General features: G+C 64.6%; 55 protein-coding genes (1 of these 55 cut by a window edge). 29 read left to right on the top strand and 26 right to left on the bottom strand.

The window, feature by feature from the left end; translation table 11 throughout:
• A protein-coding gene (locus HU218_RS00800; RefSeq protein ID WP_174873015.1) for a GGDEF domain-containing protein crosses the window boundary here: on the top strand, positions 1-287 show its 3' end. It extends 1,444 nt beyond the left edge of the window; 287 of the gene's 1,731 nt are visible here — the last part of the coding sequence; its start codon lies beyond the left edge, outside the window; it ends in the stop codon at positions 285-287.
• Positions 288-312: 25 nt separating this feature from the next.
• Here HU218_RS00800 and HU218_RS00795 read toward each other — a convergent pair whose 3' ends face one another.
• Complete coding sequence (locus HU218_RS00795; protein ID WP_174873014.1) at positions 313-792, bottom strand: GNAT family N-acetyltransferase; 480 nt, start codon at positions 790-792, stop codon at positions 313-315.
• Entirely contained in the window at positions 789-908 is a 120-nt protein-coding gene (gene lptM, locus HU218_RS00790) for an LPS translocon maturation chaperone LptM (RefSeq protein WP_174873013.1), read from the bottom strand. The genes HU218_RS00795 and lptM overlap by 4 nt, the downstream gene beginning before the upstream one ends.
• A gap of 97 nt (positions 909-1,005) precedes the next feature.
• Between lptM and cyaY the strand changes: the two genes are divergently transcribed.
• The 8 genes from cyaY (at position 1,006) to HU218_RS00750 (ending at position 6,816) form a co-directional block, all read left to right on the top strand.
• On the top strand, positions 1,006-1,323 hold the full coding sequence (gene cyaY, locus HU218_RS00785; protein WP_174873012.1) for an iron donor protein CyaY: 318 nt from the start codon (positions 1,006-1,008) through the stop codon (positions 1,321-1,323).
• Positions 1,324-1,325: 2 nt separating this feature from the next.
• Complete coding sequence (locus HU218_RS00780) at positions 1,326-1,742, top strand: YqaA family protein (protein ID WP_246210680.1); 417 nt, start codon at positions 1,326-1,328, stop codon at positions 1,740-1,742.
• Positions 1,743-1,944: 202 nt separating this feature from the next.
• Positions 1,945-2,718: a 16S rRNA (adenine(1518)-N(6)/adenine(1519)-N(6))-dimethyltransferase RsmA gene (rsmA, locus tag HU218_RS00775; protein WP_174873011.1), complete on the top strand. Its 774-nt coding sequence runs from the start codon at positions 1,945-1,947 to the stop codon at positions 2,716-2,718.
• 115 nt (positions 2,719-2,833) lie between these two features.
• The gene (locus HU218_RS00770) at positions 2,834-3,568 is read left to right on the top strand and encodes an amino acid ABC transporter ATP-binding protein (RefSeq protein WP_174873010.1); all 735 of its coding nucleotides are present in this window, start codon (positions 2,834-2,836) and stop codon (positions 3,566-3,568) included.
• A gap of 83 nt (positions 3,569-3,651) precedes the next feature.
• Complete coding sequence (locus HU218_RS00765) at positions 3,652-4,548, top strand: glutamate/aspartate ABC transporter substrate-binding protein (protein ID WP_174873009.1); 897 nt, start codon at positions 3,652-3,654, stop codon at positions 4,546-4,548.
• Between the two features lie 122 nt (positions 4,549-4,670).
• The gene (locus HU218_RS00760) at positions 4,671-5,414 is read left to right on the top strand and encodes an amino acid ABC transporter permease (RefSeq protein ID WP_174873008.1); all 744 of its coding nucleotides are present in this window, start codon (positions 4,671-4,673) and stop codon (positions 5,412-5,414) included.
• Positions 5,414-6,079, top strand: a complete 666-nt coding sequence (locus HU218_RS00755; RefSeq protein WP_425509239.1) for an amino acid ABC transporter permease — start codon at positions 5,414-5,416, stop codon at positions 6,077-6,079. Before HU218_RS00760 ends, HU218_RS00755 begins: the two co-directional genes overlap by 1 nt.
• A gap of 2 nt (positions 6,080-6,081) precedes the next feature.
• A complete protein-coding gene (locus HU218_RS00750) occupies positions 6,082-6,816 on the top strand; it encodes an amino acid ABC transporter ATP-binding protein (protein WP_174873112.1) in 735 nt (244 codons plus the stop codon).
• 162 nt (positions 6,817-6,978) lie between these two features.
• Here the strand turns inward: HU218_RS00750 and HU218_RS00745 are convergent, their stop codons facing one another.
• The 3 genes from HU218_RS00745 to HU218_RS00735 form a co-directional block, all read right to left on the bottom strand.
• Positions 6,979-8,118 carry a PilT/PilU family type 4a pilus ATPase gene (locus HU218_RS00745; RefSeq protein WP_174873007.1) on the bottom strand — a complete coding sequence of 380 codons (1,140 nt, stop codon included), beginning with the start codon at positions 8,116-8,118 and terminating at the stop codon, positions 6,979-6,981.
• Between the two features lie 12 nt (positions 8,119-8,130).
• Positions 8,131-9,168 (bottom strand): type IV pilus twitching motility protein PilT, encoded by a 1,038-nt coding sequence (locus HU218_RS00740; RefSeq protein ID WP_174873006.1) that lies wholly within the window; start codon positions 9,166-9,168, stop codon positions 8,131-8,133.
• Positions 9,169-9,376: 208 nt separating this feature from the next.
• Complete coding sequence (locus tag HU218_RS00735) at positions 9,377-10,084, bottom strand: hypothetical protein (protein WP_174873005.1); 708 nt, start codon at positions 10,082-10,084, stop codon at positions 9,377-9,379.
• A 336-nt stretch (positions 10,085-10,420) separates the two neighbouring features.
• Here HU218_RS00735 and HU218_RS00730 point away from each other — a divergent pair, with 336 nt between their 5' ends.
• The 6 genes from HU218_RS00730 to aroG all read left to right on the top strand — a co-directional run bounded on the left by HU218_RS00730 (position 10,421) and on the right by aroG (position 14,762).
• Positions 10,421-11,113 carry a YggS family pyridoxal phosphate-dependent enzyme gene (locus HU218_RS00730; RefSeq protein ID WP_174873004.1) on the top strand — a complete coding sequence of 231 codons (693 nt, stop codon included), beginning with the start codon at positions 10,421-10,423 and terminating at the stop codon, positions 11,111-11,113.
• Between the two features lie 50 nt (positions 11,114-11,163).
• Entirely contained in the window at positions 11,164-11,967 is an 804-nt protein-coding gene (gene proC / locus HU218_RS00725) for a pyrroline-5-carboxylate reductase (RefSeq protein ID WP_174873003.1), read from the top strand.
• Positions 11,968-11,970: 3 nt separating this feature from the next.
• Positions 11,971-12,555: a YggT family protein gene (locus HU218_RS00720; protein ID WP_174873002.1), complete on the top strand. Its 585-nt coding sequence runs from the start codon at positions 11,971-11,973 to the stop codon at positions 12,553-12,555.
• 66 nt (positions 12,556-12,621) lie between these two features.
• Entirely contained in the window at positions 12,622-12,927 is a 306-nt protein-coding gene (locus HU218_RS00715; protein ID WP_174873001.1) for a c-type cytochrome, read from the top strand.
• Between the two features lie 215 nt (positions 12,928-13,142).
• Positions 13,143-13,553 carry an RNA polymerase-binding protein DksA gene (gene dksA / locus HU218_RS00710; RefSeq protein ID WP_174873000.1) on the top strand — a complete coding sequence of 137 codons (411 nt, stop codon included), beginning with the start codon at positions 13,143-13,145 and terminating at the stop codon, positions 13,551-13,553.
• A gap of 132 nt (positions 13,554-13,685) precedes the next feature.
• Positions 13,686-14,762: a 3-deoxy-7-phosphoheptulonate synthase AroG gene (gene aroG, locus HU218_RS00705; protein ID WP_174872999.1), complete on the top strand. Its 1,077-nt coding sequence runs from the start codon at positions 13,686-13,688 to the stop codon at positions 14,760-14,762.
• A gap of 79 nt (positions 14,763-14,841) precedes the next feature.
• Here the strand turns inward: aroG and HU218_RS00700 are convergent, their stop codons facing one another.
• Positions 14,842-15,636 carry a TIGR00266 family protein gene (locus HU218_RS00700; RefSeq protein WP_174872998.1) on the bottom strand — a complete coding sequence of 265 codons (795 nt, stop codon included), beginning with the start codon at positions 15,634-15,636 and terminating at the stop codon, positions 14,842-14,844.
• 28 nt (positions 15,637-15,664) lie between these two features.
• A complete protein-coding gene (locus tag HU218_RS00695; protein WP_174872997.1) occupies positions 15,665-15,811 on the bottom strand; it encodes a hypothetical protein in 147 nt (48 codons plus the stop codon).
• 101 nt (positions 15,812-15,912) lie between these two features.
• Between HU218_RS00695 and HU218_RS00690 the strand changes: the two genes are divergently transcribed.
• A complete protein-coding gene (locus HU218_RS00690) occupies positions 15,913-17,070 on the top strand; it encodes an HPP family protein (protein WP_174872996.1) in 1,158 nt (385 codons plus the stop codon).
• A 72-nt stretch (positions 17,071-17,142) separates the two neighbouring features.
• Here the strand turns inward: HU218_RS00690 and fba are convergent, their stop codons facing one another.
• The 5 genes from fba to tkt all read right to left on the bottom strand — a co-directional run bounded on the left by fba (position 17,143) and on the right by tkt (position 23,545).
• Positions 17,143-18,207, bottom strand: coding sequence for a class II fructose-bisphosphate aldolase (fba, locus tag HU218_RS00685; protein WP_174872995.1), 1,065 nt, complete (start codon positions 18,205-18,207; stop codon positions 17,143-17,145).
• A gap of 73 nt (positions 18,208-18,280) precedes the next feature.
• Positions 18,281-18,913, bottom strand: a complete 633-nt coding sequence (locus HU218_RS00680; RefSeq protein WP_174872994.1) for a LysE family translocator — start codon at positions 18,911-18,913, stop codon at positions 18,281-18,283.
• A gap of 172 nt (positions 18,914-19,085) precedes the next feature.
• On the bottom strand, positions 19,086-20,258 hold the full coding sequence (locus HU218_RS00675; RefSeq protein WP_174872993.1) for a phosphoglycerate kinase: 1,173 nt from the start codon (positions 20,256-20,258) through the stop codon (positions 19,086-19,088).
• A 162-nt stretch (positions 20,259-20,420) separates the two neighbouring features.
• A complete protein-coding gene (gap, locus tag HU218_RS00670; protein ID WP_174872992.1) occupies positions 20,421-21,434 on the bottom strand; it encodes a type I glyceraldehyde-3-phosphate dehydrogenase in 1,014 nt (337 codons plus the stop codon).
• A 119-nt stretch (positions 21,435-21,553) separates the two neighbouring features.
• Positions 21,554-23,545 carry a transketolase gene (tkt, locus tag HU218_RS00665; protein ID WP_174872991.1) on the bottom strand — a complete coding sequence of 664 codons (1,992 nt, stop codon included), beginning with the start codon at positions 23,543-23,545 and terminating at the stop codon, positions 21,554-21,556.
• A 209-nt stretch (positions 23,546-23,754) separates the two neighbouring features.
• Between tkt and HU218_RS00660 the strand changes: the two genes are divergently transcribed.
• Positions 23,755-24,489: a BPSS1780 family membrane protein gene (locus tag HU218_RS00660; protein ID WP_174872990.1), complete on the top strand. Its 735-nt coding sequence runs from the start codon at positions 23,755-23,757 to the stop codon at positions 24,487-24,489.
• Between the two features lie 33 nt (positions 24,490-24,522).
• Here HU218_RS00660 and HU218_RS00655 read toward each other — a convergent pair whose 3' ends face one another.
• Positions 24,523-24,981 (bottom strand): GNAT family N-acetyltransferase, encoded by a 459-nt coding sequence (locus HU218_RS00655; RefSeq protein ID WP_174872989.1) that lies wholly within the window; start codon positions 24,979-24,981, stop codon positions 24,523-24,525.
• An 80-nt stretch (positions 24,982-25,061) separates the two neighbouring features.
• Here HU218_RS00655 and parC point away from each other — a divergent pair, with 80 nt between their 5' ends.
• The 3 genes from parC to HU218_RS00640 are packed head-to-tail and all read left to right on the top strand — an operon-like array spanning position 25,062 to position 30,281.
• Entirely contained in the window at positions 25,062-27,410 is a 2,349-nt protein-coding gene (parC, locus tag HU218_RS00650; RefSeq protein ID WP_217450669.1) for a DNA topoisomerase IV subunit A, read from the top strand.
• Positions 27,411-27,413: 3 nt separating this feature from the next.
• On the top strand, positions 27,414-28,931 hold the full coding sequence (locus HU218_RS00645) for a two-component system sensor histidine kinase NtrB (protein ID WP_174872988.1): 1,518 nt from the start codon (positions 27,414-27,416) through the stop codon (positions 28,929-28,931).
• Positions 28,932-28,958: 27 nt separating this feature from the next.
• A complete protein-coding gene (locus HU218_RS00640; RefSeq protein WP_174872987.1) occupies positions 28,959-30,281 on the top strand; it encodes a sigma-54-dependent transcriptional regulator in 1,323 nt (440 codons plus the stop codon).
• Between the two features lie 96 nt (positions 30,282-30,377).
• On the opposite strand, the gene HU218_RS00635 is transcribed toward HU218_RS00640, so the two are convergent.
• Positions 30,378-32,396, bottom strand: coding sequence for a methyl-accepting chemotaxis protein (locus HU218_RS00635; protein ID WP_174872986.1), 2,019 nt, complete (start codon positions 32,394-32,396; stop codon positions 30,378-30,380).
• A gap of 154 nt (positions 32,397-32,550) precedes the next feature.
• Entirely contained in the window at positions 32,551-33,426 is an 876-nt protein-coding gene (locus HU218_RS00630) for a LysR family transcriptional regulator (RefSeq protein ID WP_174872985.1), read from the bottom strand.
• Positions 33,427-33,529: 103 nt separating this feature from the next.
• Here HU218_RS00630 and HU218_RS00625 point away from each other — a divergent pair, with 103 nt between their 5' ends.
• The gene (locus HU218_RS00625; RefSeq protein ID WP_174872984.1) at positions 33,530-34,459 is read left to right on the top strand and encodes a DMT family transporter; all 930 of its coding nucleotides are present in this window, start codon (positions 33,530-33,532) and stop codon (positions 34,457-34,459) included.
• On the top strand, positions 34,447-34,650 hold the full coding sequence (locus tag HU218_RS00620) for a 2-hydroxymuconate tautomerase family protein (protein WP_217450668.1): 204 nt from the start codon (positions 34,447-34,449) through the stop codon (positions 34,648-34,650). The genes HU218_RS00625 and HU218_RS00620 overlap by 13 nt, the downstream gene beginning before the upstream one ends.
• An 80-nt stretch (positions 34,651-34,730) precedes the next feature.
• On the opposite strand, the gene HU218_RS00615 is transcribed toward HU218_RS00620, so the two are convergent.
• Positions 34,731-35,111: a hypothetical protein gene (locus HU218_RS00615; protein ID WP_174872982.1), complete on the bottom strand. Its 381-nt coding sequence runs from the start codon at positions 35,109-35,111 to the stop codon at positions 34,731-34,733.
• A gap of 188 nt (positions 35,112-35,299) precedes the next feature.
• Between HU218_RS00615 and HU218_RS00610 the strand changes: the two genes are divergently transcribed.
• Positions 35,300-36,064 (top strand): substrate-binding periplasmic protein, encoded by a 765-nt coding sequence (locus HU218_RS00610; protein ID WP_174872981.1) that lies wholly within the window; start codon positions 35,300-35,302, stop codon positions 36,062-36,064.
• Positions 36,065-36,124: 60 nt separating this feature from the next.
• Here the strand turns inward: HU218_RS00610 and argH are convergent, their stop codons facing one another.
• From argH to HU218_RS00595, 3 genes are all read right to left on the bottom strand, one after another.
• Positions 36,125-37,507, bottom strand: a complete 1,383-nt coding sequence (argH, locus tag HU218_RS00605; RefSeq protein ID WP_174872980.1) for an argininosuccinate lyase — start codon at positions 37,505-37,507, stop codon at positions 36,125-36,127.
• Positions 37,508-37,666: 159 nt separating this feature from the next.
• On the bottom strand, positions 37,667-40,606 hold the full coding sequence (locus tag HU218_RS00600; RefSeq protein ID WP_281357089.1) for a DNA translocase FtsK: 2,940 nt from the start codon (positions 40,604-40,606) through the stop codon (positions 37,667-37,669).
• A gap of 228 nt (positions 40,607-40,834) precedes the next feature.
• Positions 40,835-41,023: a Lar family restriction alleviation protein gene (locus tag HU218_RS00595; protein ID WP_174872979.1), complete on the bottom strand. Its 189-nt coding sequence runs from the start codon at positions 41,021-41,023 to the stop codon at positions 40,835-40,837.
• Between the two features lie 112 nt (positions 41,024-41,135).
• Here HU218_RS00595 and HU218_RS00590 point away from each other — a divergent pair, with 112 nt between their 5' ends.
• Both HU218_RS00590 and HU218_RS00585 read left to right on the top strand, forming a co-directional pair.
• Positions 41,136-41,570: a hypothetical protein gene (locus tag HU218_RS00590; RefSeq protein WP_174872978.1), complete on the top strand. Its 435-nt coding sequence runs from the start codon at positions 41,136-41,138 to the stop codon at positions 41,568-41,570.
• A gap of 23 nt (positions 41,571-41,593) precedes the next feature.
• A complete protein-coding gene (locus HU218_RS00585; protein WP_246210679.1) occupies positions 41,594-41,920 on the top strand; it encodes an ATP-binding protein in 327 nt (108 codons plus the stop codon).
• Here the strand turns inward: HU218_RS00585 and HU218_RS00580 are convergent, their stop codons facing one another.
• On the bottom strand, positions 41,921-42,790 hold the full coding sequence (locus HU218_RS00580) for a DMT family transporter (RefSeq protein ID WP_174872977.1): 870 nt from the start codon (positions 42,788-42,790) through the stop codon (positions 41,921-41,923). It lies immediately after the preceding gene.
• Between the two features lie 193 nt (positions 42,791-42,983).
• Positions 42,984-43,622, bottom strand: a complete 639-nt coding sequence (gene yihA / locus HU218_RS00575; protein WP_174872976.1) for a ribosome biogenesis GTP-binding protein YihA/YsxC — start codon at positions 43,620-43,622, stop codon at positions 42,984-42,986.
• A 91-nt stretch (positions 43,623-43,713) separates the two neighbouring features.
• On the opposite strand from yihA, the gene HU218_RS00570 reads away from it, so the two are divergent.
• The 3 genes from HU218_RS00570 to ccsB all read left to right on the top strand — a co-directional run bounded on the left by HU218_RS00570 (position 43,714) and on the right by ccsB (position 47,561).
• Positions 43,714-44,334: a c-type cytochrome gene (locus tag HU218_RS00570; protein ID WP_174872975.1), complete on the top strand. Its 621-nt coding sequence runs from the start codon at positions 43,714-43,716 to the stop codon at positions 44,332-44,334.
• A gap of 75 nt (positions 44,335-44,409) precedes the next feature.
• On the top strand, positions 44,410-46,428 hold the full coding sequence (locus HU218_RS00565; RefSeq protein WP_174872974.1) for a cytochrome c biogenesis protein ResB: 2,019 nt from the start codon (positions 44,410-44,412) through the stop codon (positions 46,426-46,428).
• Complete coding sequence (gene ccsB, locus HU218_RS00560; protein ID WP_425509238.1) at positions 46,425-47,561, top strand: c-type cytochrome biogenesis protein CcsB; 1,137 nt, start codon at positions 46,425-46,427, stop codon at positions 47,559-47,561. The genes HU218_RS00565 and ccsB overlap by 4 nt, the downstream gene beginning before the upstream one ends.
• 126 nt (positions 47,562-47,687) lie before the next feature.
• On the opposite strand, the gene pgi is transcribed toward ccsB, so the two are convergent.
• The 5 genes from pgi to zwf all read right to left on the bottom strand — a co-directional run bounded on the left by pgi (position 47,688) and on the right by zwf (position 53,692).
• Positions 47,688-49,337 (bottom strand): glucose-6-phosphate isomerase, encoded by a 1,650-nt coding sequence (gene pgi, locus HU218_RS00555; RefSeq protein WP_174872973.1) that lies wholly within the window; start codon positions 49,335-49,337, stop codon positions 47,688-47,690.
• 91 nt (positions 49,338-49,428) lie between these two features.
• Entirely contained in the window at positions 49,429-50,283 is an 855-nt protein-coding gene (hexR, locus tag HU218_RS00550) for a transcriptional regulator HexR (RefSeq protein WP_174872972.1), read from the bottom strand.
• A complete protein-coding gene (locus tag HU218_RS00545; RefSeq protein ID WP_174872971.1) occupies positions 50,276-51,256 on the bottom strand; it encodes a glucokinase in 981 nt (326 codons plus the stop codon). The genes hexR and HU218_RS00545 overlap by 8 nt, the downstream gene beginning before the upstream one ends.
• An 18-nt stretch (positions 51,257-51,274) precedes the next feature.
• Positions 51,275-51,952, bottom strand: a complete 678-nt coding sequence (pgl, locus tag HU218_RS00540) for a 6-phosphogluconolactonase (RefSeq protein ID WP_174872970.1) — start codon at positions 51,950-51,952, stop codon at positions 51,275-51,277.
• Positions 51,953-52,219: 267 nt separating this feature from the next.
• Entirely contained in the window at positions 52,220-53,692 is a 1,473-nt protein-coding gene (zwf, locus tag HU218_RS00535) for a glucose-6-phosphate dehydrogenase (protein ID WP_174872969.1), read from the bottom strand.
• A gap of 253 nt (positions 53,693-53,945) precedes the next feature.
• On the opposite strand from zwf, the gene edd reads away from it, so the two are divergent.
• Positions 53,946-55,564 (top strand): phosphogluconate dehydratase (gene edd / locus HU218_RS00530; protein ID WP_174872968.1); only part of this gene is annotated, 1,619 nt, incomplete at its 3' end.

Genomic DNA, 55,564 nt, shown 5'->3' with positions numbered 1-55,564 from the left:
ATGGCGGCGAGGAGTTTGTGCTGTTGCTGGCGGATACCACCGTGGAGAGCGTGCTGGTGTGTTGCGAGCGCTTGCGGCTGGCGATCATGGATTACAGCTGGCAGGAGGTGCACCCGCTGCTGCATGTCACCGCCAGCTTCGGCCTGCACTGGTGTGACAGTCCACAATCCTGGGACGAAGCGCTGCGCGCCGCCGATGTCGCGCTGTACCGCGCCAAGCGCAATGGCCGCAACCGGCTGCAGCTATCGGGCGACGACGAAGCGGGCCAGACCAGCGCTGCGCCGTAAGCGGCGGCCCGCCTGGCGGCAGGAATTACAGTTTCTTTTCCAGCATCAGGTAGCGGGTGCCGCCCAGCCCGGCGTGGGCAAAGCCTTCGCTGTGGTACAGCGCCAGCCCGACATGGTTGTCTTCGCGTACTTCCAGCGTCACCTTGGCGCAGCCGCGTTCGCTGGCGGCGGCGGCAACCGCCTGCATCAGCCGCCGGCCCAGGCCTTTACCGCGGCCGCTGGCCAGTACCGACAGATCGTGCAGATTGCACACCGGCGCGGCGTAGAAGCTGGAAAACCCTAGCACGCATAGCGCATGCCCTACCGGCTCGCCATCCAGCTCGGCAATCACCGCAAACAGCCCGGGGTGGCGGCCCAGCGCATCCGCCAGCTGCTCACGTGCAGCGGCAGACAGGCCATCGCCACCGCCCATCGGGTCGCGGGCGTAGCCGTCGGTCAGCCGCACCAGCAGTGCGCGCTCGCCGGCATCGGCCAGGTTGGCCGCACGTACGGCCAGCCGGCTCATTTGGCGGCGCTCGCGGTGGCGTGGTCGGCCGGCGGTTTGGGCAGGTACAGCGGGCTTTTATAGCCGCAGGCAGCCAGGGTGGCACAGAGCAGGGACAGTAGCAGCGCAGTACGCATACGGATTCCAGTGGGTAGCTATGGCAAAATGGCAGTCTAACAGGCTGCTGCGGACTCTCCCAAGCTGCACGGCCCCCCTTTTGGACAGGATGAAGCAATGAGCGAAACCGAATTCCTGCGCCTGAGCGATGATATTTTCCGCCGCATCGAGAATGCGCTGGACGACGCCGGGCTGGATGTGGACTGCGTGATCAGCGGCAACGTGCTGGAGATCGAGTTCGAGGATGGCGGCAAGGTGGTGGTGAACCGCCATGTGCCGAACCAGGAGCTGTGGATCGCGGCAAAGAGCGGCGGTTTCCCTTTTGCCTGTCGCGATGGACAGTGGATTGCCAGCCGCGACGGCGCCGAGTTCGGTGCCACGCTGTCGCAGGGGGTCAGCACGGCCGCCGGCGAGGCTTTCCGCTTTAGCGTATAAGCGTGGACAGCGCGCTGTTGCTGGCAGGGTTGGCCGCATCGGCCTTCCTGTCGGCTACCCTGCTGCCCGGCAGCTCCGAGCTGGCGCTGGGCGCGCTGTTGCTGCAGCGGCCGGGATTGTGGCTGCTGGCGCTGCTGGTGGCGACGGTGGCCAATACCGCCGGCAGCCTCAGCAGTGTCTGGCTGGGGCGGCGGGTGCCGCCGGGGACTATGTCACCACGGGTGGCGGCATGGTTCGGCCGTTTCGGGCCGCTGACCCTGCTGCTGAGCTGGGTGCCGGTGATCGGTGACGCACTGCCGCTGGCAGCCGGCTGGCTGCGTTTGCCGTGGTGGTCCTGCCTGTGCTGGATCGGCGTGGGCAAGTTCGCGCGGTATGCCGTGCTGGTGGCCGGCGTGCGGCAACTGGCTGCCGGGCATTAGACCTGGCATTCGGGCTGGCGTATGGTGGCGGGGTTGCCCATCCGGTTTTCCGTACGCATGCGTTTTCATCGCCGCCGTTACACTTTGTCATGGCAAAACGGCCATGACGATTTAAGGTGAACACGGTGGCCGCGTTTTTTTCAGCCAACTGCCTGCGCAGCGATGTGCGGGCTTTGTGCTTTGTTAGCTATCCGGACATTTCATGAGTAAACACATACCGCGCAAGCGATTCGGCCAGAACTTTTTGCAGGACCAGCGGGTGATCGAGGATATCGTCAACGCCGTTGGCGCCCGTCGCGACGACGTGGTGATCGAGATCGGGCCGGGCCTGGGGGCGCTGACAAAGCCGTTGCTGCAGCGTTTAGACCATTTGCATGTCGCCGAGATCGACCGCGACATCATCTCGCGCCTGAAGCGCGAATACCCGCCGGAGCGGCTGACCATCCATGAAGGCGATGCGCTGGAATTCGATTTCGGCACGGTGACCGACGGCAAGTTCAAGCTGGTGGGCAACCTGCCGTACAACATTTCCACCCCGCTGCTGTTCCATCTTGCCAGCTACGGCGAGCGGGTGATCGACATGCACTTCATGCTGCAAAAAGAGGTGGTGGACCGCATGGTGGCGGTACCCGGCACCCCGGATTACGGCCGTTTGACGGTGATGTTGCAGTACCGTTTCGACATGGAACAGATCTTGCTGGTACCGCCCGGTTCGTTCTACCCGCCGCCGAAGGTTGACTCGGCGGTGGTGCGGATGATCCCCGTTCCGGGCCGTTGCGGCATTGCCCGCGACGAGGTTGTGCTGGAGCAGGTGGTGGCGCAGGCATTTGCCCAGCGTCGCAAGACACTGCGCAACAACCTCAAGGGCATAATCGACGACGAGAAGTTGGCCGCACTGGGCATCGATGCCGGGTTGCGCGCCGAAAACCTCTGCGTGGAGCAATATGTGGCCATTGCGAATGCACTGGCCGGCTAAAGGTGACATGCTGCAGGCGGTTTAGCCTGCGGCACGGATGCCGGGTTCGTTCCGTCAGACAAGAGCGCGCAAGCGACGACGGGGATCTTCTACATACGGTGGGAAAAGGGAAGTCATGATCCGATTTAACAATGTGCACAAGTGGTTCAAGGACCTGCATGTGCTCAAGGGCGTCAACCTGGAAGTGACCCAGGGCGAGGTGGTGGTGGTGTGCGGGCCGTCCGGTTCCGGCAAGTCCACGCTGATCCGCACGGTGAACCAGCTGGAAACCATCAACGAAGGCGAGATCTGGGTTGATGGCGTCAATGTGACCGATCCGAAGACCAACCTGAACGCGCTGCGCGCCGAAGTCGGCTTTGTGTTCCAGCATTTCAACCTGTACCCGCATCTATCGGTACTGGAAAACATCACACTTTCGCCTATCAAGGTAAAAGGCATGGACAAGGTGGCCGCCGAAAAGCAGGCCATCAATCTGCTGGAAAAGGTTGGTCTGGCACACAAGAAAGATGCTTTCCCGTCGCAGTTGTCCGGCGGCCAGCAGCAACGCGTGGCGATTGCCCGTGGCCTGGCGATGGAACCGCGCGTGATGCTGTTCGATGAGCCGACCTCTGCGCTGGACCCGGAAATGATCGGCGAGGTGCTGAAGGTAATGAAGGATCTGGCCGAGTCCGGCATGACCATGATGGTGGTGACTCACGAGATGGGTTTTGCCCGTGAAGTGGCCGACCGTGTGGTGTTTGTCGATCACGGCGAGATCATCGAACAGGCGCATCCGGAAAGCTTCTTTACCAACCCGCAGCATGATCGTGCCAAGCAATTCCTGCGTCAGTTGCTGACGCCGATGAACTAGAAAAAAGCATTCAATTCGGGTCGCCCCGTTACCCGGGGCGGCCGGGACAAGCAGCAAAAAACCCGAGAAAAATGGAGAAACTCATGCGTTTTACCAAACGACTGCTGACTACTGCCGTAATCGCTTCCGCTGTTGCCGCTCCGGCCATGGCCGAAGGTACCCTGGACAAGATCAAGGAATCCGGCGTGATTGTGCTGGGTCACCGCGATGCCTCGATTCCGTTCTCCTACCTGGCTGATGGGCAGACCCCGGTGGGCTATTCGCACGACCTGCAGCTGAAAGTGGTTGAGGCTGTTAAAAAACAGCTGAAGATGCCTAACCTGCAAGTACGTTACAACCTGGTGACCTCGCAGACCCGTATCCCGCTGGTACAGAACGGCACCGTGGATCTGGAGTGCGGCTCCACCACCAACAACCTGGAACGTCAGAAGCAGGTTGCCTTCTCGGTGGGCATCTTCGAAATCGGTACCCGCCTGCTGACCTCCAAGACTTCCGGCGTGAAGGATTTCCCGGATCTGAAGGGCAAGAACGTGGTGACCACCGCCGGTACCACTTCCGAGCGTCTGCTGAAGGCGATGAATGCCGAGAAGCAGATGGGCATGAACATCATCTCTGCCAAGGACCATGGCGAATCGTTCCTGATGCTGGAGTCCGGCCGCGCCGTGGCCTTCATGATGGACGACGCGCTGCTGTACGGCGAACTGGCCAAGGCCAAGAACCCGGCTGCCTGGGTCGTGACCGGCAAGCCGCAGTCGTTCGAAATCTACGGCTGCATGCTGCGCAAGGATGATCCGGCGTTCAAGAAAGTAGTCGATGACGCCATCAAGGCCACCTACAAGTCCGGCGAAATCAACAAGATCTACAGCAAGTGGTTCACCAGCCCGGTACCGCCGAAGGGTCTGAACCTGAACTTCCCGATGTCCGACGAGCTGAAAGAGCTGGTAGCCAAGCCGACCGACAAGTCTGCGGAGCAGATGTAAGCAGGCATGATCGCTAGCCAAGCGGGTAAGTTCGGCTTGCGGCCAACGTAACCGGCAGGGGGAACTCCCCCTCCCGCTTGCGAAGGGGCGCGGCTTGCGCCCCTTTTTCTTTGGAGACATCAATGAATTACAACTGGGACTGGAACGTTTTCTTCAAGTCCACCGGTATCGGCAGCGAAATCTACCTTGACTGGTTCATTTCCGGCCTGGGCTGGACCATCGCGGTGGCGCTGGTGGCCTGGATCGTGGCGCTGATCATCGGTTCCATTCTGGGGGTGATGCGTACCCTGCCGAACAAGGCGGCTGCCAGCTTTGCCGCAGGCTATGTCGAACTGTTCCGCAACGTGCCGCTGCTGGTGCAGCTGTTCGTGTGGTACTTCCTGGTACCGGACTACTTGCCGGAACAGACACAGATCTGGTTCAAGCAGGAGCTGGCGCCGACCACCTCGGCCTATATCTCGGTGGTGGTGTGCCTGGCGCTGTTTACCGCCGCACGGGTCTGTGAACAGGTGCGCACCGGCATCCAGGCGCTGCCGAAGGGGCAGAGTGCCGCCGCGCTGGCGGTCGGCTTCAACCAGGCGCAGATGTACCGCCACGTGCTGTTGCCGCAGGCGTTCCGCATCATCATCCCGCCGCTCACCAGCGAGTTTCTCAACATCTTCAAGAACTCGTCGGTGGCCTCGCTGATCGGGCTGATGGAGCTGCTGGCGCAGACCAAGCAGACCGCGGAATTCACCGCCAATATGTTCGAGGCATTTACCCTTGCGACCATCATTTACTTCGTGCTCAACATGAGCCTGATGGGCCTGATGAGCTGGGTTGAGCGCAAGGTGCGCGTGCCCGGCATGATGGGAGGGGCAAAATAATGGATTTCACCCAGATTGTTCCGGCCATGCCGGCGCTGTGGGAAGGCATGCTGCTGACACTGAAGATGCTGGTGCTGGCCGTCAGCGGCGGTGTGGCGCTGGGTACCGTGCTGGCGCTGATGCGGCTGTCCAGCAACCCGCTGCTGTCCGGGCTGGCCAAGACCTACGTCAACTACTTCCGTTCCATCCCGTTGCTGCTGGTGATCACCTGGTTCTACCTGGCGGTACCGATGCTGCTGAACTGGATCACCGGCACGTTTGTCTCGGTGGGCGCGTTTACCTCGTGCCTGGTGGCGTTCATGATGTTCGAGGCCGCCTACTACTGCGAGATCGTCCGGGCCGGCATCCAGTCCATCCCCCGTGGCCAGCTGCATGCGGCCTACGCGGTGGGGATGACTTATGGCCAGGCGATGCGCCTGATCATCCTGCCGCAGGCATTCCGCAAGATGATGCCGCTGCTGCTGCAGCAGTCTGTCATCCTGTTCCAGGATACATCCCTGGTCTATGCTGTCGGTTTGATGGATTTCCTCAACACGGCCCGCTCCAAGGGCGACATCGTGGGTTTGCCGCATGAGTTCCTGATTTTTGCCGGTGCGGTGTACTTTGTGATCAGTTTCGGCGCGTCCACCCTGGTGAAGCGTCTGCAAAAGAGGTTGGCAGTATGAGCATGATTTCCATCAAGAACGTCAGCAAGTGGTATGGCGAATTCCAGGTGCTTACCGACTGCACTACCAAGGTCAGCAAGGGTGAAGTGGTGGTGGTGTGCGGCCCGTCCGGCTCCGGCAAATCCACGCTGATCAAGACCGTCAACGCGCTGGAGCCGTTCCAGAAAGGCGAGATCTTCGTCGACGGCATCTCGGTGGGCGATGCCAAGACCGACCTGCCGAAACTGCGCGCCCGCATCGGCATGGTGTTCCAGAACTTCGAGCTGTTCCCGCACCTGTCGATTACCGAAAACCTGACCATCGCGCAGCAACGCGTGCTGGGACGTAGTCTGGACGAGGCGATGCAGAAGGGCATGCACTATCTGGATCGCGTCGGCCTGAAGGCGCATGCGGGCAAGTTTCCGGGCCAGCTGTCTGGCGGCCAGCAGCAGCGCGTGGCGATTGCCCGTGCGCTGGCGATGGACCCGATCGCCATGCTGTTCGACGAACCGACGTCGGCACTGGACCCGGAGATGGTGAACGAGGTGCTGGACGTGATGGTGGAGCTTGCACAGGAAGGCATGACCATGATGTGCGTCACCCATGAGATGGGTTTTGCGCGCAAGGTGGCCAACCGTGTGATCTTCATGGACCGCGGCCACATTGTGGAAGACTGCAGCAAGGACGAGTTCTTCGGTAACCCGGATGCCCGTTCCGAGCGTGCCAAGCAGTTCCTGTCCAAGATACTGCAGCACTGATCGTCGCGCATTGCACGCCAACGCCGCCTTGCGCGGCGTTTTTTATTGCAAGCCGTGCCGGCAAGGATGCGGCCAACCTTATCGCTGTCGCAGTACGAAAGGTTGGCCGCATAAAACAATACCGGCCACTGTCGTGGCCGGTATCGCGCGGGGCGCTGGCGGCTAGATGATGTCGAGGTGGTCCAGCCCGCCCTGCTCGACGCCCTGGTGCTTGGCGGTTTCGCTGTGCAGCTTGATCTGCAGCCGCAGGTCGTTTACCGAGTCGGCATTGCGTAGCGCATCCTCGTAGCCGATCTTGCCGACTTCGAACAGGTCGAACAGTGCCTGGTCGAAGGTCTGCATGCCGGATTCGCGCGAGCGGGACATCACCTCCTTGATGCTGGCCACCTCGCCCTTGAAGATCAGGTCGGAAATCAGCGGGCTGTTGATCAGCACCTCGATCGCCGCAGTACGGCCCTTGCCGCCTTTCATCGGCACCAGCCGCTGCGAGATGATGGCCTTCATGTTCAGCGACAGGTCCATCAGCACCTGCTGATGACGTTCTTCCGGAAAGAAGTTCAGGATGCGGTCCAGCGCCTGGTTGGCGTTGTTGGCGTGCAGTGTCGCCAGGCACAAGTGGCCGGTCTCGGCGAATTGCAGGCCGTAGCCCATGGTTTCGCGGTCGCGGATTTCGCCCATCAGGATCACGTCCGGCGCCTGGCGCAGGGTGTTCTTCAGCGCCACATCCCAGTTCTCGGTATCCACGCCGACCTCGCGCTGGGTGACGATGCTTTTCTTGTGCGCATGCACGTATTCCACCGGGTCTTCGATGGTGATGATGTGGTCGGCGGCATTGCTGTTGCGCCAGTCCACCAGTGCGGCCAGCGAGGTGGACTTGCCGGAGCCGGTACCGCCGACGAAGATCACCAGCCCGCGCTTGATCATCGCGATGTCTTTCAGCACCTCCGGCAGCTGCAGCTGATCGAAGGTGGGGATCTCGGTGTTGATCTTGCGCAGTACCATGCCGGCCTTGCCCTGCTGCACATAGGCGCTGACGCGGAAGCGGCCAACCCCGGGCGGACTGATGGCAAAGTTGGCTTCCTTGTTGGCCTCGTATTCCTCGGTCTGGCGGTCGTTCATGACCGAGCGCACCAGCTCCTTGGTGTGCTGCCCGGATAGCACCTGCGGTGATACCGGGGTGATCTTGCCGTCGATCTTCATCGCCGGCGGGAATTCCGCGGCGATGAAGATATCCGATGCGTTCTTGCTGACGGCGTGGGCCAGCAGATCGTTGATGAATTTTGACGCCTGTTCTTTTTCCATCGCCGGCTCCGCTTAGAAGAGATCCTTATTGGTGGCCTTGCCGCGCGCCTCTTCGTCGGACACGATATTGCGGCGGACCAGATCCTGCAGGCACTGGTCCAGTGTCTGCATGCCATATTGCTGGCCGGTCTGGATCATCGAGTTGATCTGCGCCAGCTTGTTTTCCCGGATCAGGTTACGGATCGCCGGGGTGCCGATCATGATTTCGTGTGCCGCCACACGGCCGCCGCCATCCTTGGTCTTCAGCAGCGCCTGCGATATCACCGCGCGCAGGCTTTCCGACAGCATCGCGCGCACCATTTCCTTTTCCGCCGCCGGGAACACGTCGACGATACGGTCGATGGTCTTGGCAGCACTGCTGGTGTGCAGGGTACCGAATACCAGGTGGCCGGTTTCCGCCGCAGTCAGTGCCAGGCGGATGGTTTCCAGGTCACGCATTTCGCCGACCAGGATCACGTCCGGGTCTTCACGCAGCGCGCTTTTCAGCGCATTGGCAAAGCTGCGGGTCTGGGTGCCGAGCTCGCGCTGGTTGATCAGCGACTTCTTGCTCTCGTGCACGAATTCGATCGGGTCTTCCGCGGTCAGGATGTGCGCGTACTCGTTGTTGTTGATGAAGTCGATCATCGCCGCCAGGGTGGTGGATTTACCGGAGCCGGTCGGCCCGGTGACCAGCACGATGCCGCGCGGGTACTGGGAAATGTCGCGGAATATCTTGGGCGCGTTCAGCTCCTCCAGCGACAGCACCTTGGACGGAATCACGCGGAACACCGCGCCCATGCCGCGGTTCTGCATGAAGGTATTGACGCGGAAGCGCGCCAGATTGGGCACTTCGAAGGAAAAGTCGCACTCCAGCGAGTCTTCGAAAATCTTGCGCTGGAAGTCGTTCATGATGTCGTACACCATGTCGTGTACATCACGGTGTTCCATCGGCGGCAGGTTGATGCGGCGGATGTCGCCATGTACGCGGATCATCGGCGGCAAGCCGGCGGAAAGGTGCAGGTCCGAGGCCTTGTTCTTGACGGTAAAGGCCAGCAGGTCCGAAATTTCCATCTTGTTTTCCCCTGGTACTCGCTGTGGCGTGCCGGCTGGCTGGGCCCGGGCTGGCGGCGCCGTCGTGCTGCAGTTGATCGTAGGATTATTGCGCTAGCTGGCTGAATCATACACGGCGGCCAACGGCGGCTCCATGCCGGCGCTGCCGGCACCGGTTGGCGCCGGCCGGGGGCTCGTCACCGGTTGCGCGTTGGGGGAGGTTACGGTCTTACACTTCGTACAAATCCCGTTCGCCGCTGTTTTCCTCCGCCTCGGTAAACCATTCCGGCGCGCGCCGGCAGGCCAGCAGCAGGTTTGACAGGCTGTCGACATGCCATTGTGCCGCCCTGGTCTGGCGCTGGATTTTCTTCTGATGGCTGTCGACCAGCCATTTGCCAAGAAACAGGCCGGCGGCCAGACCCGCCAGCGCGCCATAGACACCGGCGATGCCGGCGCCGAGCAACACTGCGCCGGCGCTGGCCGCCGCGCCGAGCAGCCAGGGCTTGGCGTGGGCGGTGTGCTTCACCGTCTGCAATGTATGGCGGGCGCTATCCAGCTCGCTTTGCAAGACCTCGCACACCAGGCGCCGTGGCGCGCGCCGGTGCAGGATCAGCTGCTTGCGCGGTTCGATGTCGGCAACCGCGAAGTAGCATTCGCGCAGTGCCTTGCGCCGCTTGTTGATGCGGGTGGCGATGTAGTCGAAGCTTTTATGCTGTTTTGCCTGCAGGTCTTCCGGCCGGCGTTTGGCGGTAAACAGTTCGCGCAAGGCGGCGACCTCAACCGCCATGCCGTTGTAGTGGTCGCCTTCCAGCGCGGCAATGTTGTCGGCGATGCCAAGCTCGTGCTCCAGTCGGCGGTAAGCCTCCTGATGTTTGGCACTGTTCATTTCGACCTCATGCAGCCGGTTGGAACGTGCCATGTCGTCGTGGAACTGCATGTGAACCTCCTGCACTCTCTGCTACCGTTTTATAGCCTAGTCGCCTGCTTGCTGTAGCGGTTGGCCGCAGCCGGCGGGTGACGGTCTGCAGCAGGATGACCATGCCGGCAAGCAAGGCCGGTATGCGCAATCATGCCGGTTAAGGGTTTCTGGCTCTTGCTGCAGCACATCCATATAATTCCCGAGGGTGCTGGTGGCCGGTTGGCGATCGGCATTGCTTCACCGGCAAGCCGCAGCACGTAAACATGAAGGCCGCTTTCGGCGGCATTGCCCAACCGGCACGGCGGCATCGCCAGGCTGGCCGGTGGTCCGAATCTAACCAATCCATAGAGTCATATGACGCAACTCGCACAGGCATTGCAGCAGGTACGCGACAAGCTGGCCGCTGCAGCGTTGGCCGCAGGGCGGCCGCCACAGGATGTCCAGTTACTGGCGGTCAGCAAGACCTTTCCGGCGGATGCCATCCGCGAAGTCTATGCTGCCGGTCAGCGGGCTTTCGGCGAGAACTATGTGCAGGAGCTGCAGACCAAATGTGCCGAACTGGCCGATCTGGACATCGAATGGCATTTCATCGGCCCGTTGCAGTCCAACAAGAGCCGCACGGTTGCCGAGCTGGCGCACTGGGTGCATTCCGTGGACCGCCTGAAGATTGCCGAGCGGCTGTCGGCGCAGCGTCCGGCGGCGATGCCGGCGCTGAATGTCTGCGTGCAGGTCAATGTATCCGGCGAGGACAGCAAGAGCGGCTGTGCACCGCAAGAGGCACCGGCGTTGCTGCGGGCGGTGGCGACGTTGCCCGGTCTGCGGTTACGCGGGCTGATGTGCATTCCGGAGCCGTCGCCGGATCCGGCAGTGTTGGCCGCACGGTTTGGCGTATTGCGCCAGTTGCAGCAACAGATGGCGGCCGAGGGCATGGTGCTGGATACCCTGTCGATGGGCATGTCGGCCGATATGGCGCAGGCGGTCGCCGCCGGCAGCAGCATGGTAAGGGTCGGTACGGCTATCTTTGGTGCGCGTCACTACCCTGCCTAGGCAGCGGTGACGGGTACCCGCAAATGTATTCAACCTTCAAGGGCTAAGTAATGCAGATTACCTTTATTGGCGGCGGCAACATGGCCTCGGCCATCATCGGCGGGCTGGGCAACAGTGGCGAACATCAGATCCGCGTGGTCGAACTGCACGCCGACAAACGTCAGCAGTTACAACAACAGTTTGCGGTGCAGGCCGTCGCCGAGATGCCGACGCAGTTTGCCGCCGACGAGGTGGTGGTGCTGGCGGTCAAGCCCCAGGGCCTGCGCGATGTCTGTCTGGCGCTGGCGCCGGTGCTGGGCGGCGCGCTGGTGGTATCGATTGCGGCCGGTATCCGCTGCGAGGCAATGACGCGCTGGCTGGGTAGCGAGCGCATTGTGCGGGTGATGCCCAACACGCCGGCGATGGTCGGCAAGGGCGTGTCCGGCCTGTACGCTGCGGCCAACGTTGGCGCCGCCGACCGCGACGCGGCAACCCGCATCATGCAGGCGGTCGGCACGACCACCTGGCTGGATGCCGAATCCGGAATCGATGACATCACCAGCGTCTCCGGTAGCGGCCCGGCCTATGTGTTCTATTTCATCGAAAGCATGATCGAAGGCGCGGTGCAGGCCGGCTTTGCCGAAGACGAGGCCCGCCGCCTGGTGCTGGCTACCTTTGATGGCGCGGTTGAGCTGGCGCGGCAAAGCCCGCTGCCGGTAGCGACCCTGCGCCAGAACGTGATGTCCAAGGGCGGTACTACCGAGCGCGCGATTTTCCGCTTCGAAGCGGAAGGCGTGAAACAGGCCATCATCGCCGGGGCGATGGATTGCCGCGCCCGTTCGGTGGAAATGGGCCTCGAACTGTCCAGGGATTAATCCATGCTGATTCAGGAAACATTACGCTTTTTGCTGACGACTCTGGGCGGCCTGCTGGTGCTGGTGCTGCTGATGCGCTTCTACCTGCAGCTGGCACGGGCGCCGCACAAGCATCCGTTCACCCAGTTCGTGATGGCGGTGACCAACTTTGCCGTGTTGCCGCTACGGCGCCGGGTGCCGTCCTGGCACGGCTATGACAGCGCCTCGTTGCTGTTGGCGCTGCTGGTACAGCTGGTGGTGGTGGCGCTGGTGCTGGCGCTCAATGCCATGCCCTATGACTTTTCCAGCCCGCAAACCTGGTTCGGCCTGCTGTTGCTGGCGATACTGGAGTTGTTCCGCCAGTCGCTGAACCTGTTGTCCGGCGCCGTGATCGTGCAGGCTATTCTTAGCTGGGTGAGCCCGTACAATGCGTTGTCCCCGGTGCTGGAGGCGCTTACCCGCCCTTACCTCAAGCCGTTCCGTGCGGCCAACGTGGGGGGCGTGGACCTGTCGCCGCTGATCCTGCTGCTGATCATCCAGGTAATACAGATGCTGCCGCTGCGGGTGCTGGAGGGCGTGTTTTTGACCCAGCTGCAACTCGCGGTGTAGCGGTGTAATCCGGGTCTGGAACGCAGCCGGCCGTGATGCGGCGGCTGCTCTTGTGGAGGAGAAGCAATGAAGAAGAAACTGTTTGCCGCACTGGCCTGGAGCCTGTTGGCCGCGCCGTCTTTTGCCAGCCTCCAGCTGGCACAGAAATACAATTGCACCGCCTGCCATGCCGTCGAGCAGAAGGTGGTCGGTCCGGCCTACAAGGATGTGGCCAAAAAATATGCCGGTGACAAGGGCGCCGAGGCGCGGCTGTTCGCCAAGGTGAAAGCGGGCGGTGCCGGGGTGTGGGGCAACATTCCGATGCCGCCGAACCCGCAGGTCAGCGATGCCGACCTCAAAGTCCTGGTGAAATGGGTGTTGTCACTCAAATGACAAACCGCGCAACGACAACGGCCTTCGGGCCGTTTTTTTATTGTATTGCGCCAGCGCAAGCCAGTTGCGGTCCGGCGGCTTGAGCTTTATACCACCGGGAGCTATATAGATAGATAATTCCGTGAATGTTCTATTACCGTGTTGCACTTTCCTTATGCCGTCGGTAATCTTCCACGCCTGTTTGCCAAAACTCTTAATAGCTGGAAGCTCAAATCATGGCCAAGCTGACTGAACAAGACATCCTCAACTGGTCCGGCGACGACTACATGAACGCCGACCACCTTGAGTTCTTCAAGGAGCGCCTGCTGCAGATGCAGCAAGAGCTGTTGGGCAACGCCAATGCCACGGCCAGCCATCTGCAAGAGCAGGAGGCGACGCCGGATCCGGCTGACCGCGCCACGCTGGAAGAGGAGTACGCACTGGAGCTGCGCACTCGCGACCGTGAGCGCAAACTGCTGCAAAAGATCCAGTCCACCCTGCGTCTGATCGACGACGGTTCCTATGGTTTCTGTGAAGATACCGGCGAGCCGATCGGCCTCAAGCGCCTGCTGGCACGTCCTACCGCCACCCTGTCGGTGGAAGCACAGGAACGCCGCGAGCGCATGAAGCGCCAGTACGCAGACTGATTGCTGTCGGCCGCAGCACAAGGGCACCCCGCGGGGTGCCCTTTTGTTTTGCCGCGGCAGGCTTGGCACGACGGGTGCAAGCAGGTAATGTTGCTATGCAAAGAGATAGCCAGACCGGCAAGGAAAAAAATCATGCACCGCCAGACCGATGACGTAAGAATCCGAGATATCAAGGAACTGCTGCCCCCGATCGCGCACCTGTACGAGCTGCCGATCAACGAACAGGCGGCCGAGCTGATCTACCATACCCGCCGTGACATCGCCCGCCTGTTGCGCGGCGAGGATGACCGCATGCTGGTGGTGATCGGGCCCTGTTCCATCCACGACCCGGCTGCGGCCGAAGAATATGCCCGCCGCCTGCTGCCGCTGCGCGACAAGTACGCCGGCGAGCTGGTGGTGGTGATGCGCGTGTATTTTGAAAAACCGCGTACCACCGTGGGCTGGAAAGGGCTGATCAACGATCCGCACCTGGACGAATCCTACGACATCAACGCCGGTCTGCGCATCGGCCGCCGCCTGCTGCTCAACCTCAACAGCATGGGCATGCCGGCCGCCACCGAATTCCTCGACATGATCACCCCGCAGTACCTGGCTGACCTGATCAGCTGGGGCGCCATCGGCGCGCGTACCACCGAGTCGCAGGTACACCGCGAGCTGGCCTCCGGCCTGTCCTGCCCGGTAGGCTTCAAAAACGGCACCGACGGCAACCTGAAGATCGCGGTAGACGCCATCCGCTCAGCCAGCGTGTCGCACCATTTCCTGTCGGTGACCAAGACCGGTCATTCCGCCATCGTGGAAACCGGCGGCAATCCGGATTGCCACGTGATCCTGCGCGGCGGCAAGGAGCCGAACTACGAAGAGCGCTTCGTGAAAGCCGCTGCTGCCGAACTGGCGGCTGTCGGCCTGCCGCAGAAGCTGATGGTTGACTTCAGCCACGCCAACAGCCGCAAGGACTACAAGCGGCAGATGGAAGTGTGCCAGGACGTGGCTGGTCAGCTGGCGGCGGGTGATACCCACATCTTTGGCGTGATGGTGGAAAGCCATCTGGTGGAAGGCCGTCAGGACCTGAAACCGGGCTGCGAGCTGACCTACGGCCAAAGCATCACCGATGCCTGCATCGGCTGGGACGACACCGAAACCACGCTGCAAACGCTGGCGGATGCGGTGAAGGCCCGTCGCAGCAAGCTGGGTGTGGTCGGCGGCAAGTAAGCCCGACGCGATCCGGACAAAAAAACCGCCCGTTGAGTACGGGCGGTTTTTTCATTGGCGGCCAACGTTGGCCGCGGCCTTAATCGTCGCCGTCGATCAGATCGCCCAGCCCGCCAAGGATCGAACCCTGCTCGCTGCTGCGGCCGCCGGCGCGCGGACTGGCGGCCACGATGCGATCCGCCAGCCGCGATAGCGGCAGCGACTGCAACCACACCTTGCCCGGGCCGGTCAGGCGGGCGAAGAACACGCCCTCGCCGCCGAACAGCGCGCTCTTGAGTTTGCCGACATACTCGATGTCGAAATCCACGCTTGGCTGGTAGGCCACCACGCAGCCGGTATCCACCCGCAGGATCTCGCCCGGATGCAGCTGGCGGCAGGTCAGCGTGCCGCCGGCATGCAAGAACACATAACCGTCGCCCTCCAGCTTCTGCATGATGAAGCCTTCGCCGCCGAACAGGCCGGTGCCGATCTTTTTCTGGAACGCCAGCCCCAGGCTCACGCCTTTGGCGCCGGCCAGAAAACTGTCTTTCTGCGCATACAGCGTGCCGCCCAGCTCCAGCAGGTGCACCGGCACGATCTTGCCCGGATAGCTGGCGGCAAACGCCACCTTGCGCTTTTGCTGGCTCTGGTTCTGGTACACGGTGGTGAACAGCGATTCGCCGGTAATCAGCCGCTTGCCGGCGCCCAGCAGCTTGCCGAACAGGCCGCTCTGGCCGGCAGAGCCGTCGCCGAAGATGGTGTCCATGCTGACACCGTCTTCCATGTAGTACAGCGCGCCGGCCTCACCCACTGCCGCCTCGCCCGGGTCCAGCTCCACTTCGACGTACTGCATGTCGTCGCCGAAAATCTCGTAATCGATCACGTCCATACTCATGTGGTTTTCCTTTCGGGCGCAGGGCGGCTCAGGAGTCGGCCTGCTGGTCGTCAGCCGGCGGCGTTTTGGGTGGCCGCAGCAGCATGATCCACAGGTGCAGCACGATGCCGGCCAGCGGTACTAGCGCCAGGATGATGACAAAGACCCATTCCAGGGGGGAGAACAGTTCGCTCATGACAGCAGTGTACGCAAGCCATCGGCCGCGGCCAAGTTGCGGCTGGCCGCTGGTGCGGCAGCTAAGTGGCAGTTGAAATACATCTTCAATACAATGGTCGCATGCTTGCAAGACTCAACCATTTTCCGGCCGTGCTGCGCGGCCAACTCGGGCGCTGGTGGCCGGAGCCGCTGCAGATCAGCCGGCGCGAACGGCTGGCGGTGACGCTGGCCACGCTGCTGGCCATTGCCGCGACCGGGCTGCTCACGCACTGGCTGCTGGGGCCGGCGCCGATGCTGGTGGCGTCGATGGGCGCTGCCGCGGTGCTGCTGTACGTGTTGCCGGGCAGCCCGCTGGCGCAACCGTGGCCGCTGGTCGGCGGCCATCTGGTGTCGGCGACTATCGGCGTGCTGTGCGCGCACTATGTGGCGATGCCGGCCCTGGCGGCCGGTCTGGCGGTGGCGCTGGCCATTTTTGCCATGATGCTGCTGCGCTGCCTGCACCCGCCGGGTGGCGCCATCGCCCTCAACGCGGTAATCGGCGGCCCGGCAGTACAGGCGATGGGCTTCGGTTTCGTCGGTCTGGTAGCCGGCAACTCGCTGCTGATGTTGCTGTTCGCCCTGTTGCTTAACCGCTACCTGCTGCGCCGTCCCTACCCGCGGCAGCTGCCGGCCGCCAGCCGCCACCAGACCAGCGACCCGTCGCCGCTGGCGCGCATGGGCATCCGCGACGATGACGTCAGTGCAGCACTGGCGGGCTTCAACCATCTGCTGGATATCAGCCGCGAAGACCTGGAACAGGTGATGACGCTGGCCGAGATGCATGCTTACCGCCGCCGGCTGGGCGATGTGCGCTGTCGCGACTTCATGACCCGCGACGTGGTGCGCTTGCGGCCGGATGCCAGTCTGCAGGAAGCGTGGCGACTGTTGCGCCACCACAAGGTGCGGGCGCTGCCGGTTACCGGTGAGTTCGGCCAGGTGCTGGGCATGGTGTCGTTGGTGGATTTCCTCAAGCGGCTGGACGGCACGCCGGAGGGGCTGCGCGAGCGGCTGGCGCGCTTGCTGGGCGGACGCAGTGCCGTCAACCGCGTGGCGGCGATCATGAGCAGCCCGGTGGTGAGCGTGCGCGAGGACATGCATCTGGTGGAGCTGGTGCCGCTGTTTGCCGAGCGCGGTCTGCATCATGTGCCGGTACTGCGTACCGACGGTACGCTCGTGGGCATGATCAGCCAGTCCGACCTGATTGCCGCGCTGTTCCGCGACCGGCTGCATGTGGCGTGATGCGGCCAACGTTGGCCACAGCCATAAAAAAACGCCACTCCGCAGAGTGGCGTTTTGCATGCTGGCAGACGCTTATTTCACGATCTGCGCCAGCTGGCCTTTCAGGTACAGGTTGGCCATGGCATCCAGGCTCACCGGCTTGATCTTGCTGGCCATACCGGCGGCGCCGAAGGCTTCGTAGCGCGCCAGCACGATGTCGCGCATCGCGTCGGTGGAGACCTTCAGGTATTTGCGCGGGTCGAATTCCTTCGGGTTCTGCGCCAGGAAGCGGCGGATGGCACCGGTGGAGGCCAGGCGCAGGTCGGTGTCGATGTTCACCTTGCGCACGCCGTGCTTGATGCCTTCCACGATCTCTTCCACCGGCACGCCGTAGGTCTCGCCCAGGTCGCCGCCGAATTCATTGATGATCTGCAGCCATTCCTGCGGCACGCTGGAGGAGCCGTGCATCACCAGGTGGGTGTTGGGGATGCGGGCGTGGATTTCCTTGATGCGGTCGATGCGCAGCACGTCGCCGGTCGGCTTCTTGGTGAATTTGTAGGCGCCGTGGCTGGTGCCGATGGCGATCGCCAGTGCGTCCACGCCGGTGTCCTTGACGAACTGGGCGGCTTCTTCCGGGTCGGTCAGCAGCTGGCTGTGATCCAGCACGCCTTCGGCGCCGACGCCGTCTTCCTCGCCGGCCATGCCGGTTTCCAGGCTACCCAGGCAGCCGATCTCGCCTTCCACCGACACGCCGCAGGCGTGGGCGAAGTTGACCACGGTGCGGGTCACGTCGACGTTGTAGGCGTAGTCGGCCGGGGTCTTGCCGTCGGACTTCAGCGAGCCGTCCATCATTACCGAGGAGAAACCCAGCTGGATCGAGCGCTGGCACACGTCCGGGCTGGTGCCGTGATCCTGGTGCATCACCACCGGGATATGCGGGAATTCTTCAACTGCCGCCAGGATCAGGTGGCGCAGGAACGGCGCGCCGGCGTATTTGCGCGCGCCGGCGGAAGCCTGCACGATCACCGGAGCATCTACCTTGTCGGCGGCTTCCATGATGGCGCGCATCTGTTCCAGGTTGTTGACGTTGAAGGCCGGCAGGCCGTAGCTGAATTCTGCTGCGTGGTCCAGCAGCTGACGCATCGAAACGAGTGCCATGGTATGAGTCTCCAGTAATTGAATGCTTGTCGCGCCGGCCGTGGCCGGCGCGGGGTAAGGTTGGCCGCGGCGACTACACGCGGTTAACGGTGCTCAGGGCGATGCCGGCCGCCATGAACGAGCCGCCGGCAAAACGGTTCATCAGCCGCTGGCGCAGCGGGCTGGTGAGCCAGTGTTTCAGTTTGGCGCCGCCAAAGGCGTACACCAGTTGCCAGCTGCTTTCGATCACGTAGAAAGTGCCGGCCAGCACCAGCAGCTGCGGCAGTTGCGGCACATCGGCACGCATGAACTGCGGGAACAGCGCGGTAAAGAATACAAAGGCTTTCGGGTTGCTCATCGCCACCAGAAAACCGGTGCGGAAGCGTTGCCAGCCACTGACCGGGGCATCCGCGTCGGCGGTGGCGGTTTCGGCTTCGGCCTTCACCGGTGCGCGCCAGGCCTGGTAGCCCAGCCACACCAGATAGGCGGCGCCGACATATTTGACGATGGAGAACAGCAGCTCGGACGTCGCCAGCAGCGCGCCCAGACCGGCGGCGGAACCGCCCATGATCAGCCCCAGTGCCAGCAGCAGCCCGGCCATGGTCGGCAGCGCGCCGCGCAAGCCGAAGCGGATGCCGTGGCTCATCGCCAGCAGCATGTTGGGGCCAGGGGTGGCGGAGACGAAAAACACCGTCACCACGAAGATCATCCAGGTATTGAACGCCATGCTTGCTGCTCCTTGAAAACAGTCTTGCCGAGTCTAGGCTGCAGGCCTGTACCCGGCAAGTTACATCCTGTGCGGCGAGTGCCGCCGCCGGCCGCTGCCATGATAGCGGCAGCGTGGCACGGCGGCGTGCCGGTGTTGCGGCCAACGTTGGCCGCAGTCACCGTCAGCGCAATCAGGCGCGCTCGGCCAGAATCGCTACCGCCGGCAGTTCCTTGCCTTCCAGGAATTCCAGGAACGCGCCGCCACCGGTGGAGATGTAGCTGATGTCGTCGGTGAGGCCGAACTTGGCGATCGCCGCCAGGGTGTCGCCACCACCGGCAATCGAGAACGACGGCGACTTGGCGATGGCTTCGCCCAGCACGCGGGTGCCGTCGCTGAACTGCGCGAACTCGAACACGCCCACCGGACCGTTCCACACCACGGTGCCGGCGCGGGCGACGATGGCGGCCAGCTCGGCGGCGGATTGCGGGCCGATGTCGAGGATCATGTCGTCGGCGGTCACTTCGGCCACGTTTTTCAGCGTGGCGGCGGCGGTTTCGGCGAACTCGCCGGCACACACCACATCGCTCGGCAGCGGCACATTGCCACCGCGGGCGCGGATCTTGGCGATGACTTTCTTCGCCTCTTCCACCAGGTCGGCCTCGGCCAGCGATTTGCCGATGGTCTTGCCTTCGGCCAGCAGGAAGGTGTTGGCGATGCCGCCACCAACGATCAGCTGATCCACCTTGTCGGCCAGCGCCTCCAGGATGGTGAGCTTGGTGGACACCTTGGAGCCGGCAACGATGGCCACCAGCGGGCGAGCCGGTGCCTGCAGCGCCTTGCCCAGCGCTTCCAGCTCGGCAGCCAGCAGCACACCGGCGCAGGCGACCGGGGCGAACTTGGCCACGGCATGGGTGGAAGCTTCGGCGCGGTGCGCGGTGCCGAAAGCATCGTTAACGAAGATGTCGCACAGGCTGGCGTAGGCGCGGCCCAGCTCTTCGTTGTTCTTTTTCTCGCCCTTGTTCAGGCGCACGTTTTCCAGCATCACCACGTCACCGGCGGCCAACTGCAGGCCGGCCTGCCAGTTGTCGGACACGGTCACGGTCTTGCCCAGCAGCTCGGACAGGCGCACGGCGACCGGGGCCAGGCTGTCTTCCGGCTTTGGCTCGCCTTCGGTGGGGCGGCCGAGGTGGGTCATCAGGATCACGCTGGCACCGGCCTTGAGGCAGTGCTCGATGGACGGCAGGCTGGCGCGGATGCGGGTGTCGTCACCGATCACGCCATTTTTTACCGGCACGTTCATGTCGACACGGATCAGCACGCGTTTGCCGGCCAGGGCCAGGTCGGTCAGTTTTTTGAATTGCATTTTTTCTCCTCAGCTAGGCAGGGCGGGCATGCTGCCCGCCAGTGTCATTGTGCCGCCGCCGGCAGGCCGGACAGCGGCAAATGGGTAACAGTGGCGTGGGTCGCAGGCGACCCACCCTACCAGGCTGGCGCCAACCCGCAGGTTGGCCGCAACAGTCCCGGTTTACTTCGCGGCGAACATGGCGCGCGCGGTTTTCAGCATCTGCTGGCAGAAGCCCCACTCGTTGTCGTACCAGGCCAGCACTTTCACCATATTGCCGCCGGTGACCTTGGTCAGGGTGGCGTCGAAGATGGAGCCTTCGGTGCTGTGGTTGAAGTCGCTGGAGACCAGCGGCAGGGTGTTGTAACCCAGGGTGCCCTTCATGCTGCCTTCCGATGCCTTCAGGATGATCTCGTTGATCTCGTCCTTGGTGGTGTCGCGCATGGCGGTGAAGGTCAGGTCAACCAGCGAGACGTTGATGGTCGGTACGCGCACCGAGAAGCCATCCAGACGGCCCTTCAGTTCCGGCAGCACCAGGCCGACGGCCTTGGCGGCGCCGGTCTTGGTCGGGATCATGTTGTCGGTGGCGGAACGGGCGCGGCGCAGGTCCTTGTGACGCACGTCGGTCAGCACCTGGTCGTTGGTGAAGGCGTGAATGGTGGTCATCAGGCCCTTCTTGATGCCGATGGCGTCGTTCAGCGCCTTGGCCACCGGGGCCAGACAGTTGGTGGTGCAGGACGCGTTGGACACCACGGTCATGTCGGCGGTCAGGATGCCGTGATTCACGCCGTACACGATGGTGGCATCAACGTCATCGCCGCCCGGGGCGGAGATCAGTACCTTCTTGGCGCCGGCGTTCAGGTGCGCCTGGCACTTTTCCTTGGTGGTGAACGAGCCGGTGCATTCCAGCACCAGATCCACCTGCAGCTTGTCCCACGGCAGTTCGGCCGGGTTGCGGGTGGAGAAGAACGGGATCACGTCGCCGTTGACGATCAGGTTGCTCTCGTCGTGGCTGACTTCGGCGTCGAAACGGCCGTGTACGGTGTCGAACTTGGTCAGGTGCGCGTTGGTAGCCAGGTCGCCGGAGGCGTTCACGGCCACGATCTGGAAATCGTTACGCAGGTTGTATTCGTAGATGGAGCGCAGCGCCTGGCGGCCGATACGGCCGTAGCCGTTGATCGCGATACGGATGGTCATGTTTTCTCTCCCAAGAAAAATGTCTGAAAGCGGAATGTGCCCATGTCTGCCGGCTTTTGCCGGTCTGGTGGCACCGAAATAAAGCGGCCGCCTCTCGCCATGCGAGGGCGGCCTGTGTGTTATGCGCGGATCACGTTCTTGGTCTTGGCGACCACGTTGTCCACGGTAAAGCCGAATTCCTTGAACAGCACGCCAGCCGGGGCGGATTCACCGAAGTGGTCGATGCCGACTACTTCGCCTTCCAGGCCCACGTACTTGCGCCAGCCATCGGTAACACCGGCTTCGATCGCCACGCGCGGCACGCCTGCCGGCAGTACCGAGGCGATGTAGGCCTTGTCCTGCTTGTCGAAGGCGTTGGTGCACGGCATGGATACCACGCGCACGGCGATGCCTTCGGCGGCCAGCGCTTCCTGTGCCTTCAGCGCCAGTTCCACTTCGGAACCGGTGGCGATCAGCACCGCCTGCGGGCCCACCGCATCGCGCAGCACGTAACCGCCCTTCTTCACGCCGTCGATCTGCGCGGCGTCACGGCTGACGAACGGCAGGTTCTGGCGGCTGAAGATCAGGCACGACGGATGATCCTTGGCGGCCAGTGCTTCGGCCCAGGCCACCATCGATTCCACGGTGTCGCACGGGCGCCATACCGCCATGTTGGGGATCAGGCGCAGGGTGGCGATCTGTTCCACCGGCTGGTGGGTAGGACCGTCTTCGCCGAGGCCGATGGAGTCGTGGGTGAACACGAATACCGGGTTGATCTTCATCAGCGCCGCCATGCGCAGCGCATTGCGCGCGTATTCGCTGAACATCAGGAAGGTGGCGCCGAACGGCTTCACGCCGCCGTGCAGGGCCAGGCCGTTCATGATGGCGGCCATGCCGAATTCGCGCACACCGTAGTGCACGTAGTTGCCACCGGCTTCTGCGGTTACCGCCACCGAACCCGGCCAGTTGGTCAGGTTGGACGGGGTGAGGTCGGCAGAGCCGCCCACCAGTTCCGGCAGGATTTCGGCAAAGGCGGCGATGGCGTTCTGCGAAGCCTTGCGGGTGGCGATGGTTTCGCCCTTGTCATTGGCCGCGGCGATCTTGGCGGCAACGTGTGCGTCCCAGCCGGCCGGCAGCTCGCCTGCCATGCGGCGGCTGAACTCGGCAGCCAGTGCCGGGTAGGCGGCGGCGTAGTCGGCGAACAGCTTGTCCCAGCCGGCCTGCAGCTCGGCGCCCTTGGCGCGGCAGTCCCAGGCTTCCTGGATCGGTTGCGGCACCACGAACGGCTCGTAGGCCCACTGCAGGTTGGCGCGGGCGGCGGCGATTTCGGCGCTGCCCAGCGGCGCGCCGTGTACATCGTGGCCGCCCTGCTTGTTCGGGGCGCCTTTGCCGATCACGGTCTTGCAGCAGATCAGGGTCGGGCGGTCGCTGCTCTTCTTGGCGGTCGCGATGGCGGTCTGGATTTCTTCCGCGTCGTGACCGTCCACGTTGCGGATTACCTGCCAGCCGTAGGCTTCGAAGCGCGCCGGGGTATCGTCGGTGAACCAGCCGTCCACATCGCCGTCGATGGAGATACCGTTATCGTCGTAGAACGCGATCAGCTTGGACAGGCCCCAGGTGCCGGCCAGCGCGCAGGCTTCGTGGCTGATGCCTTCCATCATGCAGCCGTCGCCCAGGAAGGCGTAGGTGTGATGGTCAACGATCGGGAAACCGTCGCGGTTGAATTCGGCGGCCAGAATCTTTTCTGCCAGCGCCATGCCCACCGCGTTGCTGATGCCCTGGCCCAGCGGGCCGGTAGTGGTTTCCACGCCCGGGGCATAGCCGTATTCCGGGTGGCCCGGCGTCTTGCTGTGCAGCTGGCGGAAATTCTTGAGGTCTTCGATCGACAGGTCGTAGCCGGTGAGGTGCAGCAGGCTGTACAGCAGCATCGAGCCGTGGCCGTTGGACAGCACGAAGCGGTCGCGGTTGGCCCAGTCCGGGTGGGCGGGGTTGTGTTTCAGATGATCGCGCCACAATACTTCAGCGATATCCGCCATGCCCATCGGGGCGCCGGGGTGACCGGATTTGGCCTTTTCCACGGCATCCATGGACAGGAAGCGCACGGCATTGGCTAGCTCGGTTCGGGTGACCATTCGGGGAAAACCTCAACTTGTAGGGAACCGGAACAACGGTGTCATGCCAATACCATCGGCAGGGGTAACCGTTGCGAAATCATGGGATTATCGCCGATTTTGTCGCAGCGCGGCAACCTCGCCAACCCGCGCCGGTGCTGGTTTTGCGGCGTAATAAAATTACTTTGCCGCCGGCTGTAGTCGCGGCGGTACCAAAACGGAGTGAACTGGTGATCGAATCTCCCCCTTCCCATGCCTTCGCGCCACGGCGTGTGCCGCTGGGTAACGGCTGGCGCTGGGTGCAGCAGGCATTTTTCCTGGTACGCGAGCAGCCGCTGACCTGGGTGCTGTTTGCGTCCTGTTATCTGGGCCTGCAACTGCTGCTGGGCATGCTGCCGGTTATCGGCCAGCTGCTGTCCATCATGGTGGCGCCCTTGTTTGCCGGCAGCTTCGTGCTGGCGGCGGCGCGCGCCGACAAGGGCGAGACGCTGCGGCCGGCGGAGGTGCTGGCGGCATTCCAGGACTTTTCCCGCCCGCTGATCGGACTGGGGCTGAGCTATTTCGGCGCGCTGGTGCTGGCGATGCTGCTGCTCATGCTGCTGCTGATGGGGCTGGTGGGCGGCATGCACGACCCGCAACAGATGCAGGCGCTGCCGCTGGGGCAGCAGCTGCTGGGCGGGGCGTTGCTGGCCGGCGGCCTGTTCGTGGCCTCGTTGCTGTACTGGTTTGCGCCGGCGGCGGTGGTGTTGGCCGGTTTCGACCCGCTGCGCGCCATGCGTCGCAGCCTGGCCGGCGGCTTGCTCAACTGGCCGGCGGTGCTGTTGTGCGGTGTGGCGCTGGCGGCGCTGCTGTTCCTCGCCATGCTGCCGTTCGGACTCGGCTTGCTGCTGTGGCTGCCGGTGATGTTCGTGGCGGTGTACATGGCATGGCAGGACGTGTTCGGCAGCGGGCTGCCGCAGCGCTGATAAGGTTGGCCGCACGCAGCCAACCTTCACGGCTTACTCGCGGCGCATGTCCAGATGCGGGATGCCGCCATCGTCGTATGGCGCGGAGACCGGCACAAAACCGAAGCTCTGGTAGAAACCCTGGCGGTCGGCCTGGGCCGACAGCATGATGGCGCGGCCCGGAAACAGCGTCAGACAATGCTGCACCGCCTGTTGCAGCAACGGTTTGGCCAGGCCACTGCCGCGCAGCGGCTGCGGGATCACCACCCGGCCGATGGCGCTGGCGTCCGGATACTTCACCCCGGGGGCGATCAGCCGCGCGTAGGCCACCAGCTGGCCCTGCTCGTCGCGGCCGGACAGGTGCCAGCAGTCCAGGTCCACGCCGTCGATGTCGCCGTACAGCGACTGCTGCTCCAGCACGAATACCCGATCGCGCAGTTGCAGCACTTCATACAATGCCCGTGCCGAAAAATCGCCAAACCCGTGGCATTGCCACCGTACCTGACTTGCCATAGTACAATCCTCGAACTTTCACTTTCGTGATCCGAACATACCACGGCGTGCGCCCTGCACGCCGGCTGCGATCCCCATATATGAGCCACAACGACGACCTGTTTAGCGTAGCGGATGTGTCCGAGCCGCCGCCGCCCGCCCCGCCGGCGGCCAACCTTGCCGTGGACGACGGCAGCATTCCGCTCGACCTCTATGCCGAGCGTGCCTATCTCGAATACGCGATGAGCGTGGTGAAGGGCCGCGCGCTGCCGGAAGTGGCCGACGGCCAGAAGCCGGTGCAGCGCCGCATCCTGTACGCCATGCGCGACATGGGGCTGGTGCATGGCGCCAAGCCGGTGAAATCCGCCCGCGTGGTCGGTGAAATCCTAGGTAAATACCACCCGCACGGCGACAGCTCGGCCTACGAGGCGCTGGTGCGCATGGCGCAGGACTTTACCCTGCGCTACCCGCTGATCGACGGCCAGGGCAACTTCGGCTCGCGCGATGGCGACGGCGCGGCGGCGATGCGTTACACCGAGGCGCGGCTGACGCCGATCGCCGAGCTGCTGCTGTCCGAGATCGACATGGGCACCGTGGACTTCGTGCCCAACTACGACGGCGCCTTCGACGAGCCGGCGCTGTTGCCGGCCCGGCTGCCGATGGTGCTGCTCAACGGTGCCTCCGGCATCGCGGTGGGCATGGCCACCGAGATCCCGCCGCACAACCTGAAGGAAGTGGCCTCCGCCGCGCTGGCGCTGCTGGCCAATCCGGAGCTCACCACCGCCGAGCTGATGCAGCATGTGCCGGGGCCGGACTTCCCCGGCGGCGGCCAGATCATCACCCCGAGCGAGGACATCCAGGCCGCCTACGAGGTTGGCCGCGGCAGCGTGCGCGTGCGCGCCAAGTGGGAAGTGGAAAAGCTGGCGCGCGGCCAGTGGCGGGTGATCGTCTCCGAGCTGCCGCCGGGCTCCAGCGCGCAGAAAGTGCTGGCCGAGATCGAGGAAGCCACCAACCCGAAGGTGAAATCCGGCAAGAAGGCGCTGACCCAGGATCAGCAGAACCTGAAGAGCCTGATGCTGTCGCTGCTCGATCGCGTACGCGACGAGTCCGACAGCGAGCAGCCGGTACGGCTGGTGTTCGAGCCGAAATCCAGCCGCCAGGATCCGGACGAGTTCATGAACATCCTGCTGGCGCAGACCAGCCTGGAAGGCAATGCCTCGCTCAACCTGGTGATGATCGGCATGGACGGCCGTCCGGCGCAGAAGGGCCTGAAAACCATCCTCGCCGAATGGCTGCAGTTCCGCCAGCACACCATTACCCGCCGCCTGAACTACCGGCTGGGGCAGGTCGACAAGCGCATCCACATCCTGGAAGGGCGCATGATCGCCTTCATCCATATCGATGAAGTGATCCGCGTGATCCGCGAGTCGGACGAGCCGAAACCGGACCTGATGAAGGCGTTCGGCCTCACCGAGTTGCAGGCCGAGGACATCCTGGAAATCCGTCTGCGCCAGCTGGCGCGCCTGGAAGGCTTCAAGCTGGAGAAGGAGCTGTCCGAGCTGCGCGACGAGCGCGACCGCCTGCGCTACCTGCTGGGCAGCGAGGCCGCGCTGCGCGGCAAGATGGCCGAGGAAATCCGCGAGGATGCCGCCAAGTACGGCGATGCGCGCCGCAGCGAGATCAAGGTCGCCGAGCGCGCGGTGCTGACCCAGACCATTGCCGACGAGCCGGTGACGGTGATCCTGTCGCAGAAGGGCTGGATCCGCGCCCGCGTCGGCCACAACGTCGACCTGTCGGCGCTGAGCTTCAAAGATGGCGATGCACTGCACACGGTGGTGGAAACCCGCACCGTGTGGTCGCTGATCGTGCTGGACAGCAAAGGCCGCGCCTACACCATCGACCCGGCCGACGTACCGACCGGTCGTGGCGACGGCGTGCCGGTGGCCAGCCTGGTGGAACTGCAGGACGGTGCCAAGCCGGCGCAGATGATTTCCGGCAAGGACGACGAGCGCTTCGTGGTCGGCGGCAGCGGTGGCTACGGCTTCATCGCCAAAATCGCCGACATGGCCGGCCGGGTGAAGGCCGGCAAGGCGTTCATCACCCTGGACGCCGGCGAGACCGTGCTGGCGCCGGTGAAGGCGGCGGCCAACCTGGACACCATGCGGCTGGTGGTCGCCAGCGATGGCGGCCGCCTGCTGGCGTTCCCGGCCAGCGAACTGAAGGAGCTGGCCAAGGGCCGCGGCCTGATGCTGCTGGCGCTGGAGGCCGGCGAGGCGGTCACCGCCTTCGGTCTGGTGGCCGGCGAGCGCGCGCTGCTGGCGACCACCTCGGTGCGCGGCAAGGTGGCGGACGAAAAGCTGGCACTGGCCGAGTTCGACGGCAAGCGTGGCCGCAAGGGCAAGCTGCTGCCGAAGAAGTGGACAATCACCGCCATCCGCGACGTGGACTAAGCCATGCCGGCGCCCGTGCTGATTCCGCTGTCGCCGAAACGGGCGCTGCATTATTTCAACCTGTTCCGCGCGGTGTGCGTGGCGGTGCTGCTGATCATGACGCAGTGGGCATCGCCGATGCTGGTGCCGGGGCGGGCGATGGGCGGCTGGGCATGGCTGTATGGCGGGCTGATCATCTTCGCCATGTTGCTGCCGCGCCTGCGGCTGCCGCTGAACTGGGCGCTGACGCTGACGCTCGCCGGCGACATCCTGCTGCTGGTGACTTTCATGCAGCACTACGGCGGGGTGCAGAGCGGTTTCGGCATGCTGCTGCTGCCGTTCCTGGCGGTCGCCAGCATGCTGGTGCCACCGCGGATCGCCGCCTTTTATGCCGCGCTGGCGACACTGGTGCTGTTCGGCAGTGTGCTGTGGTTCGCCGACGGATCGCAGCAGCAACGCGAGCTGTTCCAGGCCGCCATGCTGGCGATTGCCGGCTTTGTCACCAGCGGCCTCACCTCGCTGCTGGGCAACAAGGCGCGCGTGTCGGAACAGTTGGCCGCGGTGCGCAGCGGCGAGCTGGCCAGCCTCAACCGCGTCAACGCGCTGGTGCTGCAGGCGCTGCGCGAGGCGGTGGTGGTACTGGACGACAACGGCCTGGTGCAGCACTTCAACAGCCGTGCCGAGCGGGTGTTTGGCCGCATCCAGCGCGACAGCAGCCTGCCGGAGCTGGCACCGCTGCTGCGCCGCTGGCGCTTGCAGGGTTGTCCGTCGCATGCGCAGACGCTGGAACTCAATGTGCGCGGCCAGCTGCTGCTGGGGCGCATGCTGCCGCTGGCGGTCGGCGAGGTGCGGCTGGTGGTGATCTTCCTGCAGAACGTGGCCGAGCTGGCGGCCGAGGCGCAGCGCATCAAGCTCACCGCGCTGGGGCGGCTCACCGCCAATATCGCGCACGAGATCCGCAATCCGCTGGCGGCGATCAGCCAGGCCGCCGAGCTGCTGGGCGAGGAAGCCAGCGATGACGGCAGCCGCCGGCTGGCGGCGATGGTGCATGCCAACAGCCGGCGCATCAACCACCTGGTCGAGGAAGTGCTGCAGCTGAACCGCCGCGACCGGGTAAAAGCCGAGGCGATCACGCTGCGGCCGTTTCTCGCCGCGCTGGTGGAAGACTTCCTGCTGGCCAACCCTGCTGCTGCCGGCGGCATCGTCTGCCGTGTCATGGTGGAGCACACCGTGCGTTTCGACCGCGGCCATCTGCAGCAGATACTCACCAACCTGATCAGTAATGGCTGGCGCTACAGCAGCCGCTCGCCCGGTGCGGTGAGCGTGGAGGTGGACGAGGACAGCATCCGCGTGCGTGACGATGGTCCGGGGGTGGACGAGCAGGCGCAAAGCCGGCTGTTCGAACCGTTCTTCACCACCGAAAGCAGCGGTACCGGCTTGGGGTTGTATATTGCGCGCGAGCTGGCCGAGGCCAACGGTGCGCGTCTGGACTATATCGGGCCCGGTGGCTGTTTCCGCCTGGCCCTGCCAAGCACTGCCTGAGGGCAGCGCGATGATTGAGAACACGCCATGAGCCGAGTGCTGATTGTTGACGACGAACCGGATATCCGCGAACTGCTGGCGCTGACGCTGGGCAAGATGGGGCTGGCGGTGGAGACCGCCGGCAGTGTCGCCGAAGCGCAGCGCATGTTGGCCGCCAGCCACTACGACCTGGCGCTGACCGACATGCGCCTGCCGGACGGCGAAGGGCTGCAGGTGGTGCAGTACATTGCCGACGCTGGGCTGGACGTGCCGGTGGCGGTGATTACCGCCTACGGCAGCACCGAGAATGCGGTGGCAGCGATGAAGGCCGGCGCGTTCGACTATCTGGCCAAACCGTTGAGCCTGGCGGCATTGCGCTCGCTGGTGAAATCGGCGCTGGGGGTGCGCGACGTGGCCGCCGCGCCGGCTGGCGGCCTGCGCTTGCAGGGCGAATCGCCGGCGATGCAGGAAGTGCAGCGGCTGATCGCCAAGCTGGCGCGCAGCCAGGCGGCGGTGTTCATCCACGGCGAATCCGGTACCGGCAAGGAGCAGGCGGCACGCAGCATCCACGAGCAGGGGCCGCGTGCCGGCAAGCCGTTCGTGGCGGTGAACTGCGGCGCCATTCCGGAAACGCTGGTGGAAAGCGAGTTCTTCGGCAGCAAGAAGGGCGCCTTTACCGGTGCCGATGCCGACCGCGACGGCTTCTTCCAGCAGGCGCACGGCGGCACGCTGTTCCTCGACGAGGTCGCCGACTTGCCGCTGGCGATGCAGGTGAAGCTGCTGCGCGCGATCCAGGAAAAAACCGTGCGCAAGCTGGGGGCGGCGCAGGAAGAAGCGGTGGACGTGCGCATCCTGTCCGCCAGCCACAAGAACCTGGCGCAGCTGGTGGCCGATGGCGCCTTCCGCCAGGACCTGTACTACCGGCTGAACGTGATCAGCCTGGCGATGCCGGCGCTACGCGAGCTGCGCGACGATCTGCCGCGCTTCATCGGCGCCCTGCTGGAACGCTACGCCGGTGCCGAACGGCCACGGCTGAGCGCGGAAGCGGTGCAGGCGCTGCTGGGCTACCACTATCCGGGTAATTTCCGCGAGCTGGAAAACATCCTCGAACGGGCGGTGGCGTTGTGCAGCGATGGCCGGATCGATCCGGCCGATCTGCAGTTGGGCGGAGTCGTGGCCAGTGACGCGCCCGGCGTGACGCCCAACGGCGGCGAAACGCTGCAGGATTACCTGGACCGGGTGGAGCGCGGCGTGATTGAGGCGGCACTGGCGCAAAGCGGCGGCAACCGCACCCAGGCCGCCAAGCTGCTGGGGGTGAGCTTTCGTTCGCTGCGTTACCGGCTGGAGCGGCTGGGGATGAAGGAACAGTAAAACGGCAACAGGCGCGGCCAACGGCAGCGCCTGTTTTGTGTTGTGACTTAGGGTTGCCGTCGTGACAAGGTTGGCCGCAAGCGGCCAACCTCCGGCTCAGACGGTGAAGCGTGCCACCGCCTGACGCAGCTGCTGCGCCAGCGCGGTCATCTCGCAGGCGGCCAGCGAGGCATCGCGGGCCTTCTGGTGGTTCTGGTCGGCTTGCTGTGCCACGCGTTCCACGTTGTGGGCGATGTCGAGGCTGGCGGTACTCTGCTCGCGCAGTGCATCGGCAATGCCGACCACCGCCTGTTCCACCTGCTGCGCGCCGTTGCGGATGTCCTGCAGGCTGTCGCCGGCCTCGCTGGCGGCCTTCACCCCGGTTTCCACCTGCAGCGCGGCGCTGCTCATGCTGGCTACCGCCAGTTGTGCCTCGTCCTGGATGCGGCCAACGATGCCGGTGATCTCCAGCGTCGATTGCGTGGTGCGCTCGGCCAGCTGGCGCACTTCGTCGGCCACCACCGAGAAGCCGCGGCCCATCTCGCCGGCACGGGCCGCCTCGATGGCGGCGTTCAGCGCCAGCAGATTGGTCTGGTCGGCAATCTCGCGGATCACCGTCACCACGCGGCTGATCTGCTCCGAGCGTTCGCCCAGCTGGGTCACGGTATTGGCGGTGTCGCCGGAGGCGGCGGCGATTTCGCGCATGGTTTCCACCGTGCGGCCAACGATTTCCTCGCCGCTGCGCGAGACCTGGTCGGACTGCAGCGCCAGTTCGCGCGCGCTGCCGGCATGCTGGCTGACCTGGCTGATGCTGTGGGTCATTTCTTCCACGCTGGCGGCCATCGCCGACACCGCCTCGCTCTGCTGGCTGGAGCTTTCCGCCACATCGTCGGCCAGCTGCGACACGTTGTGGGCGTTGCGGCCCAGACCGTCCACGCCCTGGTTTACTTCGCTGATCAGCTGGCGCAGTTCCTGGCACATATGGTCGCTGGCCGCCAGCACCTGGCCGATCTCGTCACCGCGATCGACTGCGATGCGGCTGCTCAGGTCGCCGGTGGCGATGCGGCGGGTGACGGCCACCAGTCGCGCCAGCGGCTGGCTGACCCAGTAGCGCATGGCAAAGTGCACGATCAGCAACAGCAGCACAATCACCGCCAGCGTGCCCAGCAGCATGTTGAGCTGCATCTCGCGCGGCTCACGCACCAGCTCGTCCTGGTAGGCGCCGGTGGCCACCAGCCAGCCCCAGCGCGGATAGCTCTGGAAGGTGGTCAGCTTGCGGCGCGGCTTGTCGCTGCCCGGGTCCAGCCACAGATAGCTGATCTGGCCGTTCTGCTGCTGCAGCATGTTCTTGATGAAGGGATTGCCGTCGGCATCGGTCTTGTCCAGCAGGTTCTTGCCTTCCGCCGTCGGGTGGATCAGCAGATCGCCCGGATGCAGGCGGGCATCCACCACGAACACGTAACCGCTGTCGCCGATCTTGATCGACAGGATCTTTTGCCTCAGTGCCTGCAGTCCTTCGGTGTTGTCGATGCCGACAAACAGTGCGCCCACCAGTTGGCCGCCGGCATCCTTCAGCGGCTGGTAATGGGTCATGTAATCGCGGCCGAACAGGCGCGCCGGGCCGGTATAGGGTTGGCCGCTGCCCAGCAGCGCATAGGCCGGATTGTCGTGATCCAGCGTGGTACCCACGGCGCGATTGCCGTCTTCTTTCTTCAGCGAGGAGCTGATGCGCAGGAAGTCGCTGCCGTTTTTCACGAATACCGTCGCGACGTTGCCGGTGGCCCGGGTGTAGTTGTCGACCAGCGCCGTATCGTCATTCAGCGGCTGGCTACCGGCGTACAGCGCCGGGGCGGATGCCGGCGCCGAGGCATCCAGACGCAGCGCGCCCGGCAGGTTGGCCGCCAGCAATCTGCTGCTTTGCTGTGCATTGTCTTCCAGCACATGGGCGTAGGCGTCGATGGTGTCGATCACCTGCTGGTTGGTGGTCTGCATATTGCCGATGGCGCGGGCTTCCATGCGGTTGCCGAGCCAGTCGCTCAGCAGGAAGCCGGCCAGACCGAGGACGAGGAGCAGCGCGGCGCTCAGCAGCAGGCCAAGCTTGTGCGCCAGGGAAAGCGATTTGGGGGTGGTAGGCATGGCGGGTCACGGTGGGTGGTTGATACGACAGTAGCCAGTAATGGCGAACACAGTATTTTGAGAATGTATCTCATTAAAAACAAAGCGATAGCCATTGTATTGCCATGACTTTGAGATATTTTGATGCATATCAAATAGCCGGCTAATGCCTTGATCAATCAGCATTTTTTTGACTGCCGTCAGTCGCGGCGCGCAGGCGCGCGGCAAGGGCGTCGATGGCCGGCGCATGCTGGCCGCGACGGCGGATCAGCACCGTGTCGGCAATGGCCAGCTGCGGCGGCAGCGGGTGGCAGGCCACATTGTCGGCGGCCGGGGTGATCGCCAGCAGCGCCTGCGGCACCAGCGCCAGCCCCATGCCGCTGGCGGCGCAGCTGATCATGGCGTGGTAGGAATCCAGCTCCACCAGCCGGTCCACCACGCAGCCGCTGTCGTCCAGCCAGCGTTCCAGCCGCTGGCGGTAGGCGCAGCCGCGGTCGAAGGCCAGCAGGGTGTGCGGGCCGCTGCCCGGCGTCACCTGCTGGCCGAGGGCACTGATCAGCAGCAGGGTTTCGCGGCAGAACGGCTGGCTTTCCAGCCGCGGTTCCAGCACCGGGCCGCAGACCAGCGCGCAGTCCAGCTCGCCGGCCAGCACCGCGGCAATCAGTTGCGCGGTGGGGGCGGTGCGCAGCTCCAGCCGCACCTGCGGGTAGCGCTGGTGGAAGTCGGCCAGCAGCGGCGGCAGCCGCACCGCGGCGGTGTTCTCCATCGCCCCGAGGCGCAACACGCCGGACGGGGTATCGCCGCTGACGGCCTGGCGCGCCTCGTCGGCCAGCTGCAGCAGCCGGCCGGCATAACCCTGCAGTACCCGTGCCGCCAGGGTTGGCCGCAGCTGCTTGCCTTCGCGTTCGAACAGCGGCACGCCCAGGCTTTCTTCCAGCTGGCGGATGCGGGTGGTGACATTGGACTGCACCCGGTGCAGGCGGCGCGCGGCGGCGGTGACGCCGCCTTCCTGCAGTACGGCCTGGAAAATGCGCAGATCGCTCAAGTCCATGATCGTTCTCGTTTCGGGATTGATGTAATCATATTAATTCATTTTTCAGGATGCTTTGGCGGCGTCACACTGCGCGCATCGTGTGGTTGCCAAGGAGCCTGTCATGACCAGTCTTTCCCTGCGGCAAGGGTATCTTGCCGCCTTCGCCGCCGTTGCCATCTGGAGCGGCTTCATGCTGGTAGCGCGAGCCGGCGGCCACAGCGGGCTGACGCCGTATGATGTGCTGGGCTTGCGGCTGGCCATCGCCAGCCTGTTGCTGTGTTTTCTGGGGTTGCCGCCGCGGGCCAGCTGGCGCGATGGCCGGCTGTGGCTGCTGGCGCTGATCGGCTGCATCGGATTTTGCCTGCTGTGCTACAGCGCGGTGCAGTGGGTGCCGGCGGCGCATGTGGCGCTGCTGATTCCGGGGCTGCAGCCGTTCCTGATGGCGCTGTTGCTGGTGCTCGGCGGCCAGGGTTGGCCGCCGGCGCGGCAATGGCCGGGCTATGGGCTGATGGCGCTGGGCGTGGGCTTGCTGGCGTTACCGCTGCTGCAGGGGCTGGCCGCTACGCAGCAATGGCTGGGCGATGGCTTGCTGCTGGCCGCATCGTTGCTGTGGGCGCTGTACGGCATGCTGGCCCGGCGCTGGCAGCTGCCGGCGTGGCAGCTTACCGCCTTCGTTACCCTGGCATCGGCGGTGCTGTATCTGCCGGTTTACCTGTTGTGGCTGCCCAAGGGGCTGGGCCAGGTGCCGCTCGGCACCGTGGTCGGGCTGGGGATATTCCATGCCGTGGTGCCGGCGATTGTCGGCATGCTGGTGTACCTGCGGGCGGTCAACGCGCTGGGAGCGGCCCGGATGTCGGCGCTGATGGCGCTGATCCCGGTGCTGACCGGCATGCTGGCAGTGCCGCTACTGGGCGAGCCGCTGGATGCCGCGCTGGCGGCGGCGCTACTGTGCGTATCGGTGGGGGCGTGGCTGGTGGCACGCAGCGGACAAGGCGGCAGCACAAGGTTGGCCGCAAATACTTTCAGCAAGGAGCAAACATGCCGTACGTGAATATCAAGATTACCCGCGAGGGGGCTACTGCCGAGCAGAAGGCCGAGTTGATTGCCGGGGTGACCAGCCTGTTGCAGCAGGTGCTGGGCAAGAACCCGGCCACCACCGTGGTGGTGATCGACGAGGTGGACACCGACAACTGGGGCATCGGTGGCGAGAGTGTCAGCGTGCGCCGCGCGCGCGGCAGCTAGCCTGCGTCTTGCCGCCGCGGTGGCCGCAAAGCAATACCCCGCCGCGGCGGGGTATTGTCTGTTGCGCGGGCAGTCGCTACTTAGTTGCTGCCGGCATCCTTCACGCATTTCTGCATGAAGCTCTTCTTGGCGGCGCCGGCCAGTTTCTTCTCGGCGGCCTTGTTCTCGCACACGCCCTGGGCACTCGGTGCCTGGGCCTTCATGTCTTTCTGGCACTTCTGCACGAAGCTGTTCTTGGCCGCGCCGGCCAGTTTCTTCTCGGCGGCCTTGGCTTCGCAAGTCGCGCCACCGGCGGCCATCGGCATGGCGCCTTTCATGTCTTTCTCGCATTTCTTCATGAAACTGCTTTTGGCCGCGCCGGCCAGTTTCATCTCGGCGGCTTTGGCTTCACAGGCATTATCGGCGGCGAAAGCACCGCTGGCGGTCAAGGCCAGGGCGGCCAGCAACAACAGTTTGCGCATGATGGTTCCTTTCTGACATGGAGATGGACAGCTGCATAGTGCTCCGTCGTGGCCTGCGGTGCAATCCTTATGCCACAGGCGTCACAGTAATGTCATGCGCTGTCGGCATCCTGGCACCATCATGACAGTTGACTCGGCGCTGTCTGTCGCACACAGTTGACCGCTCAAACAATTGACATAGGGCCATCATGGCTGCTTCAAAGCTGTTGCGCTTGCTGCTATTGCTTGCCTTGCCGGCAGGGGCGGCCGTGCCGGTGCGGGTGCTGGTCAATGACCAGCCGGCGGCGCCCTATATCACCGGCGAGGGGCCTTCGCTGGCCTCGCCGCCGGGTCTGGCGGTGGAACTGCTGCAACAGGCGGCGACGTCATGCAATGTCAACTTGCAGCTGCAGCGGCAATCCAGCCTGCGCCAGTTGCAGGCGCTGCGCAGCGGGGCGGCCGATGCCATCCTGCTGCTGTCGTATAACGCGGAGCGGGCCGCTTTCGCACACTACCCGCTGCGTGACGGCAAGCCGGACAGCCGTTACCGGCTGGCTACCCTGAGCTACAGCTTCTTTGTGCGCAAAGGCAGCAAGCTGCAATGGGACGGCGAACATTTGCTGGGGCTGGATGATGGCAAGGTCGGTACCGATCTGGGCTGGTCGGTGGCCAGCGACCTGATGCGCAAGGATATTGCGGTGGAAGGTGCGGTGGGGGTGGAGGCCAACCTGGCCAAGCTGCGCGCCGGGCGCATCGCCGCCTATGCGGTGCATAACACCCTGGCCGAAGCCTATCTGCAGGGCAGCCACGACGTGGTCGCCTTGCAACCAGCTATCAGTACCAAGGATTACTTCCTGCCGTTCAGCCGGCGTTTTGCCGCCGAACACCCGCAGGAGGTGCAATGCCTGTGGCAGCACATCGCCAATCAGCGCGAGGCGTTACTGCTGCAGCGCGGAGCGGCTTACGGCCAATAAGCGCTAGCCGGCAACAAAAAAGCCACCGCGTGCGGTGGCTTTTTGCTGGCGGCCAAGGTGTCAGCCGGCCAGACGCGCACGGTGGCGGGCGATCTGCGCGCGCACCTGGTTCGGCGCGGTGCCGCCGACGTGGTCGCGCTGCGCCAGCGAGCCTTCCGGCGTCAGCACGGTGAACACGTCCTGCTCGATCAGGGTGCTGAACTCGCGCAGTTTTTCCAGGCTCAGGTCGGCGATGTCCACGCCCTGCAATTCGGCATGGCGCACGGTCAGCGCCACCACTTCGTGGCTGTCGCGGAACGGCATGCCCTTCTTCACCAGATAGTCGGCGAGGTCGGTGGCGGTGGCGAAGCCCTGCAGCACTGCGGCGCGCATCGCCTCTTTCTTCACCGTGATGCCGCGCATCATGTCGGCGTAGATGCGCAGGGTGTCGATCAGCGTGTCGGCGGTGTCGAACAGCGGTTCCTTGTCTTCCTGGTTGTCCTTGTTGTAGGCCAGCGGCTGCGCCTTCATCAGCGTGACCAGCGCGATCAGGTGGCCGACCACGCGGCCGGATTTGCCGCGCACCAGCTCCGGCACGTCCGGATTTTTCTTCTGCGGCATGATCGAGCTGCCGGTGCAGAAGCGGTCGGCGATGTCGATGAAGCCGACGCGCGGGCTCATCCACAGGATCAGCTCTTCCGACAGGCGGGACAGGTGCACCATCACTAAGCTTGCGGCGGCGGTGAATTCGATGGCGAAGTCACGGTCGGACACCGCGTCCAGCGAGTTGTGGCACACGTCGTCGAAGCCCAGCAGCTGAGCGGTGTGGAAGCGGTCGATTGGGAAAGTGGTACCGGCCAGCGCGGCGGCACCCAGCGGCAGGCGGTTCACCCGCTTGCGGCAATCGGTCATGCGCTCGGCGTCGCGGCCCAGCATCTCGACGTAGGCCAGCATGTGGTGGCCGAAAGTCACCGGCTGCGCCACCTGCAGGTGGGTGAAGCCCGGCATCACGGTGTCGGCATTGGCCTCGGCCAGATCCAGCAGGCTGCTCTGCAGCTCGGCGATGAAGCCGACGATGGTGTCGATCTGCGCGCGCAGCCACAGGCGGATGTCGGTGGCGACCTGGTCGTTACGGCTGCGGCCGGTGTGCAGGCGCTTGCCGGCGTCGCCGATCTTGTCGGTGAGGCGACGCTCCACGTTCATGTGCACGTCTTCCAGGTCCACGCTCCACTCTAAGTTGCCGGCGCGGATGTCGGCGATGATCTCGCTCATGCCCTGGCGGATCGCCGCCAGATCGGCATCGGACAGCACGCCGCACTTGTTCAGCATCGCGGCGTGGGCCAGCGAGCCTTCGATGTCGAACTCGGCCAGGCGGTTATCGAAGTTCACGGAGGCGGTGTATTTCTTCACCAGTTCGGAAACCGGTTCCGAGAAACGGCCGGACCAGGCGTGCGAGTCTTGCATGATGGATGTCCCAAAGTTGTAAATGTGCGACGACTATGGGCAAGGATTATAGGTTGGCCGCACCGTGCGGCCAACCTTGCCGGCAAATCGCACGGCCGGGCCGATAAAAAAAGCCGCCCATCCTTGCGGATGAGCGGCTGCCGGTGTCGGGCGTGGGGCTCAGTAATCCCGCTGCGGCACCAGCACCGTGCGGTTGCCGTTGCTTTCCATCGCCGACACGATGCCGGCGGCTTCCATGTCCTCGATCAGCCGCGCGGCGCGGTTGTAGCCGATGCGCAGCTGGCGCTGCACCGAGGAGATCGACGCCTTGCGGGTGCGCAGTACGATCTCTACCGCCTCGTCGTACAGCGGATCGGCTTCGCTGCCGGCGGCAGCCTTGCCCTTGGCGTCGGCCTGCTCGTCGTCGGCCACCGATTCACCGGTCAGCAGACCTTCCACGTAGTCCGGCTCGCCCCACTGCTTCAGGTATTCCACGATGGCATGCACTTCCTCGTCGGTGACGAAGGCGCCGTGCACGCGCTGCGGATAGCCGGTGCCGGGTGGCAGGAACAGCATGTCACCCTGGCCCAGCAGGCTTTCGGCGCCCATCTGGTCGAGGATGGTGCGGCTGTCGATCTTGCTGGAGACCTGGAACGCCACGCGGGTGGGAATGTTGGCCTTGATCAGGCCGGTGATCACGTCCACCGACGGCCGCTGCGTGGCCAGGATCAGGTGGATGCCGGCGGCGCGCGCCTTCTGCGCCAGGCGCGCGATCAGCTCCTCGATCTTCTTGCCGGCCACCATCATCAGGTCGGCGAACTCGTCCACCACCACCACGATGAACGGCAGCGTGGTCAGCGGCTCCGGGGTTTCCGGCGTCAGCGTGAACGGGTTGGTCAGCCGCAGGCCGGCGGCCTCGGCGGCGCGCACCTTGTCGTTGTAGCCGGCGATATTGCGCACCCCGAGGTGGCTCATCAGCCGGTAGCGCTTCTCCATCTCGCCCACACACCAGTTCAGCGCGTTGGCCGCCAGTTTCATGTCGGTGACCACCGGTGCCAGCAGGTGCGGGATGTCGTTGTACACCGACAGCTCCAGCATCTTGGGGTCGATCATGATGAAGCGCACTTCGTCCGGCGTGGCCTTGTACAGCATGGACAGGATCATGGCGTTGACGCCGACCGACTTGCCGGAGCCGGTGGTGCCGGCCACCAGCAGGTGCGGCGCCTTGGCCAGGTCGGTCACCACCGGCGCGCCGGTGATGTCGTGGCCTAGCGCCAGTGTCAGCTTGGACGCGGAGTGGGTGAACACCTCGGCACCGAAAATCTCCGACAGGCGGATCATCTGCCGCTGCGGGTTGGGCAGCTCCAGCCCCATGCAGGTCTTGCCGGGAATGGTTTCCACCACGCGGATCGACGCTAGGCCCAGCGCACGCGACAGGTCCTTGCTGAGGTTCACTACCTGGCTGCCGCGCACGCCCACCGCCGGCTCCACTTCGTAGCGGGTGATCACCGGGCCGGCGTAGGCATCCACCACCGCCACTTTCACCTTGAACTCGGCGCACTTCTCCTCGATCAGGATGCCGCGCTCGATCAGGTAATCCTCGCTCTGCACCGCCTTGTGGGTCTCGGGCGGACGCAGCAGCTCCAGCGACGGCAGCGTCACATCGCCATACACCACCGGAATGTGGCGCGGCGGCGGCATCAGCGGCAGTTGTTGCGGCGCGGCCAACGTGTGCGGCTGCGCGCTCTGCGGCAGTGGCGCGGCGTGAGGCGCATCGGGCTCGCTATCCGGCGCCGCGTCGCCGTCATCCAGCACCTGCCAGACCAGTGCCGGTTTCGCGCTGGTGAGCGGTGCTGCCGCGGCGCTCCGGACGTCGTCGGTTTCTGCCGACGGTGTCTCTTCATCCAGCAGGTGCCAGACGATGTCGCCATTAGCCGATGGTTGCTGTTGCCAGCTGGCGGCTGGCGGCGCCTCGTCCCACGGCACAAGCGACGGCGCTACTTCAAGGTTGGCCGCAGGCGGCAGGCTGGCAGCTGGCGTGGCGGCGGCCACGGCGCTGGCCGGCGCATTATCGTCAATGTCGCGGGCCGGCATTGCCGCTGCTGCTGCACCCTGCCCGCTTGCCGGCTGCTGGGCCGGCGCGCTGAAACGTGTGGCCAACGGTACCGTGGCGCTGGCCGCCCAGTTGTCCTGCTGGCTGTGCTGCCATGGCGAGGGGACGGCGGCAGTGGTCGGCGTCGGCGATGGCACGGTTTGCGGCGGCTCAGTCTGTGGCGCGATGGCTTGCGGCTGGCCGAACTCCGGCGACGGCGTTGCCATTGCGGCAGGCTGCCAGCCGTCATCGCTGCTGGCGTCATCGCCGGCGCCGGTGATGTCGGCGTCGATAGTCTCCTGCGGTGCGGTTGGCGGCGGCGCTGCGGCCTGCTCGCGCTCGGCCCTGGCGGCGGTGAAGCGCGAGTTGGGGCCGAACAGGGCATTGGCGGCGCGTTCGCGCTCGTCCTGCGGCAAGGGCGGTTCGAACTGTGGCGGCGGGTCCGGCGGGTAGAAACCGGCCAGGCTGGAGGCGGGCGCTTCGTCCGGCGGCCCCAGTAGCGCGTCGGTTGGCTGGTAGCGCTTGCCGTGCAGTTGCTGCAGGCTGGCGCGCACTTCCGAAGGGTCGATCAGCGGCAGGTCGCGTGACGGCTTGGCGTGCGGCGGTTGCGGCTGGCCACGCTGGCTGCGGCGCTTCAGGTCGCGTTGCAGGGTGTGCTGGGCTTCGGCCAGACCGATGACCGGCAGCGGCTCGGCGGCTGGCGGCGGGCCGGCATGCTTGTATTGCGGCAGCTGGCTGGGCAGCTCGCGGATCACTTCCGGTTGCGGCGCCGGAGCGGGGGCCGGTTTGGCTGGCCGCGGTGGCAGGGTGATGATTTCCAGCGCCGGATCGGGTGCCTTGCTGCCGTGCAGGGCAGCGTCCGGAATCTCGCTGGCCAGGTTGCGGCGCGGCTTGCCCGCTGGCGCCGGCGTGCCGGTCGTGTCGTCGTCGGCGCTTGCGGCGGCTGCGCCGCCCTCGTCGCCGGTTTCCATGCTCAGGGTATCGCGCACACGCTGTCCCAGGGTGTGCAGCAGTTTGAACAGCTCCATGCCTGTGTTCGCTTACGGAACAGGCCGCGCAGGCGGCCTGGGGTGGTTGTCCGGGTTGGCCGCGGCCGGGAGGAAAATCCGCGCTTGGCGTCTGCTGACGCGCTGCGGCGCGCGGGCGAGACGGCGTTGCCTGCGACTCCGGGGGGCGCATTGACTTAATGCCAACTCCGCCTCCGCCGCCGTTTTCGCCGCGTCCCGCCTTAGCCCGCGAGATCGTCAACTAAGTTCTTAGCGCAGCTTGTTCCAGCCGGCGATGGCCTCTTTCTTGTTATCGGCTTGCGGGCCGATGGCACTGCAGACGCCTTGTCCGGCATAGCGCGTGCACTGCACCCAGAAGCGTCGGGAGCCGGCTTTCACCACTTCGGCGGGGGACCCGCACTTGAAACAGGGTTTCGGGGTGGCGTTGCTGTCGCTCATGGCGGCTCTCCTGGATGACAAGGGGCAGATGATACCGCAAAGGCGGGGCCGGGTTTGAGGCATGGCGGCGCTTTTGACTACACTGCAGCATCCATTCCACGAAAAGCGAGTCATGATGCGGTCACACGGCGAATGCAGCATTCACAGCGCTGACCGTTTGCTATGGATCGTGGTGTCTGGCGGTATCAATTACGAGTTTGCCTGCCACTACCGCGATACGGTGCGGGCGGCGGCACGGGCGCTGGGGCCGGGGCCATGGCTCAGGGTGACCGATCTGCGGCACTGGCAGCTGGGCGGACCGGAGGTGATCCCGCCGCTGCAGGAGCTGATGCAATGGTGCGAGGGCCACGAGCTGGCGCACAGCATCAATATCGTGTCGATGGTCAACCTGCAGAAACACATGTTGGACCAGATGATGGCGGGGGTGGCGCGCCGTTCTCAGCGCCACCTCGCGCGCAGCGTTGAAGAGGCCAGCCAGCAGGTGCAGCAGCTGGCGCCAGCGCTGGATCTTGCCCCGCTGTTGGCCGCAGCCTATCCCGGGCACTGACCCGGGCGGGGACCGGCGTGCGGGTGGGCCGGCGCCCCCTGCTGTCCAATCTGCTGCAGAATGCCCGCCGTTACGGTGCGGCGCCGTTCGCGGTGGCGCTGGAAGTGGCGGGGCAGCAGGTGACGCTGCGGGTGCATGACAGCGGCAGCGGCATTCCGCCGGCGCTGCAGCAGGCGGCGCTGGCGCCGTTCGAAAGGTTGGCCGCACATCGCGGCACCGATGGCGGCAGCGGTTTGGGGCTGGCCATCGTGTCGCGCATCGTCAAGCAGCACGCTGGCCAGCTGCAGTTTGCCCATCCGCCGCAAGGCGGCTTCGAGGTGCGGGTTACCCTGCCCTTGCTGTCGCTGTGATCACGGCCGCGGCTTGCCCGGCTGCCAGCCCAGCAACACCACCCCGGCCAGAATCAGCGCCGCGCCCAGCAACATGCCGGCGTTGATGGCCTCGCCCAGAAATATCGCCCCCCACAGCACCCCGAACACCGGCACCAGATAGGTGACGCCACTGGCGCGGGTGGCACCCAGCCGTGCGATCAGCCGGTAGAAAATCAGATAGGCAAAGGCGGTGCTGGCCAGCGCCAGCGCCACCACCGCGCCCCACACGTTGGCCGCAATGACGCCGTCCGGCCATTGCCACCACGCCAGCGGCAACAGCAGCAGCGAGCCGCTGACCAGCATGCCAGTGGTGCTCACCAGCGGCGGCACACCGTGCAACCAGCGGCGGGTCATGTGGCCGGACCAGCCGTAGCAGCAGGTTGCACCCAGCATCGCCAGCACCGGCAGCAGCGCTCCGGCGTCGAAACCGGCGCCGCGTCCCAGCATCAGCACCGTTACCCCGGCCAGACCCAGCAGCAGGCCACCGCCGCGCTGCCAGCCGAGTCTTTCGCCGGCCAGCGGGATCGCCCACAGCGCGGTCATCAACGGCGTGGTGGCATTCAGCACCGAGGCGACGCCGGCCGGCAGGGTCAGCGTGGCCCAGGCAATCAGGCAGAACGGCAGCGCCGACAGGAATACGCCGGAGATGGCGATGCGCCGCCAGTGGCTACGCCACTGCGCCAGCCCACCTTGCCAGTACAACACCGGCAGCAGGAGCAGCGCCGCCAGTGCCAGCCGCAGCTCGATCAGTGCAAACGGCCCCAGCGACGGCACCGCTACCCGCATGAACAGGAAGGAGCCGCCCCACAGTGCGGCCAACAGCAACAGTAACCAGTGATCGGATTTCATGACAGCGAGCAAGCGGTGGAGATGCCGGCAGTGTAAGTGGCGGGGCCGGGATGTGCGATCCGTTTCTTGCGCGCAAACCCGGCGCGGACAAGAAAAAACCCCGGTTGCAGTAACCGGGGGGAATGCCTTCGCAGGCTCCCGCTCAGGGAGGTGAAGCGGGAAGAAGCGTGCTGCTCCTGTCTGCTTTGACGGTTCAGTCGCCGAAAGTTTCCGGATCGTCGAAGTTTTCTTCTTCCGGTAGCGGGCAGGCGGCAAACCAGTCTTCCACCACGCGGGAGACTTCCTCGGTACCGGTCTTTTTCGAGCTGGAAAACAGCTGCAGGGTGATATTCGGGTAATCGGCGAGCTGTTTCTTGACCGAGGACAGAACCTTTTGCTGCTCCTGGCGCGACAATTTGTCAGCTTTGGACAACAGGATGTGCACCGGACGCTGGGTGACGTGGAAGAATTCGATCATCTTCCAGTCCAGTTCCTTCAGCGGATGGCGCGAGTCCATGATCAGCAGCAGGCCTACCAGGCTGTCGCGGGTCTGCAGGTAACGGCCGAGCAGTTCCACCCAGTGGGTGCGGATCGCTTCCGGCACTTCGGCATAACCGTAGCCCGGCAAATCCACCAGAAAACGCTCCTGCCCCAGGTCGAAGAAGTTAATATGCTGAGTGCGTCCCGGCGTTTTCGACACGAAGGCAAGACGGGTACGATTGCACAGGGTATTGATGGCACTGGATTTGCCGGCATTGGAACGGCCGACGAAAGCCACCTCGCAGCGGGTGGGCGGCAGGTCCCGCAAATGGTTTACTGTGGTAAAAAACTGCGCTTTCTGAAAAATCGACATAGTAGTAAGGGTAAAGTCAATTGATATAGAATAGCAGGTTTGAAATTGCCACCTTTACAGATATTTACGCTATCTCTCACTAGGAGCGACCATGAAACGTAAGATGCTGTTGGCTATCGCCGCTGCAGGCTTTGCAGCCAGCGCGATGGCCGCCACCCCGGCTCCGGCAGCCAAGGCCGATCCGGCAAAGGGCAAAGTCATCGTGGACCAGGTGTGCGCCGCCTGTCACGGTGCGGACGGCAACAGCGTGGCATCTGCCAACCCGACTCTGGCCGGGCAGCATGCCAAGTACATCGAAAACCAGCTGGCGGCGTTCAAGAAGGGTGACCGCAAGAACCCGATCATGCTGGGCATGGCCACTCCGCTGTCGGCGGACGATATGCGTAATGTCGCTGCCTATTTCAGCAGCCAGAAGGTGAAGCCGCGCGAAGCCGCCGACAAGAGCCAGATGGAGCTGGGCAAGAAGATTTACACCGCCGGCAATCCGGCCACCAAGGTGCCGGCCTGTATGGCCTGCCATGGCCCGTCCGGCCGCGGCATTCCGGACCAGTTCCCGGCGCTGGGTAGCCAGCATGCGGCTTATGTGCTCAAGCAGCTGAACGATTTCAAGGCCGGTACCGATCGCAAGAACCAGATCATGGCCGACATCTCCATGCGCATGAGCGATGCCGAAATGAAGGCGGTTGCCGAGTACATTTCCGGCCTCCGCTAAGCCGCGCAACTTTTTTGCGCTGCGGTATTCCAAAGGGGGCTTCGCGCCCCCTTTGTCGCGTCCGAAACTAGAAAAATGACCAGCAAAAAACGCACCTCACCCGGCTACCAGCTGTACGAACTGTTCAGCTCGATGCGCTTTGCCATTGGTCTGCTGACCATTCTCGCCATCGCTTCGGTGATCGGCACCGTGCTCAAGCAGAACGAACCCTATCCCAATTACGCTTTCGAATTCGGCCCGTTCTGGTTCAAGGCTTTCGAGCTGCTGGGGCTGTACGACGTGTACCACTCGGCCTGGTTCCTCACCATCCTGGCCTTCCTGGTGACCTCCACCACCTTGTGCATCGTGCGTAACGGCCCGGGCTTCCTGCACGAGATGCGCGCCTACCGCGAGAAGGCCAGCGACAACTCGCTGGCGGCGATGAAGCACAGCCGCGAGCTGGACATTGCGCTGGACGAGGCGGGCGCCATTACCCTGCTGCAGCAGCGCGGCATGCGCTACAGACGCCGCGAACGCGACGATGGCAGCGTGGTGCTGGCCGCCAAGAAAGGTGCGGCCAACAAGCTGGGTTATTTCTTTGCCCACATCGCGCTGGTGGTGATCTGTATCGGCGGCCTGATGGACGGCAACCTGCCGCTGAAACTGGGCGAGCTGTTCGGCAAAATCGTGCCGGAAACCCGCGACCTGCCGCAGAGCCAGATTCCGGCGCAAAGCCGGCTGACCGCGGCCAACCTGTCGTTCCGCGGCAATGTCACCGTGGCCGAGAACAAGAGCGCCGACGTGATCTTCCTTAACAGCGGCAACGGCTACCTGGTGCAGGAGCTGCCGTTCATCGTCACGCTGAAGAAATTCCACGTCGACTACTACAGCAACGGCATGCCCAAGCTGTTTGCCAGCGACATCGTGGTGACCGACAAGCACAGCGGCAAGGAGACGCCGGCCACCGTCAAGGTCAACCACCCGCTGATCGTCGATGGTGTCGCCATCTACCAGGCCAGCTTCGGCGATGGTGGTTCACCGCTGCAGCTGCGCGCCTGGAATCTGGCCGCGCCGCAACAGGCGCCGGTGGACATCAAGGGCGTGTCGCTGGCCGCGCAGCCGCTGAAGGCCAACGGCAAGGACTACCAGCTGGAATTCGGCGAACTGCGCGTGTTCAACGTGGAAAACATGGGCAAGGGGCCGGATGGCAGCAAGAGCCTCGGCCAGCGCATGCAGGACGCGCGCGAAGTGAAGCAGGACAACAAGCAGCTGAAGAACGTCGGCCCGTCGATTACCTTCAAGCTGCGCGACAGCCAGGGTCAGGCGCGCGAATTCCAGCAATACATGTCGCCGATGCAGCAGGACGGCGCCATGTACCAGATCGCCGGCGTGCGCAGCGAAGTATCGCAGCCGTTCCAGTACCTGCGCATCCCGCTGGATGACGACATGAAGATCGACAGCTTCATGCGCCTGCGCGCGGCGCTGAACAATCCGGCGTGGTACCAGGAGATGGCGCAGCGCACCGCAGACAAGGCGTTGCAGGGCAAGGCCATCAGCCCGGCGATGAAGCAGCAGTTTGCCGACAGCGTGCGCTGGGTGCTGGGCCGCTTCAGTGCCGGCGGCTTTGCCGCGCTGGAGCAGTTCCTCGACGAGAAAGTGCCGGCCGACAAGCGCCAGGCCATCGCGCAGACCTATATCAAGATCCTGCAGGGCGCCATCGTCGACGTGATGGCGGTGGCGCAGGACAAGGCCGGTCTCAAGCCGTGGCCGCAGGACGAGAAGCACTACCGCTTCCTGCTCGATAGCCTGGTGACCGTCAGCAGCTTCAACGATTACGTCGCGCCGGTGTATCTGGAGCTCACCGGTTTCGACCAGGTGCAGGCCTCCGGCCTGCAGATGACGCGCTCGCCCGGCAAGAACCTGGTCTACCTCGGTTCGCTGCTGTTGGTGATCGGCATCATCCTAATGTTCTATATCCGTGAAGTGCGCATGTGGCTAGTGTTGCGTCCGGGGCGGGTACGGGTGGCGATGAGCAGCAACCGCCACAATCACGATCTGGATCGCGATTTCGCGCAAATCGTCGCCACGCCGCAAGGCGGGGGGGGAGAAGCATGATGGAAATGACCCTGCAACAACCGTTCTACAAGCGACTGGCCGCGGGCGACTGGCTGTTTGCCGCGCTGATCATTGCCGCCGCCGGGTACAGCTTCAGCCTGTACGGCAGCGCGATGGACTACTACGAGCAGCTGATCCTTGCCGGCAGCAGCGTCAGCCTGATCGCGCTGGGCTGGTTCTGGAAGAGCTGGCGCTGGTTCTTCCCGCTGGCCGGTGCCATGTCGCTGCTGGCGATCCAGCTGTACGACCATGATCTGGCACGCGCCGGCCAGAGCTTCGGCCTGAAATTCCTGCTGTCCAGCCAGACCGCCTTCATGTGGATGTGCACGCTGTTCTACCTCGCCACCGTGGTGTACTGGGGCGGGCTGATCGCGCGCTCCGCACTGCTGGCGCGCATCGGCAGCGGGCTGACCTGGTCCGCCGCGGCGTTCGCGCTGTCCGGCCTGTTCACCCGCTGGTACGAGAGCTACCTGATCGCGCCGGACGTTGGCCGCATCCCGGTCTCCAACCTGTACGAAGTGTTCATCCTGTTCTGCCTGATTACCGCGCTGATGTACCTGTACTACGAGGCCAAGTTCGCCACCCGCCAGCTGGGCGCCTTCGTGCTGCTGGTGATCAGCGCCGCGGTCGGCTTCATCCTGTGGTACACCTTCGACCGCCAGGCGCACCAGATCCAGCCGCTGATCCCGGCGCTGCAATCGTGGTGGATGAAGATTCACGTGCCGGCCAACTTTGTCGGCTACGGCGCCTTCTCGCTGTCGGCGATGCTGGGCGTGGCGCAGCTGTTGGCGCGGCGCGGCATTCTGGCCGACAAGCTGCCCAAGCCGGAGGTGATCGACGAGATGATGTACAAGGCGATCTCGGTCGGCTTCCTGTTCTTCACCATCGCCACCATCCTCGGCGCGATGTGGGCGGCGGATGCCTGGGGCGGCTACTGGAGCTGGGACCCGAAGGAAACCTGGGCGCTGATCGTATGGCTGAACTACGCCGCCTGGCTGCACGTGCGGCTGGTGAAAGGCTGGCGCGGCGAGCCGCTGGCGTGGTGGGCGGTGATCGGCCTGCTGGTGACTACCTTCGCCTTCATCGGCGTCAATATGTTCCTCACCGGCCTGCATTCCTACGGCTCGCTGTAAGCCGGCAGCACCAGAACATGGCAGGCTGCGGCCTGCCATTTTTCATCAGCGTTGGCATGCGGCCAACGTTGGCCGCAAAAAAACCGGACAGATGTTCTGTCCGGTTTTTGTTTGCCTGCGCGGCGCTTACTGGTTGCGGTTGGCGCGGCGGTAGCGTTCGATCAGCAGGCGGGTCGAGCTGTCGTGCGGCGCCGAGGCCAGCTTGCCGGCCAGCTCGGCGTGAATGGTCTTGGCCAGTTGCTTGCCCAGTTCCACCCCCCACTGGTCGAAGCTGTTGATGCCCCAGATCACGCCCTGCACGAAGATCTTGTGTTCGTACAGCGCGATCAGGCTGCCGAGGTTGCGCGGGTCGAGGCGGTCCATCAGCAGGGTGTTGGTCGGGCGGTTGCCGTCGAACACCTTGTGCGGCACCAGCGCCTCCAGCGCCGCGCCTTCCCGCCCCTGTGCCGCCAGCTCGGCGCGCACTTCGTCGGCGGTCTTGCCGCGCATGAAAGCTTCGGCCTGGGCGAACACGTTGGCCAGCAGGATTTCGTGGTGGCCCGGCAGGCTGGTGCGGTTTTCCAGCGAGCAGATCAGGTCGATCGGCGAAATGTGGGTGCCCTGGTGCAGCAGCTGGAAGAAAGCGTGCTGGCCGTTGATGCCGGTTTCGCCCCAGATGATCGGCGCGGTCTCGAAGTTCACCGTGCTGCCATCCACGCACACCTTCTTGCCGTTGGATTCCATGTCCAGCTGCTGGATGAAGGCCGGCAGGCGGTGCAGGTACTGGTCGTACGGCGCAATCACATGGCTGCCGCCACCGTAGTAGTTGATGTACCAGATGCCGATCATCGCCAGCAGCACCGGCATGTTCTCTTCGTACGAGGCGTTGTAGAAGTGCTGGTCCATGATGTGGGCGCCGTTCAAGAGTTCGGTGAAGTTCTCCTCACCCAGGTACAACATGATCGGCAGGCCGATGGCCGACCACAGGCTGTAACGGCCGCCGACCCAGTCCCAGAATTCGAACATATTGGCCGGATCGATGCCGAACTCGGCCACCGCCTTCTTGTTGGTGGACACCGCCACGAAGTGCTTGGCCACCGCCTTTTCGTCACGGGCGCGCGCCACGAACCATTCGCGCGCGGTCAGCGCGTTGGTCAGCGTTTCCTGGGTGGTGAAGGTCTTGGATTCCACCACGAACAGCGTGGTCTCCGGGTGTACTTTCTTCAGCGTTTCCTTCAGCTGCGCGCCGTCCACGTTGGACACGAAGTGCATGTTCATGCGCGGGTGGCCGTAGGGCTTGAGCGCGCTGCATACCATCAGCGGGCCGAGGTCGGAGCCGCCGATGCCGATGTTCACCACATCGGTGATCGGCTGGTGGGTGTAGCCCAGCCAGTCGCCGCTGCGCACTGCGTGGGCGAACTTGCCCATGCGCGCCAGTACCGAGTTCACCTTCGGCATCACGTCCTCGCCATCCACCAGAATCGGCGAGTTGGTGCGGTTGCGCAGCGCCACGTGCAGCACGGCGCGGTTCTCGGTGCTGTTGATTTTTTCGCCCTTGAACATGGCCTTGATGCGCGCCGGCAGGCCGGCTTCGCGTGCCAGCTGCATCAGCCCCTTCAGGGTGTCGTCGGTGAGGCGGTTCTTGGAGTAGTCGAGAAACAGGCCGCCCACTTCCAGCGAATAGCGCTCGGCGCGCTGCGGGTCGGTTTCGAACAGCTCGCGCATGTGCAGCTGCTTGGCGTCGGCGAAGTGCTCCCACAAGGCGTTCCAGGCGGGCAGTTGCGTCAGTTTGCTCATGATGGCTCCGGGTCTCTTTGTCGTCTTGTTGCGGCCAACCTCTGGCGGGCTGGCTGGTGTGCGCTTGCCGCGCGGGGCGCGGGCAGGCGGCTTAGTCGTCATGGTCTTCGTCGCCGCGCAGCCGTTTCTGCTTCAGGCTGCGCTTGGCTTTTTCCAGCTGCGTCACTACGCCGGGGCCGCGCTTGAGCGCCACGCCGACAGTGAGGATGTCGATCAGCACCAGATGCAGGATGCGCGACAGCATCGGGCTGTAGGTTTCGCTGTCTTCCGGCGAGTCCACTTCCAGCGTCACGCTGGCCTTGTGTGCCAGCGGGGTGTCCGGCACGGTGATGGCAATCACCTTGGCGCCGGTGGATAGCGCCATGTCTACCGCGTCCATCAGTTCGCGCGAACGGCCGGAGCTGGAAATCGCCACCACCACGTCGTCCGGCCCCAGCACCGCGGCGGCCATGATCTGGATGTGGCTGTCGGCATAGGACACGGTGGGAATGCCGAAGCGGAAGAACTTGTGCTGCGCGTCGGCGGCGATGATGCCGGAGTTGCCCAGGCCGTAGAACTCGATGCGCTTGGCATTGGCCAGCAGGTCCACCGCGTCGTCCACTGCCTGCGGGTTGATGTCGTTGCGGCACTTCAGCAGCGCGGTAACGGTGTTGTCGAACACCTTGGCGGTGATCTCCGACACCGGGTCTTCCGGGCGCACGCTGGAGTGCACATAGGGCACGCCGCCTACCAGGATGCCGGCGAGCTTGAGCTTGAAATCCGACAGACCACTAAAGCCCATGCTGCGACAGAAGCGGATCACCGTCGGCTGGCTGACGCCGGCGCTGGTGGCGATATCGGACACTGCCGACTGCATCACGGTGTAGGGCTGGGCCAGTACCAGTTCTGCCACCCGGCGCTCGGCGCCGGAGAGCTTGTCGAGGTCTGCGCGGATTTTTTCAAGCATGGTTATCCCCCAGGTGGTCGGCCAGTGCGGCCTGCACGCCGGTCAGCGCCGGGTAGGCGCTGTGAATCACGTACACCGGCAAGGCGGCCAGGTAGTCGCGGAAGCGGCCCTTGGCTTCGAAGCGCTCGCGGAAGGCGGAGCGGGCGAACATGTCGCCAAAGCGCGGCACGATACCACCGCCGATATACACCCCGCCAACCGCGCCCAGCGTCAGCGCCAGGTTGCCGGCGGCGGTGCCGAGCATGGCGCAGAAGTGTTCCAGCACCCGCACGCAACGCGGGTCGCGACCGGACAGGCCGCGCTCGCTGATCTGCGCCGCCGACAGCTGGCCGGCAGCTTCGCCGTCCGCTACCGCCAGTGCGTCGTGAATCAGCTCCAGGCCGGGGCCGGACAGGAAGCGCTCGCAGGACACGTGCTGGCCGAGGCGACCCTGCGCGTAGTGCAGGATGGCGGCCTCTTCGTCGTTCACCGGCGCAAACGACACATGGCCGCCTTCGCCGGCAATCGCCACCCAGCTGCCGCCGTGCGGCAACAGGCCGGACACGCCGAGGCCGGTGCCGGCGCCGATCAGCGCCTTGGCGCCGTGGCGCGGCTCGCCACCGCCGACCTGGACCAGTTCGGCCGCCGGCAGGTGCGGCAGCGCCAGTGCCAGCGCGGTGAAGTCGTTCAGCACCAGCAGGGTGGCAAAGCCCAGTTCCTGCCTGGTGGCTTCGATGGAAAACGCCCAGTGGTGGTTGGTCATCTGCACGAAGTCGCCGGTCACCGGGTTGGCGATGCCGATGGCGGCATGGCTCACCGAGCGGGTGCCGGCACGTTGCAGATAGGCACGCATGGCATCGGCCAGCGTCGGGTAATCGTTGCACGGCAGTACATCGATGTCCTCGATGATGCCGGGCGCGGTTTCCAGCGCGAAACGGGCATTGGTGCCGCCGATGTCGGCCAGCAGGCGCGGGTAGGGGTGCAGGCTGTTCATGGTTACGGTATCCCTCGCTCAGGCGGACCAGTACACGTCCAGCGGACGGGCAGCGGCGGTCAGGAAATGGCTGATCGGCAGCGTGTCGCTGACGGCGGCTGCGGCGGCATCCAGCACGCGGCGCTTGCTGTCGCCGGCAATCGCCAGGTACAGCTTGCCGCTGCGCTGCAGCTCGGCCAGCGTCATGCTGATGCGGGTGTGCGGCGCGGCCGGCGGCACCACCACCAGCAGCGCGGCGGGGTTGGCCGCCGCCAGGCCTTCGGCCAGATTGCTGGCGGCCGGGAACAGCGAGGCGGTGTGGCCGTCTTCACCCATGCCCAGCACCGCCACGTCCGGCGTGCGCCACAGCGTGCTGGCGGTGGCCAGCTCCGCCTGCGGGTCACTGCCGCTGTTGACCAGCGGCAGGAAGGCGGCCACGGCAGCGCGGCCCTGCAGCAGGTGCTCGCGCACCAGGCCGGCATTGCTGTCGGCGTGATCCGGCGCCACCACGCGCTCGTCTACCAGGGTGACGGTAACCTGTTGCCAGTTGATGTCCTCTGCGGCCAGCGCCTGCAGGAACGGTACCGGCGAGCGGCCGCCGGAGACGGCCAGGACTGCCTGGCCGCGTGCGGCGATGGCGGCGGCCAGATCGGCGGCGACCGCCTGTGCCAGCGCGGCACTGGCCGCGGCGGCGGAAGGGAATGCGTGCAACTTCATCTGTGTATCCGTTGAGTCATTCGGCACCTCGCAAAACACCTGCTTTCGTCGCGATACTGCGTTGCTCGCGAAAAATCCCTCCTTACATATCAGTCATATGCGGCGTCGGGATTTTTCGTTCGCGTCTTGTCTCGCCGAGACTTATCTCGATTGGAAACCAGGGTTTTTCGAGGCACCTTGTTTTTATTCGCTGCGGCCAGCCCGGTGCTGCAGGTTGGCCGCAGGCTGTAGCCGCGATAGCGGTTTACGCGCCGGCTGGCTAAAGGCTCAGCACTCTTCGTGCCACGACACCCCGTCGCGCGACAGCAGCGCGCTGGAGGCGGCCGGGCCCCAGGTGCCGGCGGTGTACTGCTTGGGCGGGGTGGTGCTGTGCTGCCAGTGGTCCATGATCGGCTCCACCCAGCGCCAGGCTTCCACCAGCTCGTCGCGGCGCATGAACAGCGCCAGCTTGCCGCGGATCACGTCCAGCAGCAGGCGCTCGTAGGCGTCGGCGCGGCGGGCCTTGAACGATTCGTGGAAGTCCAGGTTCAGGTGCACCGGTTGCAGGCGCTGGGTGTCACCCGGTTCCTTGGACAGGAAGTACAGGCGGATGCTTTCTTCCGGCTGCAGGCGGATCACCAGCCGGTTGGCGGTGTTCAGGCCCATCGGGCTGGGGAACAGGTGGTGCGGCACGTCGCGGAAGTTGATCACGATCTCGGCCACGCGTTCCTGCATGCGCTTGCCGGTGCGCAGGTAGAACGGCACGCCGGCCCAGCGCCAGTTGTCGATCTCGGCCTTGATGGCGACGAAGGTCTCGGTCTGGCTGGCGGCGGGAATGCCCTGCTCCTGCAGGTAGCCCACTACCGGCTGGCCGCCCACCGCGCCGGCCTTGTACTGCGCGCGCACGGTTTTGCCGGCCACGTCCTGCTCGGTAAACGGGCGCAGCGCCTTCAGTACCTTCAGCTTCTCGTCGCGCACCGCGTCGGCACCGAGGTTGGCCGGCGGCTCCATCGCCACGATACACAGCAGCTGCAGCAGGTGGTTCTGCACCATGTCGCGCAGTGCGCCGGTGTTGTCGTAGAAGTCGCCGCGGGTGCCGACGCCGAGGTCTTCCGAGATGGTGATCTGCACGTTGTGGATCCACTCGCGGCGCCACAGCGGTTCGAACAGCGCGTTGGCAAAGCGGATCGACAGCAGGTTCTGCACCGACTCCTTACCTAGGTAGTGGTCGATGCGGTACAGCTGCTCTTCCTTGAAGTGGCGGGCGACGGCTTCGTTGATCTCGTTGGAGGAATCCAGGTCGTGGCCCAGCGGCTTTTCCAGCACCACGCGCACCTTGTCGTGGTTGAGGCCGACGGCGGCCAGGTTGTCGCAGATGCCTTCGAACAGGTCCGGCGCGGTGGCCAGATAGCACACTGCCACGCGGCCAACGTGCTGGTTCAGCGCTGCCGCCAGTGCCGGGTAGTGTTCCGGCGTGCCGGCGTCTACCTTGAGGTAATCCACGCGGGCGAGAAAACCCTGCCAGGCGGCATCGGAGAAATATTCCTTGATATGGATACGTGCGCTCTTTTCCACCATCGCCAGGTAGTCCTCGCGCGCCATGTCGCGGCGGCCCAGCGCCAGGATGCGGCCATCCTCGTTCAGCAGGCCGGCGGCGTGTGCCTGGTACAGCGACGGCAGCAGTTTGCGCATGACCAGGTCGCCGGTGCCCCCGAACAGCACCATGTCGAAGGCCGGGGTGTGCAGATTAGCGTTGTCCATCCTGAATGTTCTCTCGCACGGTAGAGTTGTGATGTAGTTATATTACCAAACAGCGATGCGTTGTCTATGTGGCCCGTCAGCTTTTTTCGTTGCCTTGCATGGGTGTTGTCGGCGACCAACACGTAATCAATGCCTTGATATATATGAATATTGCGGCGATTGTGGTGCTTTTTTTGCGGCGAATGCGGCGTAATGCCTTGCCAACAAACTGTAGTAAAACTACCATTCGACTACCGCAACACGGGCCAACACCATGACTCTGCACCCTGTTCTCCAAGCCGTTACCGACCGCATCGTCGAACGCAGCCGTGCCACCCGCACCGCTTATATGAACCATGTTCGCGCCGCGATGCGTCAGGGCAAGGTCGAACGTGCCCAGCTGTCCTGTACCAACCAGGCGCATGCCTTTGCCGCCATGCCGGCCGGCATCAAGATCCACCTGCAGGACAGCGTGCGTCCCAATCTGGCCATCGTGTCTGCCTATAACGATATGCTGTCGGCGCACCAGCCGCTGGAAACCTTTCCGGCGCTGATCAAGGAAGAAGCGCTGAAAGCCGGCGCCACCGCGCAGTTCGCCGGCGGCGTGCCGGCAATGTGCGACGGCGTCACCCAGGGCTTCGACGGCATGGAGCTGTCGCTGTTCTCGCGCGACGTGATCGCCATGAGCACCGCGATTGCGCTCTCGCACCAGATGTTCGACGCCGCGCTGTACCTCGGCGTGTGCGACAAGATCGTGCCGGGGCTGGTGATCGGCGCGCTGTCCTTCGGCCACTTGCCGGCGGTGTTCGTGCCGGCCGGCCCGATGACCACCGGCATCGCCAACGACGAAAAAGCCAAGGTGCGCCAGCTGTTTGCCGAGGGCAAGGTTGGCCGCGACGCGCTGCTGGCCTCGGAAATGGCCTCCTATCACGGCCCGGGTACCTGCACCTTCTATGGCACCGCCAACAGCAACCAGATGCTGATGGAGATCATGGGCCTGCACCTGCCGGGCGCCGCCTTCGTCAACCCGAATACCCCGCTGCGCGAGGCGCTGACCCGCAAGGCCGCGCGCGTGGCCGCCGAGATCAGCGCGCAGGGCAGCCGCTTCACCCCGATCGCCGAAGTGATCGACGAGAAAGCCATCGTCAACGGCATCGTCGGCCTGCTGGCCACCGGTGGCTCCACCAACCACACCATGCATCTGGTGGCGATGGCGCGTGCCGCCGGCATCAGCATCAACTGGGACGATTTCGACCAGCTATCCGCGGTGGTGCCGCTGATCGTGCGCGCCTACCCCAACGGCAAGGCCGATGTGAACCATTTCCACGCCGCCGGCGGCATGGGCTTCGTGATCCGCGAACTGCTGGATGCCGGCCTGCTGCACGATGACGTCACCACCATCATGGGCAAGGGCCTGCGCGCCCACAGCCAGGAAGCCTGGCTCAATGACGGCGAGGCAGCCTTCCGTCCGGCGCCGGCCGTCAGCGGCGACGACAGCGTGCTGCGTACCGCGGCCAACCCGTTCTCCGCCGATGGCGGCCTGAAAGTGCTGGCCGGCAATATCGGCCGCGCGGTGATCAAGGTCTCCGCCGTGAAGCCGGAACATCGCGTGGTGGAAGCGCCGGCGGTGGTGTTCCACGACCAGAACGAACTGCTGGCGGCGTTCAAGCGCGGCGAGCTGGAAAAAGACTTTGTGGCGGTGATCCGCTTCCCGGGCCCCCGTGCCCACGGCCTGCCGGGACTGCACAAGCTGACCCCCCCGCCGGGCGTGCTGCAGGAGCGCGGCCTCCAGGGAGCGCCGGTCACCGACGGCCGCACGTCCGGCGCCTCCGGCCAGGGGCCGGGGGCGAGCCACGGGTCGCCGGAGGGGCCGGCCGGGGGGGGCACCGTCTC

This window comes from Vogesella oryzae, from assembly GCF_902829295.1.
In the GTDB taxonomy this organism is placed as follows: Bacteria; Pseudomonadota; Gammaproteobacteria; order Burkholderiales; family Chromobacteriaceae; genus Vogesella; species Vogesella oryzae.
The sequence above is the reverse complement of the archived record's forward strand: the minus strand, read 5'-3'. Positions and strand labels throughout refer to the sequence as shown.

Coding starts and splice junctions, on each gene's coding strand:
- HU218_RS00640 (WP_174872987.1), top strand. CDS start 28,959: ATGAGCCGAGTGCTGATTGTTGACGACGAACCGGATATCCGCGAACTG.
- HU218_RS00750 (WP_174873112.1), top strand. CDS start 6,082: ATGATTTCCATCAAGAACGTCAGCAAGTGGTATGGCGAATTCCAGGTG.
- HU218_RS00770 (WP_174873010.1), top strand. CDS start 2,834: ATGATCCGATTTAACAATGTGCACAAGTGGTTCAAGGACCTGCATGTG.
- HU218_RS00675 (WP_174872993.1), bottom strand. CDS start 20,258: ATGCAATTCAAAAAACTGACCGACCTGGCCCTGGCCGGCAAACGCGTG.
- proC (WP_174873003.1), top strand. CDS start 11,164: ATGCAGATTACCTTTATTGGCGGCGGCAACATGGCCTCGGCCATCATC.
- ccsB (WP_425509238.1), top strand. CDS start 46,425: ATGATGGAAATGACCCTGCAACAACCGTTCTACAAGCGACTGGCCGCG.
- HU218_RS00630 (WP_174872985.1), bottom strand. CDS start 33,426: ATGGACTTGAGCGATCTGCGCATTTTCCAGGCCGTACTGCAGGAAGGC.
- HU218_RS00690 (WP_174872996.1), top strand. CDS start 15,913: ATGCTTGCAAGACTCAACCATTTTCCGGCCGTGCTGCGCGGCCAACTC.
- HU218_RS00635 (WP_174872986.1), bottom strand. CDS start 32,396: ATGCCTACCACCCCCAAATCGCTTTCCCTGGCGCACAAGCTTGGCCTG.
- dksA (WP_174873000.1), top strand. CDS start 13,143: ATGGCCAAGCTGACTGAACAAGACATCCTCAACTGGTCCGGCGACGAC.
- HU218_RS00760 (WP_174873008.1), top strand. CDS start 4,671: ATGAATTACAACTGGGACTGGAACGTTTTCTTCAAGTCCACCGGTATC.
- pgi (WP_174872973.1), bottom strand. CDS start 49,337: ATGAGCAAACTGACGCAACTGCCCGCCTGGAACGCCTTGTGGGAGCAC.
- HU218_RS00740 (WP_174873006.1), bottom strand. CDS start 9,168: ATGGAAATTTCGGACCTGCTGGCCTTTACCGTCAAGAACAAGGCCTCG.
- HU218_RS00795 (WP_174873014.1), bottom strand. CDS start 792: ATGAGCCGGCTGGCCGTACGTGCGGCCAACCTGGCCGATGCCGGCGAG.
- tkt (WP_174872991.1), bottom strand. CDS start 23,545: ATGGTCACCCGAACCGAGCTAGCCAATGCCGTGCGCTTCCTGTCCATG.
- rsmA (WP_174873011.1), top strand. CDS start 1,945: ATGAGTAAACACATACCGCGCAAGCGATTCGGCCAGAACTTTTTGCAG.
- argH (WP_174872980.1), bottom strand. CDS start 37,507: ATGCAAGACTCGCACGCCTGGTCCGGCCGTTTCTCGGAACCGGTTTCC.
- HU218_RS00700 (WP_174872998.1), bottom strand. CDS start 15,636: ATGAGTATGGACGTGATCGATTACGAGATTTTCGGCGACGACATGCAG.
- HU218_RS00625 (WP_174872984.1), top strand. CDS start 33,530: ATGACCAGTCTTTCCCTGCGGCAAGGGTATCTTGCCGCCTTCGCCGCC.
- HU218_RS00570 (WP_174872975.1), top strand. CDS start 43,714: ATGAAACGTAAGATGCTGTTGGCTATCGCCGCTGCAGGCTTTGCAGCC.
- fba (WP_174872995.1), bottom strand. CDS start 18,207: ATGGCACTCGTTTCGATGCGTCAGCTGCTGGACCACGCAGCAGAATTC.
- cyaY (WP_174873012.1), top strand. CDS start 1,006: ATGAGCGAAACCGAATTCCTGCGCCTGAGCGATGATATTTTCCGCCGC.
- HU218_RS00600 (WP_281357089.1), bottom strand. CDS start 40,606: ATGGAGCTGTTCAAACTGCTGCACACCCTGGGACAGCGTGTGCGCGAT.
- HU218_RS00595 (WP_174872979.1), bottom strand. CDS start 41,023: ATGAGCGACAGCAACGCCACCCCGAAACCCTGTTTCAAGTGCGGGTCC.
- HU218_RS00745 (WP_174873007.1), bottom strand. CDS start 8,118: ATGGAAAAAGAACAGGCGTCAAAATTCATCAACGATCTGCTGGCCCAC.
- HU218_RS00765 (WP_174873009.1), top strand. CDS start 3,652: ATGCGTTTTACCAAACGACTGCTGACTACTGCCGTAATCGCTTCCGCT.
- HU218_RS00590 (WP_174872978.1), top strand. CDS start 41,136: ATGATGCGGTCACACGGCGAATGCAGCATTCACAGCGCTGACCGTTTG.
- HU218_RS00615 (WP_174872982.1), bottom strand. CDS start 35,111: ATGCGCAAACTGTTGTTGCTGGCCGCCCTGGCCTTGACCGCCAGCGGT.
- hexR (WP_174872972.1), bottom strand. CDS start 50,283: ATGCTTGAAAAAATCCGCGCAGACCTCGACAAGCTCTCCGGCGCCGAG.
- zwf (WP_174872969.1), bottom strand. CDS start 53,692: ATGGACAACGCTAATCTGCACACCCCGGCCTTCGACATGGTGCTGTTC.
- yihA (WP_174872976.1), bottom strand. CDS start 43,622: ATGTCGATTTTTCAGAAAGCGCAGTTTTTTACCACAGTAAACCATTTG.
- HU218_RS00610 (WP_174872981.1), top strand. CDS start 35,300: ATGGCTGCTTCAAAGCTGTTGCGCTTGCTGCTATTGCTTGCCTTGCCG.
- HU218_RS00735 (WP_174873005.1), bottom strand. CDS start 10,084: ATGCAGTTCCACGACGACATGGCACGTTCCAACCGGCTGCATGAGGTC.
- HU218_RS00695 (WP_174872997.1), bottom strand. CDS start 15,811: ATGAGCGAACTGTTCTCCCCCCTGGAATGGGTCTTTGTCATCATCCTG.
- HU218_RS00720 (WP_174873002.1), top strand. CDS start 11,971: ATGCTGATTCAGGAAACATTACGCTTTTTGCTGACGACTCTGGGCGGC.
- HU218_RS00755 (WP_425509239.1), top strand. CDS start 5,414: ATGGATTTCACCCAGATTGTTCCGGCCATGCCGGCGCTGTGGGAAGGC.
- pgl (WP_174872970.1), bottom strand. CDS start 51,952: ATGAAGTTGCACGCATTCCCTTCCGCCGCCGCGGCCAGTGCCGCGCTG.
- HU218_RS00715 (WP_174873001.1), top strand. CDS start 12,622: ATGAAGAAGAAACTGTTTGCCGCACTGGCCTGGAGCCTGTTGGCCGCG.
- gap (WP_174872992.1), bottom strand. CDS start 21,434: ATGACCATCCGTATCGCGATCAACGGCTACGGCCGTATCGGCCGCCAG.
- parC (WP_217450669.1), top strand. CDS start 25,062: ATGAGCCACAACGACGACCTGTTTAGCGTAGCGGATGTGTCCGAGCCG.
- aroG (WP_174872999.1), top strand. CDS start 13,686: ATGCACCGCCAGACCGATGACGTAAGAATCCGAGATATCAAGGAACTG.
- HU218_RS00730 (WP_174873004.1), top strand. CDS start 10,421: ATGACGCAACTCGCACAGGCATTGCAGCAGGTACGCGACAAGCTGGCC.
- HU218_RS00545 (WP_174872971.1), bottom strand. CDS start 51,256: ATGAACAGCCTGCACCCCTACCCGCGCCTGCTGGCCGACATCGGCGGC.
- lptM (WP_174873013.1), bottom strand. CDS start 908: ATGCGTACTGCGCTGCTACTGTCCCTGCTCTGTGCCACCCTGGCTGCC.
- HU218_RS00645 (WP_174872988.1), top strand. CDS start 27,414: ATGCCGGCGCCCGTGCTGATTCCGCTGTCGCCGAAACGGGCGCTGCAT.
- HU218_RS00580 (WP_174872977.1), bottom strand. CDS start 42,790: ATGAAATCCGATCACTGGTTACTGTTGCTGTTGGCCGCACTGTGGGGC.
- HU218_RS00565 (WP_174872974.1), top strand. CDS start 44,410: ATGACCAGCAAAAAACGCACCTCACCCGGCTACCAGCTGTACGAACTG.
- HU218_RS00620 (WP_217450668.1), top strand. CDS start 34,447: ATGCCGTACGTGAATATCAAGATTACCCGCGAGGGGGCTACTGCCGAG.
- HU218_RS00680 (WP_174872994.1), bottom strand. CDS start 18,913: ATGGCGTTCAATACCTGGATGATCTTCGTGGTGACGGTGTTTTTCGTC.
- HU218_RS00655 (WP_174872989.1), bottom strand. CDS start 24,981: ATGGCAAGTCAGGTACGGTGGCAATGCCACGGGTTTGGCGATTTTTCG.